Source organism: Microcystis sp. Msp_OC_L_20101000_S702, assembly GCF_007095705.1.
GTDB lineage: Bacteria > Cyanobacteriota > Cyanobacteriia > Cyanobacteriales > Microcystaceae > Microcystis > Microcystis ichthyoblabe_A.
In genome coordinates this window covers 1-40,424 of sequence record NZ_SFBO01000018.1, presented here as the reverse complement: position 1 = coordinate 40,424, position 40,424 = coordinate 1, and the positions used below count along the sequence as shown (strand labels likewise).

At 43.7% G+C, this 40,424-nt stretch carries 32 protein-coding genes; 20 read left to right on the top strand and 12 right to left on the bottom strand.

Features of this window, described 5'->3' with window-relative positions; genetic code table 11:
* Positions 1 to 344: 344 nt before the first annotated feature.
* The 3 genes from EWV60_RS02120 to EWV60_RS02110 form a co-directional block, all read right to left on the bottom strand.
* Entirely contained in the window at positions 345 to 809 is a 465-nt protein-coding gene (locus EWV60_RS02120) for a DNA phosphorothioation-associated protein 4 (RefSeq protein ID WP_002738176.1), read from the bottom strand.
* Positions 810 to 917: 108 nt separating this feature from the next.
* The gene (locus EWV60_RS02115) at positions 918 to 2,510 is read right to left on the bottom strand and encodes an ArnT family glycosyltransferase (RefSeq protein ID WP_002792685.1); all 1,593 of its coding nucleotides are present in this window, start codon (positions 2,508 to 2,510) and stop codon (positions 918 to 920) included.
* A 540-nt stretch (positions 2,511 to 3,050) separates the two neighbouring features.
* Complete coding sequence (locus tag EWV60_RS02110; RefSeq protein WP_287230573.1) at positions 3,051 to 4,169, bottom strand: peptidylprolyl isomerase; 1,119 nt, start codon at positions 4,167 to 4,169, stop codon at positions 3,051 to 3,053.
* A gap of 262 nt (positions 4,170 to 4,431) precedes the next feature.
* Here EWV60_RS02110 and EWV60_RS02105 point away from each other — a divergent pair, with 262 nt between their 5' ends.
* Positions 4,432 to 5,592, top strand: coding sequence for a 2,3-diketo-5-methylthiopentyl-1-phosphate enolase (locus EWV60_RS02105; RefSeq protein ID WP_016515776.1), 1,161 nt, complete (start codon positions 4,432 to 4,434; stop codon positions 5,590 to 5,592).
* A 55-nt stretch (positions 5,593 to 5,647) separates the two neighbouring features.
* On the opposite strand, the gene serS is transcribed toward EWV60_RS02105, so the two are convergent.
* Positions 5,648 to 6,931, bottom strand: coding sequence for a serine--tRNA ligase (serS, locus tag EWV60_RS02100; RefSeq protein WP_287230571.1), 1,284 nt, complete (start codon positions 6,929 to 6,931; stop codon positions 5,648 to 5,650).
* A gap of 180 nt (positions 6,932 to 7,111) precedes the next feature.
* On the opposite strand from serS, the gene EWV60_RS02095 reads away from it, so the two are divergent.
* Positions 7,112 to 7,714, top strand: a complete 603-nt coding sequence (locus EWV60_RS02095) for a M23 family metallopeptidase (protein WP_287230569.1) — start codon at positions 7,112 to 7,114, stop codon at positions 7,712 to 7,714.
* A gap of 243 nt (positions 7,715 to 7,957) precedes the next feature.
* Positions 7,958 to 8,920 (top strand): glycosyltransferase family 9 protein, encoded by a 963-nt coding sequence (locus EWV60_RS02090; protein WP_287230567.1) that lies wholly within the window; start codon positions 7,958 to 7,960, stop codon positions 8,918 to 8,920.
* A 61-nt stretch (positions 8,921 to 8,981) separates the two neighbouring features.
* Here EWV60_RS02090 and EWV60_RS02085 read toward each other — a convergent pair whose 3' ends face one another.
* Complete coding sequence (locus EWV60_RS02085; protein WP_002737400.1) at positions 8,982 to 9,491, bottom strand: YceD family protein; 510 nt, start codon at positions 9,489 to 9,491, stop codon at positions 8,982 to 8,984.
* A gap of 297 nt (positions 9,492 to 9,788) precedes the next feature.
* Between EWV60_RS02085 and EWV60_RS02080 the strand changes: the two genes are divergently transcribed.
* Positions 9,789 to 10,742 carry a tetratricopeptide repeat protein gene (locus EWV60_RS02080; protein ID WP_287230565.1) on the top strand — a complete coding sequence of 318 codons (954 nt, stop codon included), beginning with the start codon at positions 9,789 to 9,791 and terminating at the stop codon, positions 10,740 to 10,742.
* Between the two features lie 14 nt (positions 10,743 to 10,756).
* Here the strand turns inward: EWV60_RS02080 and EWV60_RS02075 are convergent, their stop codons facing one another.
* Complete coding sequence (locus EWV60_RS02075) at positions 10,757 to 13,684, bottom strand: DEAD/DEAH box helicase (protein ID WP_287230563.1); 2,928 nt, start codon at positions 13,682 to 13,684, stop codon at positions 10,757 to 10,759.
* Between the two features lie 345 nt (positions 13,685 to 14,029).
* Here EWV60_RS02075 and EWV60_RS02070 point away from each other — a divergent pair, with 345 nt between their 5' ends.
* The 3 genes from EWV60_RS02070 to EWV60_RS02060 all read left to right on the top strand — a co-directional run bounded on the left by EWV60_RS02070 (position 14,030) and on the right by EWV60_RS02060 (position 15,615).
* On the top strand, positions 14,030 to 14,110 hold the full coding sequence (locus tag EWV60_RS02070) for a hypothetical protein (RefSeq protein ID WP_223210873.1): 81 nt from the start codon (positions 14,030 to 14,032) through the stop codon (positions 14,108 to 14,110).
* A complete protein-coding gene (locus tag EWV60_RS02065; protein ID WP_002736718.1) occupies positions 14,107 to 14,889 on the top strand; it encodes a transporter substrate-binding domain-containing protein in 783 nt (260 codons plus the stop codon). The genes EWV60_RS02070 and EWV60_RS02065 overlap by 4 nt, the downstream gene beginning before the upstream one ends.
* A gap of 189 nt (positions 14,890 to 15,078) precedes the next feature.
* Positions 15,079 to 15,615: a tetratricopeptide repeat protein gene (locus tag EWV60_RS02060; protein ID WP_002735092.1), complete on the top strand. Its 537-nt coding sequence runs from the start codon at positions 15,079 to 15,081 to the stop codon at positions 15,613 to 15,615.
* Positions 15,616 to 15,670: 55 nt separating this feature from the next.
* On the opposite strand, the gene EWV60_RS02055 is transcribed toward EWV60_RS02060, so the two are convergent.
* Both EWV60_RS02055 and EWV60_RS02050 read right to left on the bottom strand, forming a co-directional pair.
* On the bottom strand, positions 15,671 to 17,470 hold the full coding sequence (locus tag EWV60_RS02055) for an SLC13 family permease (protein WP_287230559.1): 1,800 nt from the start codon (positions 17,468 to 17,470) through the stop codon (positions 15,671 to 15,673).
* 4 nt (positions 17,471 to 17,474) lie between these two features.
* Positions 17,475 to 20,255, bottom strand: coding sequence for a cation-translocating P-type ATPase (locus EWV60_RS02050; protein WP_287230558.1), 2,781 nt, complete (start codon positions 20,253 to 20,255; stop codon positions 17,475 to 17,477).
* 267 nt (positions 20,256 to 20,522) lie between these two features.
* Between EWV60_RS02050 and pds the strand changes: the two genes are divergently transcribed.
* Together pds and crtB are read left to right on the top strand one after the other, a co-directional pair.
* The gene (gene pds / locus EWV60_RS02045; RefSeq protein WP_287230556.1) at positions 20,523 to 21,953 is read left to right on the top strand and encodes a 15-cis-phytoene desaturase; all 1,431 of its coding nucleotides are present in this window, start codon (positions 20,523 to 20,525) and stop codon (positions 21,951 to 21,953) included.
* 105 nt (positions 21,954 to 22,058) lie between these two features.
* A complete protein-coding gene (gene crtB, locus EWV60_RS02040; protein WP_002755588.1) occupies positions 22,059 to 22,991 on the top strand; it encodes a 15-cis-phytoene synthase CrtB in 933 nt (310 codons plus the stop codon).
* A gap of 63 nt (positions 22,992 to 23,054) precedes the next feature.
* Here the strand turns inward: crtB and EWV60_RS02035 are convergent, their stop codons facing one another.
* Complete coding sequence (locus EWV60_RS02035; RefSeq protein WP_002755589.1) at positions 23,055 to 23,531, bottom strand: hypothetical protein; 477 nt, start codon at positions 23,529 to 23,531, stop codon at positions 23,055 to 23,057.
* Between the two features lie 525 nt (positions 23,532 to 24,056).
* On the opposite strand from EWV60_RS02035, the gene EWV60_RS02030 reads away from it, so the two are divergent.
* The 5 genes from EWV60_RS02030 (at position 24,057) to EWV60_RS02010 (ending at position 27,297) form a co-directional block, all read left to right on the top strand.
* The gene (locus tag EWV60_RS02030; RefSeq protein ID WP_002755590.1) at positions 24,057 to 24,761 is read left to right on the top strand and encodes a phage tail tip lysozyme; all 705 of its coding nucleotides are present in this window, start codon (positions 24,057 to 24,059) and stop codon (positions 24,759 to 24,761) included.
* Positions 24,762 to 24,929: 168 nt separating this feature from the next.
* Positions 24,930 to 25,352 (top strand): hypothetical protein, encoded by a 423-nt coding sequence (locus EWV60_RS02025; protein WP_002792669.1) that lies wholly within the window; start codon positions 24,930 to 24,932, stop codon positions 25,350 to 25,352.
* Positions 25,353 to 25,420: 68 nt separating this feature from the next.
* Positions 25,421 to 26,212, top strand: coding sequence for a peptidoglycan recognition protein family protein (locus EWV60_RS02020; RefSeq protein WP_002755594.1), 792 nt, complete (start codon positions 25,421 to 25,423; stop codon positions 26,210 to 26,212).
* 38 nt (positions 26,213 to 26,250) lie between these two features.
* Complete coding sequence (locus EWV60_RS02015; protein ID WP_016516133.1) at positions 26,251 to 26,811, top strand: hypothetical protein; 561 nt, start codon at positions 26,251 to 26,253, stop codon at positions 26,809 to 26,811.
* 243 nt (positions 26,812 to 27,054) lie between these two features.
* Entirely contained in the window at positions 27,055 to 27,297 is a 243-nt protein-coding gene (locus EWV60_RS02010) for a hypothetical protein (RefSeq protein WP_002737723.1), read from the top strand.
* A 204-nt stretch (positions 27,298 to 27,501) separates the two neighbouring features.
* Here the strand turns inward: EWV60_RS02010 and EWV60_RS02005 are convergent, their stop codons facing one another.
* Positions 27,502 to 28,800, bottom strand: a complete 1,299-nt coding sequence (locus tag EWV60_RS02005) for an SEFIR domain-containing protein (RefSeq protein WP_149107885.1) — start codon at positions 28,798 to 28,800, stop codon at positions 27,502 to 27,504.
* 326 nt (positions 28,801 to 29,126) lie between these two features.
* Here EWV60_RS02005 and EWV60_RS02000 point away from each other — a divergent pair, with 326 nt between their 5' ends.
* The 5 genes from EWV60_RS02000 (at position 29,127) to EWV60_RS01980 (ending at position 37,339) form a co-directional block, all read left to right on the top strand.
* Complete coding sequence (locus EWV60_RS02000) at positions 29,127 to 29,522, top strand: hypothetical protein (RefSeq protein ID WP_149107884.1); 396 nt, start codon at positions 29,127 to 29,129, stop codon at positions 29,520 to 29,522.
* Between the two features lie 362 nt (positions 29,523 to 29,884).
* On the top strand, positions 29,885 to 31,519 hold the full coding sequence (locus tag EWV60_RS01995; RefSeq protein WP_287230549.1) for a trypsin-like peptidase domain-containing protein: 1,635 nt from the start codon (positions 29,885 to 29,887) through the stop codon (positions 31,517 to 31,519).
* 101 nt (positions 31,520 to 31,620) lie between these two features.
* Positions 31,621 to 34,239 carry a protein kinase domain-containing protein gene (locus EWV60_RS01990; RefSeq protein ID WP_287230547.1) on the top strand — a complete coding sequence of 873 codons (2,619 nt, stop codon included), beginning with the start codon at positions 31,621 to 31,623 and terminating at the stop codon, positions 34,237 to 34,239.
* A 936-nt stretch (positions 34,240 to 35,175) separates the two neighbouring features.
* Complete coding sequence (locus EWV60_RS01985; RefSeq protein WP_125732029.1) at positions 35,176 to 35,910, top strand: GUN4 domain-containing protein; 735 nt, start codon at positions 35,176 to 35,178, stop codon at positions 35,908 to 35,910.
* 409 nt (positions 35,911 to 36,319) lie between these two features.
* Positions 36,320 to 37,339 (top strand): COP23 domain-containing protein, encoded by a 1,020-nt coding sequence (locus tag EWV60_RS01980; RefSeq protein WP_287230543.1) that lies wholly within the window; start codon positions 36,320 to 36,322, stop codon positions 37,337 to 37,339.
* 130 nt (positions 37,340 to 37,469) lie between these two features.
* Here EWV60_RS01980 and EWV60_RS01975 read toward each other — a convergent pair whose 3' ends face one another.
* Together EWV60_RS01975 and EWV60_RS01970 are read right to left on the bottom strand one after the other, a co-directional pair.
* Complete coding sequence (locus tag EWV60_RS01975) at positions 37,470 to 38,162, bottom strand: pirin family protein (protein WP_016516134.1); 693 nt, start codon at positions 38,160 to 38,162, stop codon at positions 37,470 to 37,472.
* Between the two features lie 505 nt (positions 38,163 to 38,667).
* Positions 38,668 to 39,312 carry a Uma2 family endonuclease gene (locus tag EWV60_RS01970; protein WP_287230540.1) on the bottom strand — a complete coding sequence of 215 codons (645 nt, stop codon included), beginning with the start codon at positions 39,310 to 39,312 and terminating at the stop codon, positions 38,668 to 38,670.
* Here EWV60_RS01970 and EWV60_RS01965 point away from each other — a divergent pair.
* Positions 39,311 to 39,643 carry a hypothetical protein gene (locus tag EWV60_RS01965; RefSeq protein ID WP_287230538.1) on the top strand — a complete coding sequence of 111 codons (333 nt, stop codon included), beginning with the start codon at positions 39,311 to 39,313 and terminating at the stop codon, positions 39,641 to 39,643. The genes EWV60_RS01970 and EWV60_RS01965 overlap by 2 nt on opposite strands.
* The last annotated feature ends 781 nt before the right edge of the window (positions 39,644 to 40,424 follow it).

The window sequence follows — 40,424 nt, the reverse complement described above, 5'->3', positions numbered from 1 at the left end:
TACCTTTTGGGCGAACGCAGTTCGCCCCTACATTGTGGACAAAATCCGTTACTGTAGGGGCGCAAAGCTTGCGCCCTCCGATCGATCAGGTTTGCTGATCACCCTAAGTAGGGCGAGAGTCTTCGAGAGCCCCCGCAGCTAAGGGACTTGCGCTTTGATAATGTGTCATCTGGCTGGTCTGATTCTTCCACAGAGCGATTTTCTGGCTGGGATATTATTCCCATGCAAGTCCCTAAGTAGTCGTGCAAAATTAATTTCCTAGTGAAGATAGGCAAGAGGCAAGAGGCAAGAGGTGGTTAGAGATGTGTAATTAATTTTACTTAGGTATTTAACTAGAATTTCTACTACAAAAATCTGCCTAAATCGAATTCCGTTGTGGCAGTAATTTCTCGAAAACGTTCCTGACTGATAATTAACAATAATCTTTCAGTATAATCCACCGCCCCGCGCAATTCTCGTTCTAATCTTGCTAAACCGGCGTTGGCATATTCCTCGAAAATTGTCACTCGCAAAGCTTCCGAATCTACCCCGTGGGGAGAAAGAATTTTTGTGTCTTGCAATTCATTGACTGCCAATAATTTGATTAGGGTATCGTAGCCACGAGAAATAAAAATTTCTAGGTTAATAGGTGAGGGTTCCTTCGCTACATTTTCTATCGCCACCCTCTCTTGATATCTTACCCCTAAAGCCGCCGCAAAAGCGATGACATCAGCATAGGTCTGAAAAGGACCAATTCCCTGATTAAAATTAACTAAGGACTGGACAAATTCCCCTTTATCTCTAGCAATACGCACTCGATGAATGGACATATTTACCAAGTAAAAAGTAAAAAAGTTTACAAAATTCAGGAGATAGAAATTATCAGTATTTATGAACTATTTTATCTATCCCCTATCCGCCAATAACTGATAACTGCTTTAAGGATAAGTTTTAATTAGTCCTTTAGCTTGGTAAACATGAAATTGTTCGATGGCGACACCACCGCGCTTGATCGGAATGACAGCTACTTTAGTTATATCTTGGAAATAGGGACGGTAGCGATCGATTATTTCTGGTCTTTCTAGAGAACTATTTGTAGTAATTAATAAACCATTTTTACCGATCCATTCTTGAGGATTAAACCAAATTTGATAACCCCTTTGATCGTTGTTAAAACAGGTGACGGGAATAGGAACTAGGGGATAAAGAGCCATATCTAGCCATGCTGTCACATAAAAATTATGGGTAAAAACGAAGCTAGAATCTTTTAAGAGCGCTAATAATTCGGGCGAATTAGCAAAGCCTTGGCGCAGTTGATCGATATCGACAATTTCCCGAGAAGGGTCCTGTTCTGGGGCAATAATTCCCCCAAAAATTGCGTATTGACTAGGTTTTTGGAAAGTGCCAAAAGTAACGTGAAGCATTGCTATAGATAAAACAGTAACGATAAAAATTCCCGATCCCCATAACCATCTTTTTACCCAGATTCGAGAAGATTGCTGCCAAGTATTGGCCTTTTCTCCTAATAAAATTGTGCAGGACCAGAACCCGGGTAAAATCCAACTAGGGGCGAGATAATGGGAAGCACCCACATAAAGCATTCCCAGGATTAAAGGCAGAGAAACCGAGAGAATTAACCATTTTTTGATTGATTCTTCATCTCGCTGAAAAAATCTTTTTTTCGAGAGAAAGTTAGGAATTTGTTCAGCAAAGCTTTTAAATGTCACCCACCACATCGGCAGACCAAAAGGAGGAAACATCGTGGCGATACTAATGCCAATAACCGAGAGAATACCGAGAATATTAAAGGTTTTGGGTTCTCCAGAAAAACGGTCTTCTAAATGAAAGCGAAAGGAAATCCAATCATGGTTAATATTCCAGTAGATAATCGGCAATAAAGTTATCAAAAAAAGAATAAATCCTAATCCCAACCAAGGGGATCTAAATACAGGCCAATAGCGGGGAGTGGTCAGACAAAATAAAACTAAACCAAAGCCCAAAATAAAGCCGTGATATTTACTTAAAACCGCCAATCCTACGGCAAGTCCAATATAAGCGAGACGATAGCTAGGATGATAGTTTTTTTCCCGAATTGGCCAGAATTCTTGGGCAGCTAAATAGACTGTTAATGACCAAAAAAAGATTAAAGGACTATCTGGCTGCGAGAGAATCCCGAAGACAATCCCATAGATGGGGATGAGAGTGGCGATCGCTAAAGTCATTCTGGCGACCGGCAGACTGAACAATTTTAAAGCTGTCAGATATAGCAAGCAGAGGCTGCCAGTATAGAAAAGGAGAGTCCCGAAGCGAATGGTAAATTGATTGACTAATCCCGTGATCCAAGTCCCAAAACCCGTGGAAATCGCTACTATTGGCGGATGATCGAAATAACTCCAATCCAGATTATGGCTGTAAACGTAATAATAGGCCTCATCGTACCCCGGATAAAGCCCCAGGGCGATGATGATTCTAAACAGGAGTCCACCGATGAGCAGATAAACGGCAATGCGATCGCTAAGTATTTTGGTCAAAATTCTTACCTCATTTCATCGCTAAAACTGATGTTAGAGACGGGAGATTTTTGGGGTTGCCAGATTCGAGATTTGTGCATCTATGGCAAGGTTAGATTTAAATGTGATCTTTAGTTACTATATCACCAACTCTGTCATCTCTTAGCCCTTGGCTATCGGCAAACTCTCCCTAGGCGTTGCTGATTGGGGATATGAACGAGGATTAAGGGAAAGGGGAACTTAGATAAAACTGATGTTAATTAAATAACTTTTGCCCCTATCAAAGCAATAATAATCAGGGCGATAGATTGCGGAATTAATAATCTTAAGTAGGTAGGTGTTAAAAGTTGTCAGGTACCCCCCTTATCAAGGGTTGATTCATAGTAGGTTGATTTATGAATCAACCTACAAAGCACGACGTTTTGAAAAACTTTCAGATATTTATTCCGATGAGAGAATGAAACGATCCTAGGAGTATCGGGGGAAGCGCCCAGAATCTGAGATGCTTCCCCTATGTTGACTAATTTTTTGCCTTGACAAAACCTAGTTAAAAACGCCAACCTAGCTAGGTTGGACGAGATTATTTAAGCCATAAACCACTTTAGCGGTGATAATCTTGTCCTTATCGGTAAGTTCTTCTAACACCTCTTTTCCCTCGACTAAATAGCCAAAAACCGAATAACGACCATCCATGAGATTAAACCCCGGAGGAGTTAATTCATTATCGAATTTAAAGAAAAAGAATTGCGAGGAACCTCCGTTAGGATTGGTATCCGGACGCGCTAGGGCCAATGCACCAAAAGCGTTAAAAGGCAAGGCGAGACTGGGTAAGTAAATCCCTAATTCTTCGAGAGTATTGCCATAAACTGGCTCTTCTTCCCCTTTAATCAAAATTTCTAAGGGAATAGAGCGATATTGCTTAGTTTTCGGGTCAATAAATCCCTCTTCTGCACCGACGGGATCCCCGGTTTGGACAACGAAATTATCTTCGCTGCGAATGAAGGGTAAACCGTCATAAAAACCCCGTTGGACTAAATCCAGAAAGTTACCCCCATTAATCGGAGCGCTGTAACCATCCACAACGATAGTTAAATCTCCCTTGGTGGTCTGCATCTCTACGGTGGCACGTCCTCGCAATTGCGGCAAGTTAGCGTATTCCGGGGGAACGTTAAAGGGAAAACCCACCACCATTAATTCTTCTAAAGCGGTGATATTATTGAGCAATTCCCTTCTGGTTGACCAAACTGCCTCTTTATCCTTCGCTTCTACGGCCGTATCCAGGTCCGCCACTCCCGTTTTCAGTTTTTCGATTAATTCCTCCCCTTGGCTTTTACTTGCTTCGGGAACACTATCTAAGATAGCCTTGCTTTTGGTAGAAAGGGCATAATTGGCATCCTTGACATCTTTTTTAATCGGACTCCAACGTTTGGCCCGCAGATGTTTGGCAATATCTTCGATCGATTGTTGCACTTGACGAATTGGTTTATTATCTATGGGTAAGGCATTGCGTAAAATAGCAGTGGGATCCGTTACCGCGTCACCCTGAGCAAGCACAGCTAAAGCAGGAGTAGTGCCCTTAACCGTGAACAGACTTAAGATTAAAAGTAGTGCCAAGGCAATACTAGCACCGCTTTTTAAGAAAAATTTGCCCCATTCGCGTAATCTTGTCTTTATTTTCATATTTTGGTCGGTTCCTCAATGGCCATACCTATCCAAAATACTTGTAGGCTTTTAGGGGAACCCTTGTCAATAGCTGAGAAAACCGATCGAAGCCATCAGTAATCAGTTATCAGTTATCAGATGTGAGTTTTCAGTTCACTGATTACTGTTCACTGTTTACTGGACGGCTACGCCGTGCCTTTGGCAACACTGAAAAAAAGCTCCCCTCTTCCCCAATTCATAATTTATAATTTATAATTCCCACTCCCTTTTTTTACCTTTTATGACTATAATTGTCGATTATCGCTTTCCTCCCGCTATTAATGCCGAAAAACAGGCAAAAACGATCGCTATCGGTCAAACCGCCGGCACTTGGAGCGAGCGCCACAGTCATCGTCAAAAGCAGCTGCAACAACACCTAGCGGAAGTGGTGGGGATCAGGGAGGAAGCAGACGGTTATAAGGTGGCTAGGGTGCGTTTTCCCCAGATAAACGTTGAAAATGACATCGCCAGTCTTTTAACCATGATTTTCGGCAAATATTCCATGGCTGGAGCAGGAAAAGTGGTGGGGGTATACCTACCCGAAAGCTACGGCACAAAAGCCAAGTTAGGAATCACCGGAATTAGGCAACGTTTGGGGGTTTATGATCGACCTCTAGTTATGGCAATTTTTAAACCCGCTTTAGGACTATCGGCCCAAGATCACGCCGATATCCTGCGAGAAGTGGCTTTTGCTGGCTTAGACGTGATTAAAGATGATGAAATCATGGCGGATCTTCCCGTGGCTCCCACCCACGAGCGCCTAGATTGTTGTCGTCGGGTTTTGGAGGAAGTGCGGCAGCAAACCGGTAGAAATGTTCTCTATGCGGTCAATGTCACTGGAAAAGCGGACGAATTGCAGAGAAAAGCCCGTTTATTGGTGAAACATGGGGCCAATGCCCTGTTATTAAACGTTCTTACCTACGGTTTTTCCGTTTTAGAAGCTTTAGCCAGTGATCCGGCGATCGATGTTCCCATTTTCGCCCATCCTGCCTTTGCTGGAGCGATGTGTGCCGGTAGCGATACGGGATTAGCCTATTCTGTGGTTTTGGGGACGATGATGGCCCACGCAGGAGCCGATGCGGTGCTATATCCCGCCGCTTACGGTAGTTTACCCTTCGATCCCCAGGAGGAGGGCAAAATTCGCGATATTTTGCGTGATAGAAACGTTTTTCCGGTTCCATCGGCCGGTATTCGTCCCGGTATTGTTCCCCAGGTCCTTGGGGATTACGGACGTAATGTTATCCTCAATGCGGGAACCGGAATTATGGACCACCCATCGGGACCAGCCAGTGGTGTGAGGGCTTTTTTTGAAGCTTTAGCCAGAATAGAAGCGGGTGAGTCTTTTGATCCCGCCAATTTGCCCGAAGGAGCCTTAAAACAGGCAATTCTACAGTGGGGTTAAGCTAGATTCTTTCAAATGCACTATACAAGTATTTTGTCAAGCATTTTTAGAAAATTTAACAAATAACTTGCCGTTTTAGATAGGGTTGCAGCACTTCCGGCACTTTTACTGTCCCGTCCGCCTGTTGATAATTTTCTAGGACAGCGGCCATAGTACGACCGATCGCTAATCCCGAACCGTTGAGGGTGTGGACAAAATTAGTGCCTTTTTGCCCTTTTTCTTTAAAGCGAATATTTGCCCGTCGTGCCTGAAAGTCTCTAAAATTAGAACAACTGGAAATTTCCCGATAGGTATTAGCCGAAGGTAGCCACACTTCTAAGTCATAACATTTGGCCGCCGCAAAACCCAAGTCACCGGTACACAATTCAATCACCCGATAGGGCAACTGTAAAGCTTGCAGGATTGCCTCTGCATTAGCGACTAAACTTTCATGTTCCTGAGCAGAAGCGTCAGGATGGACGATTTTGACCATTTCCACCTTATTAAATTGATGCAAACGGATCAAGCCCCTCGTATCCTTGCCATAGCTGCCCGCTTCTCGACGAAAACAAGGGGTATAGGCACAGTGTTTGATCGGTAATTGCTCCGATGAGAGGATTTCATCGCGATAGAGGTTAGTTACAGGTACTTCTGCCGTTGGTGCTAACCAAAGCTCATCATCTCGACATTTAAAGCTTTCTTCCGCAAATTTCGGCAGTTGTCCCGTCCCGCGCAGGGAGTCACTATTAATCAGAATTGGCGGTAAAACTTCTGTATAACCGGCGACAATATGGCGATCGAGCATAAAATTAATTAAAGCTCTTTCTAGGGCAGCCCCGAGCGCGATAAGATTAACAAAACGACTCTGGGCGATTTTTACTGCCCGTTCAAAGTCTAAAATGCCCAATTTTTCCCCAATTTCCCAGTGAGGCAAAATATTCGGGTTGGTGGGTTTATATTCCTCTCCCCAGCGTCTGACTTCGACATTTTCCCGTTCATCCTTACCGATGGGAGTGGTTTCACTAGGTAAATTGGGTAAATCTAAGATTTTTTGGTCAATGGCCGCTTTAATCTCTTTTTCCTGCGGTTCTAATTGAGCTAGTTTACTTTTAATCTCGTTTCCTTCTGTTTTCATTGCCAAGATTTCGGGACTGTTGACATCGCTGCCACTTTTCACTTTTTGTCCTACCAGTTTACCGATTTCGTTACCCCGGGCCTGTAAACTGCTGCGTTCTAACTCTAAAGCCTTCTGTTGTTGATTTAACTGGAGAATAGGGGCAATATCATAACTACCTCCCCGACTATCTAAGCGTTTCTGTACTTCCTCTGGATTTTCTCTAATTTGCTTTAGGTCTAACATGGTACGAGTCAGTAAAAAGTAAAAATTAAGTGGGGGAGTCGGAGAATCGGCAGCCCGAGGGGAAATGTTGTCAATCCCTAACCAATGCTCAATAATAACTCAAAACTTAACTAAAATATCGGTTAAAAGCCGCCGGTAAAATTAGCGGTATATTTAATTGTGGTGTCTGGAGTAAGTCTCATGCTCAAATATCTGCCTGTTAAATTCCTGCGTTTTTTAGCGATTAGCTGTCTTGTCACGTTAATTTCTCTAGGATTTGACCGTTTACACCCCGTTAAAGCTAATCCCACCCTCATAGCTCAAAATGCTTGGGCCGGGGCCTCCTTCCCCGTGGAAAACTTTCAAACCTACACCTCCGGTTTCGGTTATCGTTTCTCTCCCATGTATGGCAGTCAACAATTTCATGCCGGGTTAGATCTGGCCGCACCCTTGGGCAGTTATATTCGCAATTGGTGGACCGGCAGAATCGTCGAATTATCCGATCATACAGGCTGTGGCACCATGATTAAGATGCAATCCGGTCAATGGACGCATATTTATTGTCATCTCATGGGTTCGGTTCAATCCGATAGCCGTGGTACTTTTTTGATTGATAGGTCAGGGGGAATCGTCCTTACTCTCGGTCAGGATATACCGGCAGGGGCCCGCATGGCTAGAGTGGGAATGACCGGACGCACCACCGGACCACACCTGCACTGGGGACTGATGTACGGCAATCAATACGTTGACCCCGCTTTGGTTTTAAATGCTATGTACGGTTCTAATCCTTCAGGTAATAGTTAATATCTCCTGCAAAAATCAAAAATCTTCCCTGAGTGAGGAGACTCCGAGGCGGTCGAGGAGACAGAGGAGTAGAAAAAAGACAATAGACAAGTATTATATCAATAAAGCCCACAATTCTGACTACTGGCTACTGGCTACTGACTCCTAACTCTCAGGACAATTTGTGATTTTCACAAGAGGTCCAATGAATAACGAGGGACACTGCTAAAATTAAGCTGATCGATTCAGGTATATCCAGATAAAATGCGAATATTAACCCTTGTACCGGGAGGAATTAGCAATCAACTGCTGTTTTTTCCCACTCTAGAAACCCTCCGGCAAACTTACCTCCAAGGTACCATCGATGTTTTGGTCGAACCTAGGGCAAAGGCTGCCTATCGTCTCTGTCCCCAGGTTAGGGAAGTGCTTTTATTTGACTATCGAGATCAGTACGGATTAGCGGATTATTTAAATATTTTGGGAGTAATTCGAGACCGGGAGTACGAAATCGCCATTAGTCTCACCAATCGTCCTGCTATCAATCTTTTACTCTGGTTAAATGGTGTTCCCAACCGTATAGGCTATGAAAATAATGGCAGCTGGTTCTTATCGCAACAAGTACCCCAGCCAACGGAAGGCTATCTAGCGGATAATTATCACGCACTGGTCAAAGGGTTAAAGATTGCCGCACCCTGTCCACCTTTAAAACTAACCTTGAATCGCGATGATATCGATTGGGCCGAAATGGAGCAGCAACGCCTCAATATCAAGGATAGCGGCTATATTCTCCTCTACGCCGGCGGTAGCGATCTGAGCATCAGCCAAGGACTGGAAACGCTTTATCCCCTGGAGAGTTGGCTAGAAATTATCCAAGGCATTCGCCATCAACAACCGGATTTACCAATTGTCGCGATCCAGGGAGAATTGGATGAAGCTTGGGTTTTAGCCCTCAAAGCCATGGATAATAACTTAAAAGTGTCGAGAACGGGCGATATCGGTAAAATGGCGGCTATGATCGCCGGTGCCAATTTATTATTAGCTACCGAAAGTGTCCCTTTACAGTTAGCCGTGGCCGTGGGAACCTATACCCTCTCTCTGCTGGTTCCTTCGTTGTCTAAGAGAGTTTTACCGAGTGGGGGAGAGCTACATCGATATATTGAGGCTAATACGGGAAAAGTCGCCGATATTACCCCCGAAACTGTCCTGAAAAAGATTTGGGGCCAGTAAAAAATCGGGTTTCGATCGCTTTTCTCTTGGCTCGAAACCCGAAAAAAATCGGCATCAAGGCTCAATTTTGCGATTGAGATAACTGACTTTTCAAGGATTCTAGGGAGGCCCAACGACCATCGATGGCAGTCTTTTCCGGAAGGAGAAAATCGGGGGGTTGACAATTAGCTCCGCAGAGTTGACGGGGAGGTAAAGTTAGACATAACTGCTCGTATAACCACATTTGCGGGTCAAAATCCCCGTTAGGATCGAGGGTTTCCGAGAGGTCTTCGTAGGCTATTTCTCGCTCTAGAGGATAGGAGCTATCGTAGTCTTTATTTTTGTCTAGCCAGATTAATTCGGAAGTGTTTAATTGCAGACGATGATTATATTGTTGTAAACAGCGATCGCAGGTTAAGGTGACGATGGTTTCTGCTTTCACCGATACTTCCAAAAAATTCCCCCCATGTCTAACCAGCAAGGTTCCCCGCACCGGTGTCAAGGTTTCTAGACCGGGGATAAAATTATCGATGATGATCACTCTTTGTCGATCAGGAGATTTGAGGAGGTGGGGGATAAAAATAGTTTCCATAGATAACTCCTGTATCATTTATCGGGTGTCAACTGCGTTAGCGAGTAACGCCATCATAATTGCTCGGTGACAATCTTCCCTTTATCAGCTTATCGCAGCCCCGACCTCTAGAGACATAGACCGGTTCTAGGCTGTGGGGTGTGGGGTGTATTTTCAGTGAACAGTGAACAGTAAACAGTAAACAGTAATCAGTGAACTGAAAACTCACATCTGATAACTGATAACTGATAACTGATAACTGCATTTGACAGGCTGTCTGTTGATCGATCGAGAAAGTTTCCTCAGAATTGGGAGTATATGCACAAAGGTACTCCTATGTCAACGGTTTTGAAAAATTTTCTTCCTCGCCTCGGTGGATTGGTTATTGTTGCACTGCTCTGCTCGCTTGTGCTGGGGGGATGGCCTCGGCTGGGAAAAGCGGCTCAATCAGTACATTTATCCTACTGGTTGCGATCGGGAATTGAACAACTAGAGGCGGGTAATTATCAGCAAGCTTTGCAGGATTTCAATCAGTCGCTGGAACAGGAAAATAACTTGGCCCTAGCCTACAATAATCGCTGTTTAACTGAGATTTATTTACAGGATTATCTGCACGCTTGGCAGGACTGCACGCGCTCTTTACAACAGCAATCTGATAATTATCTAGCCTATTTCCATCGGGGTTTAGCTTTTTATCGTTTGGGAGATTATTCACAGGCGCTGACCGATTATAACCAGACTATCTGGTTAAAACCCACCTATTATCAAGCCTACTATAATCGGGGTTTAGTTCAGGCGGCTAGGAAAAATTATCCCCTTGCCCTAGCCGATTTTAATCAATCCTTGCGTCAAATTACTAACCAGCAACCCGACACTTTAGCCACTATTTATAATGATCGAGGTTTATCTCATTTAGCCCTCCACAATTTTACCTCAGCTAAAGCGGATTTTAATCAAGCTCTCCGGTTAAATAAAAACAACGCCTCAGCCTACTATAATCTAGCTTGTACCGCTCACCAATTAGGTGAATACGAACGCTCGATCGCCCATTTAAATCGAGCGATTGCCATTGATCCTTTTTATGCCGATGCTTATATTAGAAGGGGATTACTGCGGCATCAATTGGGTTATTATCAATCAGCTTTAGCGGATTTAAATCAAGGAGCAAATCACCTCTATCATCAGGGATTGCACCACAATTATCAGCAAATCCTCGCCCTAATCGAGCAGATCCACCAACAGTTACTTTCCCTACCATCTCCCATTGTTTAGAATAGCGATCAATATTACAAAGGAAAACGCTTCATGGCTGTGACGGCGAGACGGGCATTATCTTTAAGGACTTGGGAAACCCGGGGAATTTGGGGAATTTGCCAGAGAACATCGACGGTGCGCCGTAATAACCGCACTAGATCTCCCTCATCGAGACTGGTATTTTCGCACAATTCTGGCCAGGATGTCCCCTGGGCCCAACGGGAGGCAATCCCCATCAGTTGGGTTTCTAACCAGACAGGAATAGTGATATCGTAGCGAGATTGAGCTTGATAGAGTAAACGGCGAACTTCTCGCAAACCGGGGGAATTTCCCTCTCCTTGTCGCAAAATATCGATAACTTCTGGCACAGGCGGGTAATTGCACCAAGTATCGGGGCGAGGGGGTTCCGTAATCATAGCGCTGATGGCGGCGGCTAGTTGGCTAGGCGTCAATCGGTCCAAATCTCCGGACATCATCGCTAATCCTAACCAGAGTTCATTTTCCCCGCGAATAGTGGCCGCCGCTTCTCCGAGGGGAGTGGGCAAATAACCCTCTAACGCTTGGAATTCTCGCAAAATCTCGATTAGATTCAGAAATTCTTCCCAGTAGTAGGATTTACGCGATTGTTGTTTTTGGTATTTAATCTGGGTCTTGTGTAACTTATCGCGAGCAATCTCTCGATCGTAGTATAGTTTCATCAATCGCCCTGGATTTTTGCGTTTTTGCAGGGGATGAGCGGCAATTTGACTATTGACAATTTCAATTTTTTGTGATTGTGTTGCCAGTTCCGCCACTGGTGGGATGCCCTGCACTTGTTGGGGGATTAAATCGGCGATCGCCTGAGTATTTTCCTCACCCTTGCGCCAACCCCCTAGGGAAACAGCTTCTAGGGAAGGGGGTATCAGTTCGCCTAATGCCGCAGGAGTGATAAAACCTCGATCTATCTCGCTAATATCGGCATAGGCGGCTAAATACCAGCGATTATCACTGCCTAAACAAACAAGAGTTCGCACTTGACCAGCGCCGTGCAGGGTATTGACAAAGATAGCGGGGACGGGGACGGGGACCTTAATATGTTTGCCCTTGAGATGGAGGATAGTTCCGACGGGAATATTCGGCAATTTTAGATGTATTTCCTGTCTTTTCTGTGCCTCTGCCTGACTAGCGAGGATTTTATACAGTCTTTCTTCTTCCCGCAGTCTTTCCCGTAGCTTTTCGTAACTAAAGACCTGCTCCCGCTCGATCCCGGCTAATTCCATATCCAACTTAGCCAATTCGGTGGTTAAGGCGGTAATCTGTTGTCGTTCGGGGCTTAACTTCAAACGAGCGAGATATTCGGCGAAACTGCGCTCTAAGAGGTCTTTGGTCTCCTCTAGACTGTGTTTTTGCAGGAGATTTAAGACCATGCCGTAACTGGGCGCAAAACAGCTTTGCAGGGGTTCTGGTTGAGCGATGGCCAGAAAAGCCGCTTCTTTTGCCCCTTCAAAGGGCGTTTGTACTGTCACCACATGGCCCACCGCGTCCATTCCCCGGCGACCGGCCCGGCCGGCAATCTGGACAAATTCCGAGGGAGTCAGCATACTGTGGCCATCATCGGTGCGTTTGGAGAGGGCCGAGATAACGGTGGTACGAGCGGGCATATTAATCCCGGCCGAGAGGGTAGCGGTGGCAAAAACCACTTTAATTAAACCAGCTTCAAAGAGTTGTTCGACTAATTCTTTCCAGAGGGGTAAAATCCCGGCATGGTGAACACCACAGCCCCGGGTGAGGGGTTCCACTTGGTCGGCCCGCACCAATTGGGAAGCACTAGCCAGGAATTCAAACAGTTGGTTTTTCGTCTCGGGGTCGGCGGTTAAGAGGCTGAGGAGTTGATCTTCAGACTGGGGGTTATTAGCGAAAAAAGCCAGTAATTTCTGGTGTAAAGGCGGATTTTCGACGGCAAAGAAGGAAAGGGCGAGTTCTTGCAGATTGGGATTATCTTCCAAGAAGAAAATGAGTAAACGGTAGTAAATGGCTCTAGCTTCTTCTGGATTAACGAGATTGAGGTTTTTTAGCTCTCTAATCGCCTGATCGCAACCTTTACGGCTGAAAATGACGTAAATGGCTGGGAGCATATCCTTGTCCCGCAGCGTGGTGACAATCGAGGCGATGGTGGGACAATCTTCTCGTTTTAAGCGTCGGGGTTTGCCGTGGCCGACTTTTGAGTGTAGTTTCGGGTTAACTTTGCTCTGTTTTGGGTCGAGCAGCGGGAATAATCCCTCTTTATTGGCGAAATAAAAGCGCAGGGGGACGGGGCGAAAATCGGAGTTAATTAGCTCGCAGCTGGAGGTCTGTTTATTGTCGCTGGGTTGACGCAGTTGCCGCACCCAGTTAATCCAGTCGGTGAGTTCCCCGGGGTTGCCGATGGTGGCGGAGAGGGCGACTAATTGGATACTAGGGGGACAGTAGATAATTGATTCTTCCCAAACGGTGCCGCGACCTCGATCGCTGATATAGTGACATTCATCGAGAACTAGGGTTTCCACGTTTTCTAGGGAAGTGCCTACCTCACCGATTGGGGTTTGATAGAGCATATTGCGAAAAATTTCTGTAGTCATGACTACAATTAACGCGGAGGGATTGATCACCACATCGCCGGTAATCAATCCCACTTCCGCAAAGAGCAGCGGGGAATCCTCATCGCCATCGGTGGGGGTACGACCGAATTTTTCTTGAAAATCCCGGAATTTTTGGTTAGAAAGAGCTTTCAGGGGAGTGGTGTAGAAAACCCGTTTGCCCCTTTCTAGGGCGCGATAGATGGCGTATTCTCCGATTAAGGTTTTGCCGGAACCGGTGGGAGCACAGACAACCACTGATTTACCGGCAGCGAGAGCAGCGATCGCCGAGTGCTGGAAGTCGTCGAGTTTAAAGGGAAAAATGGTTTTCAGATCCAAAGAAGTAGGGTTGAGGGACTCTTTCACGTCAAGTCTAAGAGGAGAAATTTTTTAAATTGCGGCTATTCTGGCTGGCTTTTTTCATTCTAGTCGAAAAAAGCAGACTTCTAGAAACTAGAGGCGGATTGACCTTTACAATGGTTATAATGAATGACTTTTTTTCTATCACCACTAGCTCGCCATGGCATTAAAGCACCTGCCCAGATTGGGTAACAAATCATTGCCCCTGTTGGTTATATCAATTATTTTAGGCTATTTGGGCAATTATTTTTACCTGCATTTATTTTTGAGACTAGATTTTCTTTTTGGCAGTAGTTTTGCTTTGATCTCGGTTTCGCAACATTTAGCCCTAAAGATAATAATCTAGAGGCGGTGATCGAGCGGGCTGATCATGCCATGTTCGCCGCTAAAAATCAAGGTAGAAATCGAGTTAGTTTAGGTAAAACAGTATGAAAAATTTGTTATTTATTCTTGGTTTTTTGCTCTTAGGTGTAGCCCCAAGTTTTAGTGCCGATCTCGATACAATTATACGCCGGGGAAAATTAATTGTCGCTGTCAAAAATAATCTCCCTCCCCTCGCTTTCCTTGATTCTCAGGGGAATCTGCAAGGATTGGAAATCGACATCGCTAAACGTCTAGCGTCAGAAATTCTCGGTTCTGACAGTGCTATTATTCTCAAACCCGTTAGTAATCAAGAACGTTTACAGGTGGTTATTGATGATCGGGTGGATTTGGCGATCGCTCGTGTGGCGATTACTCCTGCACGTCAGCGCTTAGTGGATTTTAGCCCCTTTTATTACCTCGATAGCAGCGGTTTTGTGACGAAAAACCCGCAATTGCAGCGTTTAGAAGACTTAGCTAACTCTAGAATCGCCGTACTCAACGGATCGACGACAATCGCCCTTGTGCGTTCCAATTTGCCTAACGCTATCCTGCGCGGGGTTGCTTCCTATCAAGAAGCTTTAAATTTACTGGAAACCGGGGAAATAGACGCTTTTGCGGCTGATAATAGCCTTTTAACTGGTTGGGTGCAGCAATTCCCCAATTATCGTCAATTACCGATCGAGTTGGGTGCGATCGCTCTAGGAGTCGTTCTCCCTAAAGGTTTACAGTACCAAAGTCTCCGAGAACGCGTCAACCAAGCGATCGAGCGGCTAGAATCCACCGGTTGGTTAGCAGAACGGCTGAACTATTGGGGTTTACCCCTGAGAATTCGGGAAATGGGGAGATAGGGTGATGGGGTGTGGGGTACGGGGTGTGGGGAGATGGGAGTTTTTTGCTGTGAGCAATGAACAGTAATCAGTGAACTGAAAACTCAAATCTGATCACTGATAACTGATCACTGATCACTGATAACTGACTAAATCCTGCTATAATCTGATTGAATAAGTATAAAAATATTAATTGCTCGATCGCTAATTATGGAAGATACCCTGCCGCTTATTTACGTTTCTGGATTGCTAATTTTCGTGATTGGTTTAGGAATTTTTGTCATCGTGCAAATCTTTAAAACCCGTCGAGTGGAAGGAACCTTTAACAAGCTACAAAAGAAATTGCAAAAAGAAAAAGGTACAGCTAAAGAATACTATGAATTAGGGAGTCTGTATCTCGATAAAAAACTCTATGTTCAAGCTTTGAGTTTACTACAAAAGGCTTTAAAAATCTCTGAGGAAGAAAGCATCGAACCAGAAAATCAAGCCCTAATCTATAATGCGATCGGTTTTTCCTATTTTGCCCAAGAACAATTGGAATTAGCGATTCGTAACTACAAAGAGGCAATTAAACTTTATCCTCAATACTCGATCGCTCTCAATAATCTTGGCAATGTTTACGAAAAGAAACAAATGGCCAAAAAAGCTCTCGAAACCTACGAAGAAACTCTCAAATTTGATCCTAATAATACCGTGGCGAAAAAGCGCACCGAATCCCTGCGTAAACGCTTCGCTGAATCGAAATAGTTTTGACTACTGATCAAATTCTTTTTAGAGATCGAATATTCTTCGATCTCTTTCTTTATTTCAAGCCATAAAACAAGACAATTAAACTAGGGGTTAAAATCGTCAAAATTAAATTTAGGGGCGCACCCAAACGGGTAAAATCGAGGAATTTATAGCCCCCGGGGGCATAAACCATGGTATTAGTTTGATAGCCAATCGGTGTTAGATAACTATTAGAAGCAGCAAAGGTGACAGCATACATAAATGCCAAAGGATTTAAACCCAAAGTTTTCGCCACTTCCACGGCGACGGGAATCATTAACACGACGGCGGCGTTATTAGAGAGGATTTCAGTTAAAACTGAGGTAATTAGATAGAAGAAAACTAAGATCCAAAACCCCGAAAGATGTCCGCCGATAGCTACTAAATTATCTGCTAACCATTTAGTCGTTCCTGAGTTATCCATGGCAGTACCCAGGGGAATTAAACCCGCTAATAAAAAGATAATATCCCAACGAATGGAACCATAGACTTCTCCCGGTTTTAGACAGCCAGTAATTACCATTAAAACCACTCCAACTAAACTGGTGACGAGAATCGGTTGAATATCAAAAGCAGCAATAATAATCACCAACAAAGTAATCATTAAAGCAATAATGCCTTTATCCTTTCGCAGGGATTCGATATCTTTCTCTTCTAAGACTAATAATTCTCGCGTGGTTTGTAAACCAATAAAACTCTGTTTTGGTCCCTGAACTAAGAGCAAATCACCAAACTTTAAAGGAATTTTTCCTAATCTTCCTTGCAGTAATTCCGAACCACGCCGAATCGCTAGAACTGTTGCATTATAACGCTGACGGAATTTCAAATCTTTTAAAGTTGTCCCAATTAAACGGGAATTAGAGAGAATCAAAACCTCAGCTAATTTTTCCTCACCTGTAGTAATTGCCGATTCAATATCTTCTTGTTGAAATTTGATATCAGCAAAGATTTCTAAACCCCGTTCATCTTTGATTTTTAATAGTTCTTCCCGACTACTGTGAACGATTAAAATATCGCCAGCATTGAGCACTTTATCGGCTAAAGGTTGGGGTAAATGTACCTTATTTCTGATTAATTCCAACACATCAAAATCAAACTTTCTTTGTAGTCCACTTTGAGATAAAGTTTGACCGATAAGATTAGAACGAGGGCTAATAATTACCTCACTCAGATATACTTTAGAACCATAATCATCGTCCAAAAATTCCCCCGTGGAAGATTTGCGATCGGGTAGTAATTTCGGGGCAAAAATTGTTAAATAAATCAACCCTGCTAAAAAAGTTACTAATCCTAAAGCAGTGAATTGAAATAAGCTAAATTCCCCATAACCCAGTTTGGCAGAAATACCACTAGCGAGAATGTTAGTAGAAGTCCCCACCACGGTAATCATCCCCGCTAAAACCGTGGCGTAGGAAAGGGGAATTAATAACTTAGAAGGGGAAATTTTTTGTTTTTTACACCAATCTTCAACGATAGGTAAAAAGATCGCCACCACTGCCGTGTTATTAATAAAAGCACTAATCGGCCCCACCAATGCCCCTAGGACAAATACCTGTTGGTGGGGACTTTTGCCCCCCCAAACCAGCAAGCGATCGCGAACTACTTGAATCACTCCCGTGCGGGTAATTCCGGCACTAAGCACAAACATCGCCATCACTGTCACCGTGGCAGAATTACTAAATCCGGCGATACCTTCTTCGGGAGTAACTAAACCCAAAAGAATCAGGACAATCGCCACGCATAAAGCGGTTAAATCTACCGGTAGCCATTCCGCCACAAAAGCGACTAAAGCAACGACTAAAACCGTTAAAGTCAGAATAATTGGTGTTGGCATTGATTTATTTTTTCGTCATGAACCAGCGAATAAATAACTTCTCCAACTCGATCCAAACAAACATTAAGGCACTAAATCCAAAACAGATTAATAATTCCGTGCCACTAATCCATTGAGTGCCGAAGAAGCTTTGTAGAGGAGGAGCATAAATTAACAACAATTGTAGGATCGTTGTCAAGCCCACGGCGGCGATAATGTAAGGATTAGAGAAGGGATTCATTTGCACAGCTAACTGGGTATGGGAACGCACCGCTAAAGCGTGACCCATTTGTGCTAAACAGAGGGTAGTAAATACCATGGTTTTCCAGCGTCCGGGATCTCCGATTTCGGGGGTTGCCTGAGTATATTGGTAAGCCCAGTACATCATAATAATGGTGAGAATGGCAAAGACGATGCCGATGCGAATCATATACCAACCCAACCCGCGAGCGAAAATGCTTTCCCGGGGGCTAAAAGGTGGACGTTTCATCACATTAGGTTCGGCGGGTTCCATTGCCAGAGCAAGAGCCGGTAAACCGTCGGTGACAAGGTTCATCCAGAGGATTTGCAAGGGAGAAAGGGGTACACCGCCTAAACCGAGCAGCGGAGCCGCTGCAATGGTTAAAACCTCGCCAATATTACTGCCGAGAATGTATTTAATAAAGCGCCGAATGTTACTGTAAACCACGCGCCCCTCTTCGGTGGCAGCGACGATGGTGGCAAAATTATCATCTAGCAAAATCATATCGCTGGCTTCTTTGCTGACATCGGTTCCGGTAATGCCCATGGCGATGCCGATATCCGCTTGTTTTAGTGCCGGAGCATCATTGACTCCATCCCCCGTCATGGCGACGAATTTGCCCCGTTTTTGCAGGGCTTGGACGATTCTCAGCTTATGTTCGGGAGAAACGCGAGCATAGACGCTAACACCATCTACCTCTCCCTCTAGGTCATTCTGAGACATTTTTTCTAATTCTTTACCCGTGATTACTCGCTCCCCGGGGGCAGCAATGCCTAATTCAATGGCGATCGCCTTGGCCGTTAATTGGTGATCTCCGGTAATCATAATCGGACGAATTCCCGCTTGACGACAGAGAGCAACCGCTTCTTTAACTTCTTTGCGGGGTGCATCGAGCATTCCCACCAATCCCAACCAAACCAGGGATTGTTCCTCACTATCTTCTCTTTCCGCTTCTGGCACTTCTGTCATCGGTTTATAGGAAAAACCTAAGACTCGTAGGCCATTACTCGCCATTTCGTCATTTTGTGCCAAAATACGGCTTCTTTGTTCATCTGTTAAGGGTTGACTTTCCGCCCCAACTTGGATTAGAGAACAACGTTCGAGAATTAATTCCGGCGAGCCTTTGGTAAACATTAAATAGGCAGAATCCCCCAAACCTAACTGAGCATTCTCACAGATTACTGACATTCTCTTTCGTTCGGAAGAAAAGGGAAATTCGCCTAAACGAGGGCTTTTTGGTGCCAATGCTTCCCGATATAGTCCTCCTTTCCCCGCTAACGTCAGTAAAGCTCCTTCGGTGGGATCGCCTAAAATTGACCATTCTTGCGCTTTATTTTGCAAAAGTGCATCATTACACAGCACACAAGCCGTTAAAATTGCCTGTAGTTCGGGATCACTTTCACTAACACCATTAAACTCACCGATGGGCGCGTAACCTTCCCCTGTGACAGTAATGACATGGTGGGAAGTATTAACTTTCTGCACCACCATTTTATTTTGAGTTAAAGTTCCGGTTTTATCGGAGCAAATCGTCGTTACCGAGCCTAAGGTTTCCACTGCCGGCAATTTACGGATTAAAGCTTGTCTTCTCACCATTCTTTGGGTTCCAATTGCCAAAGTCACCGTCACCACTGCCGGTAAACCTTCGGGTACAACGGCCACAGCCATACTGAGGGAAGTTTCGAGGAATGATTCAAAAAACTGCCAACCAAAGCGAATTACACCGCCAAGCACGACTACAGCCACTAAAGCTAGGGAACTACTCACTAAAACGTTACCTAACTGCGACATTCGCTGCTGTAGGGGAGTTGGTTCACTTTCTACTCCTTGCAACAAAGCGGCGATTTTCCCGATTTCCGTATCCATTCCCGTCTTGGTAATCGCCACTTTCCCCCGTCCTTGTACTACTTCTGTACCCTGATAGACGAGGTTAATGCGATCGCCTAAAGAGGCATCTTCCGGTAAAACCTTCTGTGCTTGTTTATTCACCGATTCCGCTTCCCCCGTGAGGGCAGCTTCGCGAATTTGCAGGTTTTGTGCTTCTAATAATCTGCCATCGGCGGCAATTTGTACCCCCGCTTCCAGTAACATGATATCCCCGGGTACAAGTTCCTTAGCCGCCACTTCAAAGGTGCTACCATTACGGATAACCCGGACTTTCGGCGAGGATAACTGCTTAAGGGCGGCTAAAGCCTTTTCTGCCCGACTTTCCTGTAAATATCCTAAAATACCGTTTAAAATAACAATCGTAAAAATAGCGATCGCATCTTTGGGAAATTCCGCTTTTTTCAGGTCTAAAACCGCCGAAACCACCGCCACGGCAATCAGCATCACTAACATAATGTTAGTAAACTGTTCCCAGAGAATCATTAACGGGCTGCGTCCTCCCGTTTCTTTTAGTTCATTTAACCCGAAAATATCCTTTCTTTTAACAATTTCCGCCTCGTTTAAGCCAGTTTCCCCATTGGTTCTCAGGATTTCTAGGGTTTGTTCGCCAGTTAAATTATGCCAAGCACGATTGTTCTCTATCTCCGAGACTTGAGGTGACGTAGTGGGAAAAGTCATAGCGATCGATTGAAGAGGGTGTACGCGTAAACTAAAAAGGTAAGCGAATTAAGCTAATTACATATCACAATATCAGTTATCAGTTATCAGTGACCAGTTATCAGTGACCAGTAAGCAGTCAGCAGTTATCAAGGAAGTGGGGTGTGGGGAGAACAAAGCCGCCTCCTGCCCCCTGCCTTCTCGATAATCTGAAAAAAAATGTAACGAAATGTGAAGTATAATAGCGAATGTGATAAAGACAAGACATTAGAGAGTAGATAGGAAACGATGCGAGTTGCGATCGCTGGTGCGGGACTAGCCGGATTATCTTGTGCGAAATACCTTGTCGATGCGGGACATACGCCCATCGTACTGGAACGTCGCGATGTATTAGGGGGAAAAATTGCCGCTTGGAAAGATGCCGATGGTGACTGGTACGAAACCGGTTTACATATCTTCTTTGGCGCTTATCCCAATATGCTGCAATTATTCCAAGAATTAGGCATAGAAGATCGTTTACAGTGGAAAGAACACTCGATGATCTTCAATCAGCCGGAAAAACCAGGGACCTATTCGCGGTTTGACTTCCCTGATATTCCCGCCCCAATTAACGGTATTGTTGCCATTCTTCGCAATAATGATATGTTAACTTGGGAGGAAAAAATTAAATTTGGACTCGGTTTACTCCCTGCCATTGTTAAAGGACAAAGTTACGTTGAGGAGATGGATAAATATTCTTGGTCAGAATGGCTAGAGAAACAAAACATCCCTCCTAGGGTAGAAAAAGAAGTGTTTATCGCTATGTCGAAAGCCCTAAACTTTATCGATCCTAACGAAATTTCCGCCACGATTCTACTAACGGCATTAAACCGATTTTTACAGGAGAAAAACGGCTCAAAAATGGCCTTTCTCGATGGTTCACCCACGGAAAGACTCTGCCAACCTTTAGTTGATTACATCACCGCTAGAGGTGGCGAAGTGCGCTTAAATGCTCCTTTAAAGGAGATTCTCTTAAATGAAGATGGTACAGTTAAAGCCTTCTTAATGCGCGGTTTAGATGGTGGGGAAGATTATCTTTTTCAAGCCGATCTTTATGTGTCTGCGATGCCTGTAGATCCTTTAAAAGTTTTACTGCCTAAACCTTGGCAAGAAGATAAATTCTTTCAAAAATTAGAAGGATTAGAAGGGGTTCCCGTCATTAATTTACACCTCTGGTTTGATCGCAAACTAACCGACATCGATCATTTATTATTCTCCCGTTCACCTTTACTCAGTGTTTATGCTGACATGAGCAACACCTGTAAAGAATACGCCAACCCCGATCGCTCGATGTTAGAATTAGTTCTCGCTCCCGCTCAGGATTGGATTAGCAAATCCGATGAAGAAATTATCGCCGCCACGATGAAAGAATTAGAAAAACTCTTTCCCCAACATTTTACTGGCGATAATCCCAGTCAATTGTTAAAATATCATCTGGTGAAAACTCCCCGATCGGTTTATAAAGCCACCCCTGGCCGACAAGCTTATCGACCTTCTCAGAAAACTCCGATCGAGAATTTTTATCTCGCCGGTGACTATACCATGCAAAAATATTTAGGAAGCATGGAAGGAGCGGTTTTATCGGGGAAATTAGCGGCAGCAGTGATCAGCAAAGATCACCCCGCAGCACCGCTAAACCCGAATAAAACCCAATCCACACCAGTGTCCAGCGCTCGTTAATTCTCTGGCTAGGGACTAATGACGAAAATGGCCTTGAGTGAGACAATGCTATATCATTAGCCACAGTTCGCCGTTAATCTAAGTCAATCATTCCGCCCCAGCAGAATGCTCCAATTGCCAAAACCGACCCACCCCACCAAACCCCTCGTCTCCCTTGCGGAGTCCTACGAACTCTGTCGCCGGATTACAGAGAAGTATTCCAAAACGTTTTATCTCGGTACTCTCCTGATGCCGAAAGCAAAACGTCAAGCGATCTGGGCAATTTATGTCTGGTGTCGTCGTACCGATGAACTGGTCGATGGACCCCAAGCCCGGTTAACTACCCCTGAAACCCTCGATTTATGGGAAAAACAGCTAGAAACCGTCTTTTCTGGGGTTGCCCTTGAGGATGCCGATGTCGCTCTCGTGGATACTCTAGAAAAGTTCCCCATGGATATCCAACCCTTTCGGGATATGATCGCCGGGCAACAGATGGATCTCTATCGCAGTCGTTATCAAACCTTTGATGAACTAAAACTGTACTGCTATCGGGTGGCGGGAACGGTGGGGTTAATGTCCAGCGCGGTGTTAGGATTGGAAGATGGCGATCGCTCGGCCCCTTGGCGACGCAATCAAAGCGTTTATATTCCCCAAGAAGAAGCGATCGATCTCGGTATTGCCAATCAATTAACCAATATTTTGCGGGATGTGGGGGAAGATGTCCATCGTGGGCGGATTTATCTACCTTTAGAGGATTTAGAGCGTTTTAACTACAGCGAAGATGATTTACTCAAAGGGGTTAATGATGACCGTTGGAAGGGGTTAATGCGCTTCCAAATTGAGCGGGCCCGTTATTACTACGATTCCGCCGAAAGGGGGATTCGCGCCCTTAATCCCGATTCCCGTTGGCCGGTTTGGGCGGCTTTACTGCTTTATCAAGGCATTTTAGACGTAATTGAAGCAAATAATTACGATGTCTTCGCCCGTCGTGCCTTCGTGCCTTTAGCCAAGAAAATGCTCTATTTACCCGTGGCTTGGTTGCGATCGCAAGCCTTATAAAGATGCGACGGGTTTTGTCGCTTGGCGACTCCACCCATCGAGTCTTAACTAGGGTTTGCTTTTTCAGAGCGATTTAGGAGTCACCAACCAGAAAGGTCCGGTTTCCGTGCAGGGAACATCTCGATCGGTTTCGTAAACCACAAGGCCATCTTGCCGATCCAAAACCAGGGCTTCTCCTAGACGGACGTAGGATATAAATGGGCCGAGATAGCGGACAATAGGCTCATCGCTACAGGCTGGCAATACCCGATCGTTAAAATACTCGCACCCCACATCCTCGACGCTTTCATAGTAGCGGATGCTGAGATCATCGATCGCTTTCCCCGGAAAGCGGTCTTGGATAGCTGACCGGAGAAATTCTGGCAGCGGTCGATCGGGCGATAATAATGTGGCAGATTTCATGGCTTTTCCCCCTAAAACTAAAGGAAGCGGGAAACTCTGACAAATGCCTATCCTCTCGGAACTATTCGCTTCCGCTCCCCACCTGGTCAATTTTTTACTAGGGATGGGATCTGGCGCAGGGAGTCCCCTTGTATTCATTGTAACAAATTTCTCCGCAAAGGTTCAGGGCGATACGGTGAGAACAGTTTTTCTTGATTTTTCGTTACAAAGATTGACAAATTTATCCTTTTATTTTGGCGATAATAATAATGGCGTTGAAGTCTTACAGTCTCTAAACTCTAGCTCTCTTATGGGGTAAGCCTTCAAGCTATCGCTAACTAACAGAAACCCGAAATTTGAGTTTTTATTAGAAAAAAAGTTAGCGATCACTTGTCAAGCAAGAGTTTCAGAATCTAGATTCGGTCAGGGATTTCCGAAAGTTCCAGAAGAACGCTATAGCGGTTCTCACACCTGTGTGGCACAGCTAAACCTTTGCTGGGTAAGCTTTTCAACATCTATAATGTACCTCTTGCAAACAGGAAACGCTATAATTTGGCACATATCCACAAGTTAGCTTAGTCCGAGGTTTTAAAAATTGCCTAGAGGACAATTCATAGTTAAAATCGGCAACGCCTCCTCCCAATACTAATTTTCAATAATCTTTTCTTAAGGAGTTTATTTCTCATGACACATCAACATATCATTCTCAAACTCAATGATGGAATTTTCGATACTAAACCGGAAGTCGTTAACGAAGTCAAACGGCTGCAACAAACCCTAAAAGATTGGGGAACTTTAGCGGCAAACGAATCAATAGATGGAAAGTTCGGACCGAAAACTGACGAAGCCGTTAAGCGTTTTCAAGGGAAACACTCTCTCACACAGGATGGTATAGTGGGTCGAAATACCTGGGCGGCACTCTTGAAAGTGCCACTATCAGAAATAGATATTATCCCTCGCCCCAGTGGTGGCACAGGTCAGGGGAATTCACCATTTTCAGGAAATAAAGGGATAATTCACAATGAACTGATAAGTCATGGATTTTCTCCTGTACAATGTGCAGCAATTTTAGGGTGCTGGCAGCAAGAATCTTCGTTTAATCCACGCGCAGAGGAAGGCCCGCCACCAAAGGGATTAGGATTAGCTCAATGGAGTTTTGACCGACGGAAACTTGTACCTGCATTCACGAATAGTGTGGCTACTGACATTCACAATCAAGTCGATCTTTTCGTTCAGGAATTAAATACTACAGAAAAAAAAGCTGGACAGATTTTACGTTCTGCCATAACTCTAGCACAAGCAATGCAAGGAATGAAAGAGTATGAGCGATTCGGAATTGCGGGAAATCGCGAAAAGTTCGCAAAACAAATCTTAAAGGAACTCACATAGTCATCAGTAAGCGATGCTCGGTTTTTGAAGTTCTCTAGATTTGCTCTGCTGACAAAACTATAGGAGAGGGAAATAATAGTGTGTAGTTTACTAAGAAATTAACTCTAGTTCTAACAAAGTTATTATAATCATCTCCTGATAAGCGAAAAGTCAGACTATTACCATAATATGAAATTAACGTTCCCTGATGTGAAATCAACATTCCCTTTAACGGCAATTCTCATTTTTTTGAGTGTTCCGACCTTTTCCCTCAAATCACAAGCTGCACCTCCACCTACTAAAGTAGGACAGTGTAGCAACACTTTTGTTTCTAAGGTAATGACTAGATTACAAGATGCAGTTACCAAGAAACCGATCTTGGGTTCGGGAACATCAATTGAATTTACTAACGGAATCTATCTGGTTTCTTATGACACGGTTCCTGAAGCCGAATCTTCCAAGCCCAGAGATCCAGTAAAATTGTGTTTAATTTCAATTCCGAAAAACTGCCCTCCTGGTGACAATCGAGGAAAAGTTTATACCGTAACTAACCTCAGAACCAAAAAAACATTCACGCTCCCAGATTCTCAGCATAGTTGTGGAGGAGCATAAACAGGTTTATTTTTCAATCCTCTAAACTATTCTAATTTTAACTTACTCTAACTAAGGAGAACAAAAAAATGCCTTTTACTGCCAAAGTGATTACAACTAATGAATGGGGATCAAGACCAGCCGGTCCCTTTGATAAAACAGTGCCTAAATTTATCGTGATTCACCATACCGATAATCAGAATCCCCCTAACGATTCCTCAAAGGGAACAATAGATGGAGCTAAACAATTAGCTCGTGATATTCAAAAATTTCACATGGATAGTAGAGGCTGGAGTGATTCTGGACATAATTTTCTGAATACAACTGGAGGAATTCTTCTAGAAGGAAGACATGGAACTCTTGATGCAGTCAAACAAGGAATGTGCGTTCAATCTGCCCATGCTCGCCAAGACGGAAACCGACTTGCTGGCGGTAATAAGTGTCCTGGAATTGAAAATGAAGGCAACTTCATGACTTTTCACATGGGACAAAAACAGTGGGATAGTCTAGTAGAATTATGCGTTTCTTTATCTAGCTCTTGCAACATTAGCCCCAAGAATATTCGAGGACATCGAGAGTTTAGTAATACTGATTGTCCGGGGGATTGGTTATTTAGTCAATTACCTCGTTTACGACAGGAAGTTGCTAATAAATTAGGTAGCACAGTTGAAGAAGATGAACCCTTACTTAAACTAGGTTCAATTGGTCAAGATGTTATTGAACTTCAACAAAAACTAACAGATAAAAGCTTTTCTCCGGGGGCAATAGATGGAGATTTTGGAGAAAATACCAAGCAAGCTGTTATTGCTTTTCAACGTTCTGTTGGACTAACTGCTGATGGTATTGTTGGACCTCGTACTCGCAAAGCTTTAGGTTTATAGGCTTAATTTGATGTGTAATTAATTCTATCGAGGTACTTATGACTAGAAAATTTATCGCCTGTAAACAACAAGTCTTCAATCGTGGAGTACCCCCTGATTCGTTTCTGAATGAATTGATCGATTGGGCCAAGCAAGCTCCAGATGATATCTTCACGCCGAATGATAAACACGACATTTACTCCAACGTCAAACCAGAACTCGGACCTTGGCAAGGTGTCCTACACCGCAAGGCAGTCATGCTGGAGGTACTGAGGGTGCTTGGCGGCTTCGAGAGTTCATGGAACTGGAACGAAGGAAGGGACACGACGAATCCTGACTCCAACACCCCTTGCTCGGAAGAAGCTGGAATTTTTCAATGCTCAGGCGATTCGATGGATTTTGACCCTAGCTTGAAAAAGTTGCTCAAAGATACTTCTGGCAAGACGGATTGCGAGACGTTTATCAAAGTCTCGAAAAGCAACCACAAATTCGCTATCGAGTATTGCGCCAGACTTCTGCGGTTTACCGTCAACCATCACGGACCTGTAAAACGAAAGGAAATTAATCCTTGGTTGAAACGCAATGCGGTGGTGGAGTTTCAGGGTTTTCTATCTGATTGAATTTCTGTAAGGGGGTACTAACCCCCCTCAATTTCAAGCTGACGACAAGGAGACTACTCCATGAAAAATCGGCGTTGCTGAATCAAGGTATGAATGCCAACTGTGCAGGTTCCCGTGCAAAAGTTAGTTTGGCTCTAGGTTTTAAAAATACTAGAAAAGAAGATTCATATCTCAAATCAGCAACTCCAGAAGTGGTTTAGTAGTGCCGAATTCTCGTTCCCAATCATTTAGGAGGTAGGAAAGATGACAATTTATGTCACCCGCGAGGGAGATAAACTGGTGGCCGATTCCCCACTGGAATTGGTGGAAAAATTACAACAATGTCAGGGGAGAATGACGGAAACAAGACAGGAATTCATGACTCGGATGGCTGCACAGATGGTGGCCAGCCAAGGCGTTACTGTTCCTATCACCGATCCAGAGAATTTTATCGCCGAGCTAATCCATAACGATTTTCTCAGCGTGGTGGACAGTATTGATGGCTAAAAGTCGGCCAGAGAATAATGAAATTCCCTTCGGCGGCCACGATCGGATTTGCCGAAAATTTCGGTTTAAGGTTCCCCGTCCTTTTAGGACGGCTCTTCTAAGGTTTAAATATAGTCCCCCAGCACTTCGGAAACACTTAATTGCTTAGACTGTGCGGCGATAGCGTCAGAACAGAAAAAACCCTGTTCTAGCAGGAAAGATAAGCTATAGGTGTTGTTTGGGGACGGGATATTGCCAGAACAGTAAACCTATAGCGATCATCGCACCCGCGCAAGCAGTTAAGATCGGATCGAGTCCGTTGAATAGGGACATATCTTGAGTTAGTGCTTGTAGCAAGGCTTTTAAAATTCCCCCCAAGATCAGACCGACGAAACAGAATAACAAGAATTGAACTCTCCGATTTTCCCCAGTAGATTGTCGCTGCTGTGATAGCCACCAGATTATGACGCCGCTTGAACCACCGCCAATCGCACCAGTCAGAGGAGTTCCCCCTCCCGATAGATTGTCTAGGGGGATCGTTATCAGCCAACAGAAGACTATTACTGCCAAAGCTATCCATCTGGCCTCCTGTTGTTTTTGTTGTATTTGTTCTAACCGTCTGACGGTCTCTCGATATCCGTTTGGTTCTCGGTGTAAAATCTCCCCGAAACACTGTTGGGCTTCATACCATTTGTTATTTTGGAAATAATCATTGCCTATTTGATAAAGATTTTTAATTTCTTGGATTTTTTGTTCTTGTTGTTTTCTCAGCTGCTCTTTGTCTTTTTGTTGCTTACGGAGTTCTTCCCTGGCTTGACGATACAACCCATCGGGATCGAAAAAATCGGGCTGCATTTGCCCAAAGATGTTAATAACTGCCGACCAATCCCTACTTTTATAATATTTTCGCCGTACATCATTGTAAAGCTCGTTCAACCGACGCTGCCGATCCGAGGCTAAATCAGCATTTTCTTGCCTATCTCGACCTTCGATGGGAATTGTCTGAACTAGCTTTTCCTCAAGGGGAGGCAGCAGGCGTATACTGCCTATTTCAGGTTTTTTATTGAGAGGTTGAGCGGTGAGTTGACGGTAGAGTCTTTCATATCCTTGCTCATCTAGAACATGAAAAGTTATCCGACGAAGTTCAACGGGAATATAGGGAGCATCTTGAGGGGCAAATATAACGGGAATAAATTTATTGTTGTCGATTTGATCGTAGAGATATTGGTTAATAATTGTTCCTTCCCAATTAACCCCCTTGCCTTTGCCCAGTTCTTCCTGACCTGTAAAGCGTTTCTGGTACGTTTCGGTACAGACAACCAGAACAAATTGAGCCTTGTTAATTTGGTGGGACATCCAGCGAGGCCATCCCACCTGTGGCGATGTCTCGTATAGGTCAATATTGCAGTCAATACCATCGCGGCGAAGACGATTCGCTAGGTCAAGCACGCGGTTTTGATGGGCTTCCGAGTCCCAACTATAACTAATAAAAACCTTTGGCGGTTGAGCGGCACCATTAGACATAGACGAGTGATGATTAAGGGATGGGAGTCATGCCCTCCAGTATAGCCAAGAACTAGATATCGGGTAAATTCTCTAGTGGGACTTCGGCGTTTTCGGTCAGCAAAAAAGGCTCAAACCATTACGGGACAAAGGGTTAACCTCGATTTATGATTTTCCTTGATCTATCTGGGTTTCAGCGATTGTGGGCTTCTCGAAGTAAATCCCAAGCGGGGATCGGAGTTGATGCTTTTATCGATTTGTTTTTTGTCTAAGTCCCACTAGATTGCGCTAATCTAAATTTATCTTTGTTTATCTTTGAAATTTAAGAATCTTGAGGAGTTGTGAGAATGGAAGCTAAACTGAAGCATTTGGAATTTATTCAAAATGTTATCGATCGAATGGCCAGTAATTCTAGTACCCTCAAGGGGTGGTGCATTACTGTTGTGACGGCTTTATTGACTCTAACTACCACCAACAATGGATATTATATCGTTCTGGTCTATCCGATCGTGATGTTTTGGCTTCTTGATGCTTATTTTTTGAGATTAGAGCGACTTTTTCGGAAAAAATACGATGAAGTTCGCCAAACCCCCCCAGAATTAGTCGATTTTTCTATGAATATATCCAGCGAAGCCAGTCAGATCAATTCTTGGTTAAGAAGCGTCCTTTCTCAGACGCTGCTGGTTTTTTACGGTGGCATGAACGGTGTCATCTTCTGGCTTGTCTGGATGTTAAAACGTTAGGTTCTTCGTTACTTTGTATGGTTCGATAGGGGGACATAAATTGACTAAATCTTTATCTGGCAAGAGACTTAATTGATTAGTTCGCTCTAGATCAAAAGCAATTGACAAAAATCGCCAAATGTCTTTCTAAATAAAGGTTCCATTCCTTATAACCCCTGTCCATTGCATAACACAAACCGAAGAACCAGACGTTAATGGTAAAAATGTCAATCCGTATAATTAAGCAAATCTTCAGGAATCGTCTTTGATGCCATTGATATAATTATCGTGTAGGGGATCTATTCCACAGGAATTTATCCACCCAGAGCGAATCTTTACATTTCGCTGCAATTGACTTTAAAAATTATTAAGAGGGATTGGATATGAAACGTAATTTAACTATAACTGCCTTAATTCTTGCGCCCGCTTTAGCTCTATTTCAGTCCTGCTCGTCGGTTCAACAAGTCACTCCTCCCAACCAAAAACAACAGTTAGTCTGGAAAACCAAACCTGCGGTCGTTCGGATTCTGGGCATTTGTGGGTCAGATGCGGTGTGGCATCCCTATGGAGATAAAAACGATCCAAAACCATTCCCCATTGATAGCAGTTTTAGAGGAACGGGTTTTTTCATCAATTCTAATGGCTATATTGTTACCAGTGCATCCCCTCAACTCAGTATAGGCAGTGAAGAGAGTTGCAAGGAGGCTATTAAAAGGAATATTCTCAAGAAACTTGAACACAACGGTGTTCGCAAACCCGATCGAGAGCTTAAAAATGTTGAATGGGAGGACAGAATTTACTACGTACCAGCAAGAGTTATTCTACCAAATGCCAAGGTTGAACCCCCTTTATTCGCGATTAAAAAGTCGAGTGAATCCTCCGATGTTACTCTCATCAAGATACCGGCTAATGATGTACCGACCCTGCGGCTGGGAGATTCCAAGAAAGTTCAAACCCAAGATTCCGTCATAACCCTTGGATTTCCCACTGACGCCGATTTCAAGCTCCAGGTTGATCAAGCCCTGACCGAGGAATCCTTCTACGAAGCCTCCGCCGATGAGGGCAGCATTTCTAACCCCTATAAACTCCGCCAACAGGGTAATCCTGTCCTTCAAGTGGATGGTATTGAAGCGGGAGAAGGAACTGCCGGCAGCCCGGTGATTAATAGCAAAGGTGAAGTGATCGGGATGTTAGCCCCCAAAGATCCCGAGTCTAACTCTAATAATATAGTTTTCGCCATACCCGCTAGTCTCATTCAGGAAACTATCAAACAAGCTGGTACAACGAACGAATCCGGACCGACGGATCAACTGTATCTAGATGGTCTAGAGCTTTACTGGAAGGGCAACATCGAGGGGGCAAGAGAAAAATTTAAAAAAGCCCAAGAAATCTATAATGATCACTCGGAAGTTAATCGTCTCCTGAAAGAGATAGCCCAGATCGAGGGCGATCGATATTTGAAGCCTTTGAGCGACCCATTTTATCAGTTATTACTAGCTTTAATTGCCGGTGCCGCCGGACTTGCCGCCTACTTTTTGCTTCGCCCCAAAGCCCCAGTCCGCAAGACTCCCAGTGGTTCCCCAGCGATCCCGGAGATGGGTGGGAACTCCCAGCAAGCCCAAGCTATGGATAATGGAGCGGGAAACCAGATCTGGATAGAACTAGAATGTCAGGGACAACTACGTCGTTTTCCCCTCAGTAAAGAGGAGCATCGCTTGGGACGAGATCCGGACTGGTCAGACTTTAAAGTCCCTGCTGGTTGGGAAGTCATATCCCGACATCACGCCATCTTGCGCAAACAAGGGGATGATTATCGGATTCACGATGGTGATGAGACCGTTCCCAGTCGCAATGGTCTGTGGGTTGAAGATGAGCGTGTCGGCACCCTTAATGACTATCCCTTGAAGGATGGCGATCAGATCAAGATCGGTAAAAATCCTCAAGAATGGGTAATTTTGACTTATTTCAACCAGTCTGGTAGTCAGGCGGCGGTCAGAGAAACCAGAATGGGACAATAACGATCATCTCTTGATCTCTTATCTGAAGGCTGGTTGTCAAAAATACATTACGAGCCGGAATCTGTGCCATCATTAGAGCAACGGGTTAAACGAATTGAGCGATGTTAGAGTTAAATCAACTCCTGGCTGGACACTATAAGGTTCTCCGTGCTTTAGGAGAAGGGGGATTAGCCAAAACCTACATTGTAGAAGACCTGCATCGTCCCGGTCATCCTCAATGTGCTGTCAAATACCTAAAACCAGCCAGCAACGATCCGGATTTTTTACCCACCGCTCGACGATTGTTTAAGGAAGAAGCAGAAAATTTGGAGGTCTTAGGAGAACACGATCAAATACCTAGATTATTAGCTTATTTTGAGGAAAACCAAGAATTTTACTTGGTGCAAGAGTTTATCGAAGGTCATACCCTCGATAAAGAACTACCTCCCGGTGTGCGTTGGACGGAAAGCAAAATTATCGCTTTTCTGCAAGATGTGTTGCCGATTTTAGAGTTTGTTCACAGCTACAAGGTCATTCATCGAGATATCAAACCCAACAACCTGATCCGACGAGATCGAGATGATCGCTTGGTACTGATCGATTTTGGAGCAGTTAAGAAAATTCGCAATCCAGGTACATCTTTGCAAACCTCCCACTCTCCCCTGACAATTTCTATTGGAACAGAAGGCTATATGCCCACGGAGCAGGTGCGAGGCAAACCCCGTTTCAACAGCGATATCTACGCTCTGGGTATAATCGCTATCCAAGCCGCTACTGGGATGGATCCGTTAAAATTACAGGTACTCGATGATGACAAAACTGGAGAGCTGCTATGGCGTGATTACGCTAATGTTAGTGACGGATTAGCGGCCATTCTCAACAAAATGGTTAGTTATCATTTTAAAGACCGTTATCAAAGTGCTACGGAAATCATCCAGGCACTCGCAGTGCTGACCAGTCCCTCCCAGTCACCTATTTCTGAAGAAACGAATCCATCAACAGTTTCGACTCCGATTATTCGAGAAACGAGAGTTAGTAGTGAAAAGTCTGGTTTAAGGGAAACGAAAGTTAGTAGTGAACAGTCTGGTTTAAGGGAAACGAGAGTTAGTAGTGAACAGTCTGGTTTAAGGGAAACGAGAGTTAGTGCTGAACAGTCTGGTTTAAGGGAAACGAGAGTCAGTGCTGAACCTCTGGCTTCACAGTCTGGTTTAAGGGAAACGAAAGTTAGTAGCGAACAGTCTGGTTTAAGGGAAACAAAAGTTAACTTAGAAGTTCAGGCATCCATCCCTTTAATTCCTTTAATACACCGCTCCTATCGACTGATAACAACCCTTAAGGAAAGCCCCTTTCGCCAAACCTACATCGCCGAAAATATCGAGCGACCCGAATGCGGGCGTTATTTGGTCAAACGCTTGCTCAAACCGACAGACAGCGCGATCGATGGGCCAACAGCACAGCGTCTTTTCGCTCAAGAAGCAGATACGCTCAAAAAAATAGGAGAACATGACCAAATACCCGGACTTATTGATTATTTTGAGGAAGATGGAGCTTTTTATCTAATTCGAGAATATGTAACTGGTCATCCTTTAACCGAGGAACTTCCGCCCCATCATTTTTGGACTGAAACCGAGATAGTCGCTCTATTGCGAGAAGTTTTGACGATCCTACAATTTATCCACGGTCAAGAAGTCATTCACCTCGATATCAAACCTGATAACCTCATTCGGCGACAGCAGGACAATCATTTAGTTTTAGTAGATTTTGGTGCGGTTAAAAGGTTTCCAGGGGTTGCCGAGAATAGTGTTGAGTCGGTCAATTCCAACGGTTCCCCGGGAACATCGGGATATATGTCAACAGAACAAGCTCGCGGCAAACCCCGCCCGAGTAGCGATATTTATGCGTTAGGTGCGATCGCAATTCAAGCTTTAACTGGAATCGATCCCAAAAATTTGCCTGACGATCCCGAAACGGGGGAAATTAGCTGGCAACAAAGGGTTAGGATCGGTGCGGGGTTAGAGGCTATTCTCACCAAGATGGTGCGTTACCACTTTAAAGATCGCTATAAAACGGCAACAGAAGCAATGCAGGCTCTCGATGAATTAGTCCCCACTGCTCCAGCTACCACGACCGAGCGAGCTACTAACAAGGCAGCAAGACCCCCAGTTCCTATACCGCGTCCCCCCCGGCGGTTTCTGACCATCGGAGTGGGAGCACTCTTGACCCTAGGAGCGATCGCTATGGCTGGAAGTTGGTTTCTTTATGCAAAATCGCCAGAATTTTATTATCAGCAACTGGAAAAATCTCTAGAACAAAAAGATTGGAAAAAAGCTGACGAACTAACCTATAAACTCATGCTCAGAATCGCCGGACCAGAATCGGAGCGGCAAGGACGATTTAACCTAGAAGAATGGCAAGAATTTGACTGTGATGATTTTAAAAAAATTGACGCTCTTTGGCATCGAGCCAGTGACGGCAACCTCGGCTTCAGGGTTCAGTATAATATTTTTTTCGCTCGGGTCAAAAAAGATGTGAACCTCTTCTATAAGACTATCCGATGGAGAAACCCACAGGGGGAGGTTACAGTAGAATGGAAATACGATCCGCAGACTAAAAGGGTTGCATATCTGCGAGGGAAAGAGCCACTGTTTACCGATCCGCCTCGAGGCCATTTACCCGCTATTCTAGAATGGAACGACGGCAAGGATCATCGATTTGATGTACGCGCTCGATGTCAACTTTAGCCATGTTTTCGCTGGTTTTTGGCTGATGCTTAAGACCATGGCTGTAAGGTAAGCTGTTGACTATCTAAATTACTCGTTAAGACTGTCTGTGAGAAGGGAGCAGGGAGCAGGGAGATTGGGCTTGAGCATTTGTACTAAAGTTTCCCATACGCAGTTTAAATTCAGTACAGCTTAATTCATGAATTTATTTAACAAAGACAGACTCTACCTGTTCGGAGTAATCTTGATAGTCTTTGTTTGTCAGTTAGCCTAGAGACTTTGAGCAAATTCTCGTATTTTCCCAATTACAATTATAAAAGAAAAATTAAGAAAATAACGTTTCTATTGCTTAGGAATGTAGAATGATGGGCTGTGTTTCCTATTGTTTGTATCCCTAGCAATTCAGGTTAGGATATTGCCAATGGCAACAAGCCGAGAATAGCAATAACAGGCTGATGTGCGGGATGCTGACGGCCGACAGCTTAAAGCTATAGGAGATAATTACTAAACTGCGATTCTGAGTAAATTTAGCTGAAAGGGGGACAAGAAGGCTGAAATCCATATATCATAAGCTTTTCATGGTTTTAGCTCTAAAAAGTTCGCCGCACCATCTCTCACTTATTAATAATAATTCCTAGTAAGCTCGCTCCTATCCCTAATTCTTTCGTTAGCTTTTTGCCTAGAATCGCTAGATCTATTTCTAGCGAGAGAAGCCAGAAGCCTGTGTTGGCAAGTTTTCTAGCTCGCTTGTCCCCCTGTCAGTAAATTTAGTCTAATCAGTTAATAATTTTTTACACAAAAACAACCATAAATACTTGACAGTTTTGTTTTATTTATTCTAGAATCCTTATCAGGGATACTAAGTTAGTTAAGACAACTAAACATTTTTGAATTTTGGAGAATAAATATTTATTCTCTGAGAGAACTTAATAGCCGATTAAATAGGAGTTCATAATAATGAAACATAACTATCAATTTGTCCTCATGGGGTTACTGGTCAGCAACTTGGGGTTTTTCGTTCAAGATATTATTCTACCTCCAGCAAGGTTGGCCGCCGAGCCGCCTCCAACGGGAACGACAACCACACCGACCGTTACTCCAACCCCAGGGATGACTACACCGACCATTACTCCAACCCCAGGGATGACTACACCGACTGTTACTCCTTCCGTGGGAACCCCAGCATCTGAAGAAACGAAACTTTATAAGGAATTAGAAGATGCTCTGATCCGTCAAGATTGGAGAAAGGCTGATGCGGCCACCTTTCAATTATTATTAGCAATAGTCGGACCACAATCCAAGCAGCAAGGGCGCTTTGTTTTAGAAGAGTGGCGACAAAAACTCAGTTCAGATAAAGATGCCTTCTGCAAAAAAGTTGTCGATATCGATGCCCTCTGGAGTAGCAAAAGTGGTGGACAACTGGGTTTCAAAGTTCAGAAAGACATTTTTGAAGAAGTGGGAAAAAATGCCAGTAAGTTTTATGAAACAATCCAATGGAGACTGCCTGGACAAGATATAGTAAAAGTGGAATGGCGTTACGAACAACTGGAAGGTAAAACTAAATATATTGCTGGCTTAGAACCAATTTTTACCAAATCGCCAACTCCACCTCGAGGCCATTTACCCGCGATGTTAGAGTGGGAAGATGGTAGGGAGCATCGATTCCAAATGATTTATATCTGTGGACTGTAAAACGGTTCAACCCCTGGCTGCAAGCGATATAATCATGGTTAAGGCAACGTTCATCATCGCTTTGTGAATGAATACCAGGGGGCAGTAGGCTAGATGAGAACCTTGATATAGCAATTTTCTTGATTACGAGGCACAAAATTGTCCCTAGACGAGTCTGAGTACAATAGTCAGTAGCCTAAAAAATGAGAAACACTATATTACTAAACTTTAAGGGTTCAAGGGTATCTAAGCTGCTTTAGCTACTTTTATCTGTCTTGAGTTTGGCATTTAAGCAAATAAATCAAAAAAAATCTAATTTTTATTTGCTTAGGTTGATACTGTTTGTGTATCTTGTATGAAAAATATAGGGGATTCAGTGATAAAAATTTTCGGATATTAATTAAATACTTGAAGTGAGGAATAAGTAATCATGAATAAATCTTGTTTTTTATTAGCGGCAGGTTTTACCGTATTACAAGAGTTAATCTATTTTCAGACTGGATTTGCTCAACCAGAAAATGTTATCGAGGGAAATAAATCAGAATTTAATGGAATCGTGATCGAGAAAAATCGGTCAGAGGCTAGTGGGAGCGTGATCGAGGGCAATAAATCAGAAGATACTGGAGTTGTGATCGCTAAAAATAATGAAGATACTACTGGAGTGGTCATCGCCAAAAATACCACGTCTGCTGGTGGTGGTCAAAAACCCGTCAAATCTCCTGTTGCTCAACAAACTATTATTAGAAAAACTACAACAACGACCGGTACTCGTTCTAGTCGTAGACAAATCGCAAGAGAGACTGGTCGGTCTAGTGTGAAAGAACCTCGAATTAAACCCGTCGTTTCGACAACTATCGTTCAAAAAACTGTTGTCAAACCCCAGTCAAAACCAATTGTTACCCTCGTTGCTTCCAGCACTATTCCCAGACGGCCAACTTCCACACCTGCCCGGATAGCAGAACCGACTCCCAAACCGGTAGTTACCCTAGAACCAACCCCGATCAAGACACCAATAACCGAACCAACGCCCGCTCAACAACTTCCCAAAAATTTGCAGAAAGCTAACTTTCTCTGTATTCAAGAAAACAATCAACCCACAACAGTAATTGAACTCAACCAACAGAAGAAACTTCCCGTCATTCTTTGGGAGTCTGAAGAATTTAAAGAGATTGGTTATGATCCACAAAAACGCTGTGAATTGGTAAGTAAGCGATTAGCGGCCTACAGCAAAGATAGTAAATTCAATTATTTAACTACGGGGAAAATTGATGGCAATCCCGTTATTTGCTTTACCGATCAAGTCAACGGGGAGTGCGTCAAAGGAACTCCTGAAAGAGACGGTATTTTAATTACTCTATCCAAGGGAACAAATCCCGATGAAACCTTAGAAACTTTAGTCGCTCTTTTAGAAACTCAAAATTCAACTATGCGCTCGCCACTACAACAATAGTTAATGAAATCGTCCCCGTCGGCTAGGTTCTGATTGACCTGATATTGGAGAAGGTGAGCCCGTTGTCCGGGCAAATAACCCTGTACCCGTGTGAGCAAATGCGTCCGCCTTTCCCCCGTTAATCAGTCGGCTACCCTAGGTCAAAAAGCAAAATTTCCGAGTCTTCTAGAGATTGAATAGCCAAAGAAGTTTCCTCGCTAATTGCCGCTCCATCCCCCGCTCGTAAATGCACGCCATTTAGGGTTATTTGCCCTCTAGCCACTTGTAACCAGCCATAACGACCGGAAGCTAAGGAATGAGTCAGGGACTGGCCTAGGGGCAGAATTCCTGCGTAGAGATTAACGTCTTGATCGACTTTAACCGCGTTACCCGCACCGGTGGGAGAGGCGATTAATTGTAGGGTATGGGGAGAAAATTCGATCGCTTTTTGTTCATAACTGGGTTCTAGATTTTTTTGGTCGGGAATAATCCAAATTTGCAGAAGATGGAGGGGATTAGTGGCAGAATGATTAAATTCACTGTGTTTTATCCCCGTTCCTGCGCTCATCCGTTGAATTTCACCGTGTCGAATCACGGAACCCGTGCCTAGACTGTCTTGGTGTTCTAGTTCTCCCGCCAAAACATAGGTTAAAATCTCCATATCCTGGTGTCCGTGGGTGTGAAATCCTTTTCCCCCAATCACTTTATCCTCATTAATAACTCTGAGACTCCTAAAATTAATCTGTTGGGGATCATAATATTGGGCAAAAGAAAAAGTATGATAGGTATCCAACCAACCATAGTTAGCGTGGCCTCTTTCCTCCGCTTGGCGTATAGTAATCATCAGTTTTCCTCTTTTTTATCTCTATATTCCTAGTATATGAAATCTTGCCAAAAATGAGCAGTAGGCACTTAAAATTCAGATAGTTACTTTAGCTGCTTTTTTAGCACCAAAAGCCTCCTATTGGGAGCTTAGGAAGAATGTAGTTACTTCTTAGAGCAGAGCAAATCATACTAAATCTGGTTATTAAAGACTGATTATTTATTACCCCTTTTGCCTGTTCTCATAAGTAGGCTATACGCAACGGATTTAGTATCATCTCGAGAATTGGCAAATATAGCTCGATTTTTGTTTAAGCTGTACTGCATTAAATTGCGTATTGAATAATTTAGTACAAATGCTCAAATTTCTTCTCCCTGCTTCCTTTCCCCCTCTCCCTGGCAGTCTTAAAGAGTTATTTAGATAGTCAACAGCTTATAATTGCGGCAAAAAACCCTAACTATAGCATTTGGGCAGGTTACTTCATAAGTTGCAGTTCAGCTTGCTTGATCAAGATTTCAGGTCAAACTTAAACCAAATCTCGCCAATCTATCCCTAAATCTTGTAATTTTTGAGCCATCTTTTCCGCTACTTCTTCCGGGGTGGGAACGAGTTTACCTTCAGGGGTAAAAAAGCGTAATTGGCTGTCATGAACCCCTAAAAATAATTCTAACTGTTGACTCCATAACCAACCCTGTTCATTCGCTGCAATTTCTTCGTATTTTCCTGCCATCAACTGAAACCCCTTAAATTCTAAACTGGTGGGATCAAACCAGAAATAGTTAGGAGTCCGGAAAGTTTCCTGATAAATTTCTTTCTTGAGACCTCGATCGGTTTCTGCCGTTGAATCAGACAAAATATCGATGATGACATGGGGATATTTGCCATCTTCTTCCCACACTACCCAACTTTTACGCGGTTTTCTTGCTACTCCCAAAACCACAAAAAAATCAGGACCACTAAAATATTCTGATTTACGTTGATTGGGACTGTAATAAATAGTCAGATTACCAAAAGCATAGAAATCTTGGCGGTCTTTCCATAATAACTCTAGTGATTGGATCAAAAGCATCAATTGACGCAGATGTAACTCTGTTTCCATAGGGGGTTCATCACTCAGTAAATCACTTTTGGGAAAGATAATTTTCTTTAACTCATCTTCAACAATAACCATGACAACCACTCAATTATTTAACCTTCCCTATTTTAGCTCTTCAGTAGAACGTTCTACTGTTTCCTATCAACCTAATCGTTTAGCAGGATTACGACGCTTTGCCATAGCGATTACCTTTCTCAATATTTTAGGTCATACCGGCCTTAGATTTGAACAATCTTCGGCACAACCTCTGGTGGCTTTAGCAACAGGTTACAGCGTAGAATTATTAGAAAGCGTTGATGCCGGGGTAAATGGCTTTAAACCTAGATATTTAGGAAGTATCGGTCAGTTTGTCGATTTTCTGCTTTCTGCCCATATTACCTCATTTTTACGCGTAAATTGCCTTTAATTGCCGGATGGTTAGGGGCTTTTATCTTACAAGCAATCCTTAGAAGTGCTATCTTTTAGACACCGTTAATCCCCGCCTTATAGTCATTTCAAATAAGTCTAATACACTCTAGACCGGTTGGATCCTGATGAACTCTGACATTGATATTCTCAATCTTAATTGAAATGACTATAATTATTCGCATAACAAGTCCCGAAGAGCCATAAAAAAGAACTGGATTGCTTCCTTACTCTAGGATTTCAGAAGTTTAATAAGTCTCAGATTGGCTCTCCCCGGTTTGGTGGGTAAAATGTATTCTAAGATACAGTCTTGCGGGCGAGGGAGTGGAATGAACCACAGAGACACAGAGGACACAAAGATCGATCGCTAATGTATAAGTTAAACTTATCACACAAAGTCGAGAAGAGCCTCAGATTATGAACGTCTAAAGTATTGTAAAGTTTCAATACAAATATGGTCATATATAGTCATTCATGGTAATATGTACAGACAAAACTATCGGACTAGGCAAAAAAAACAGGAATAAGTTATCGAACTGCTTGGAGGTGGTGGAAACAAGGGAATTTAACAGGCTATCAATTGCCTTCTGGTACAATTGTCACAACGGATGACAACCCTTCAAAACCCGACGCTGAGTTAAAAGACAACGGATAATAATGTTAGTAGCAGAAAGACACATTATCAAGAAAGGACATCGATTTTGGGCTGAGATAGATAATTTATCTTGGCAGTCTAAAAATCTTTACAACTCAGCCAATTATTTAATCCGACAAAACTTCAT

Excerpts from the sequence above, each read along its gene's own strand:
- EWV60_RS02120 (WP_002738176.1), bottom strand. The coding sequence starts at position 809 with ATGTCCATTCATCGAGTGCGTATTGCTAGAGATAAAGGGGAATTTGTC.
- EWV60_RS02110 (WP_287230573.1), bottom strand. The coding sequence starts at position 4,169 with ATGAAAATAAAGACAAGATTACGCGAATGGGGCAAATTTTTCTTAAAA.
- EWV60_RS02105 (WP_016515776.1), top strand. The coding sequence starts at position 4,432 with ATGACTATAATTGTCGATTATCGCTTTCCTCCCGCTATTAATGCCGAA.
- serS (WP_287230571.1), bottom strand. The coding sequence starts at position 6,931 with ATGTTAGACCTAAAGCAAATTAGAGAAAATCCAGAGGAAGTACAGAAA.
- EWV60_RS02095 (WP_287230569.1), top strand. The coding sequence starts at position 7,112 with ATGCTCAAATATCTGCCTGTTAAATTCCTGCGTTTTTTAGCGATTAGC.
- EWV60_RS02090 (WP_287230567.1), top strand. The coding sequence starts at position 7,958 with ATGCGAATATTAACCCTTGTACCGGGAGGAATTAGCAATCAACTGCTG.
- EWV60_RS02085 (WP_002737400.1), bottom strand. The coding sequence starts at position 9,491 with ATGGAAACTATTTTTATCCCCCACCTCCTCAAATCTCCTGATCGACAA.
- EWV60_RS02080 (WP_287230565.1), top strand. The coding sequence starts at position 9,789 with ATGCACAAAGGTACTCCTATGTCAACGGTTTTGAAAAATTTTCTTCCT.
- EWV60_RS02065 (WP_002736718.1), top strand. The coding sequence starts at position 14,107 with ATGAAAAATTTGTTATTTATTCTTGGTTTTTTGCTCTTAGGTGTAGCC.
- EWV60_RS02060 (WP_002735092.1), top strand. The coding sequence starts at position 15,079 with ATGGAAGATACCCTGCCGCTTATTTACGTTTCTGGATTGCTAATTTTC.
- EWV60_RS02055 (WP_287230559.1), bottom strand. The coding sequence starts at position 17,470 with ATGCCAACACCAATTATTCTGACTTTAACGGTTTTAGTCGTTGCTTTA.
- EWV60_RS02050 (WP_287230558.1), bottom strand. The coding sequence starts at position 20,255 with ATGACTTTTCCCACTACGTCACCTCAAGTCTCGGAGATAGAGAACAAT.
- pds (WP_287230556.1), top strand. The coding sequence starts at position 20,523 with ATGCGAGTTGCGATCGCTGGTGCGGGACTAGCCGGATTATCTTGTGCG.
- crtB (WP_002755588.1), top strand. The coding sequence starts at position 22,059 with ATGCTCCAATTGCCAAAACCGACCCACCCCACCAAACCCCTCGTCTCC.
- EWV60_RS02035 (WP_002755589.1), bottom strand. The coding sequence starts at position 23,531 with ATGAATACAAGGGGACTCCCTGCGCCAGATCCCATCCCTAGTAAAAAA.
- EWV60_RS02030 (WP_002755590.1), top strand. The coding sequence starts at position 24,057 with ATGACACATCAACATATCATTCTCAAACTCAATGATGGAATTTTCGAT.
- EWV60_RS02025 (WP_002792669.1), top strand. The coding sequence starts at position 24,930 with ATGAAATTAACGTTCCCTGATGTGAAATCAACATTCCCTTTAACGGCA.
- EWV60_RS02020 (WP_002755594.1), top strand. The coding sequence starts at position 25,421 with ATGCCTTTTACTGCCAAAGTGATTACAACTAATGAATGGGGATCAAGA.
- EWV60_RS02015 (WP_016516133.1), top strand. The coding sequence starts at position 26,251 with ATGACTAGAAAATTTATCGCCTGTAAACAACAAGTCTTCAATCGTGGA.
- EWV60_RS02010 (WP_002737723.1), top strand. The coding sequence starts at position 27,055 with ATGACAATTTATGTCACCCGCGAGGGAGATAAACTGGTGGCCGATTCC.
- EWV60_RS02005 (WP_149107885.1), bottom strand. The coding sequence starts at position 28,800 with ATGTCTAATGGTGCCGCTCAACCGCCAAAGGTTTTTATTAGTTATAGT.
- EWV60_RS02000 (WP_149107884.1), top strand. The coding sequence starts at position 29,127 with ATGGAAGCTAAACTGAAGCATTTGGAATTTATTCAAAATGTTATCGAT.
- EWV60_RS01995 (WP_287230549.1), top strand. The coding sequence starts at position 29,885 with ATGAAACGTAATTTAACTATAACTGCCTTAATTCTTGCGCCCGCTTTA.
- EWV60_RS01990 (WP_287230547.1), top strand. The coding sequence starts at position 31,621 with ATGTTAGAGTTAAATCAACTCCTGGCTGGACACTATAAGGTTCTCCGT.
- EWV60_RS01985 (WP_125732029.1), top strand. The coding sequence starts at position 35,176 with ATGAAACATAACTATCAATTTGTCCTCATGGGGTTACTGGTCAGCAAC.
- EWV60_RS01980 (WP_287230543.1), top strand. The coding sequence starts at position 36,320 with ATGAATAAATCTTGTTTTTTATTAGCGGCAGGTTTTACCGTATTACAA.
- EWV60_RS01975 (WP_016516134.1), bottom strand. The coding sequence starts at position 38,162 with ATGATTACTATACGCCAAGCGGAGGAAAGAGGCCACGCTAACTATGGT.
- EWV60_RS01965 (WP_287230538.1), top strand. The coding sequence starts at position 39,311 with ATGACAACCACTCAATTATTTAACCTTCCCTATTTTAGCTCTTCAGTA.
- EWV60_RS01970 (WP_287230540.1), bottom strand. The coding sequence starts at position 39,312 with ATGGTTATTGTTGAAGATGAGTTAAAGAAAATTATCTTTCCCAAAAGT.